Origin of the sequence: Streptomyces vietnamensis, assembly GCF_000830005.1 — a bacterium.
GTDB lineage: Bacteria > Actinomycetota > Actinomycetes > Streptomycetales > Streptomycetaceae > Streptomyces > Streptomyces vietnamensis.
This window is the reverse complement of record NZ_CP010407.1, coordinates 5,764,986-5,822,450: the sequence shown is the minus strand read 5'-3', so window position 1 is coordinate 5,822,450 and position 57,465 is coordinate 5,764,986. Positions and strand designations below refer to the sequence as shown.

Genomic DNA, 57,465 nt, shown 5'->3' with positions numbered 1-57,465 from the left:
ATGGCGAAGTAGAGGACGGAGACGTCCATGGAGACGAGGAGGAGCGGGAGCATGAGGACGCCGAGGGCGGTCCATTCGCGCCGTCCGGCGCGGGCGGGTTCTGCGGCTGTCGAGGGGCCTGCGGTGAGTGTCATGCGAGCAGCGAAGCAACAGGGGGCGTACAGCGCCACGAACGCCCTAGTGCACCACGCACACCCCCCACAAAGCCACAGGTCAGCCCCGTGTACACCGCACAGGTGCACTAGTACACTCACCCGCCATGCCGACGGAACCGCCCTACCTGGCCATCGCCGCCGAGATCCGACGCCGCGTGCACACGGGGGAGTTGGCCCCGGGTGACCGGGTGCCGTCGACGCGGGCGATCACGCGCGAGTGGGGCGTGGCGATGGCGACGGCGACGAAGGCGCTGGCGGCGCTGCGCCAGGAGGGCCTGGTGCGGGTGGAGCCGGGGGTGGGGACGGTGGTCGTGGACGCGGCGAGGCGGGTTCCGGCCACGGAGGCCCAGGCCCTCACCCGGGCCCGTATCGTCCGCGCGGCCCTGGAACTCGCCGACGCGGAGGGCCTGGACGCGCTGACGATGCGCCGGGTGGCGACGGCCCTGGGCACGTCGACGATGGCGCTGTACCGCCACGTCCCGGGCAAGGTGGAGCTGGTGCGGCTGATCGCGGACGCGGTGTGCGGCGAGGTGCCGCTGGGACCGGTGCCGGCGGACTGGCGGACGGGCCTGGAGCAGGGGGCGCGCTGGCTGCGCGGGGTGTACGCCCGGCACCGGTGGATGGCACACGCGATGGCGTCGTTCACGCGGCCGGTGGCGACGCCGAACGCGATGAGGTACACGGAGTGGGTCCTGCGGGCGCTCCGGGGCACACCGCTCTCCCCCGCGGACAAGCTCCACGCCCATCTGCTGATCTTCGCCTACGTCCAGGGCCTGTCGATGGCGGACGATCTGGAGGAGCAGGCGCGCCAGGACACGGGGATCTCCGACGGCGAGTGGATGGAAAAGAATGAGCCACGGTTCGACGCGATTCAGGCGGCCGGCTCGTACCCGGAGCTGGCGGCGGTCACCAGTGGTGGGGGCTTCGGTCTGGACCTGGAGACGCTCTTCGAATTCGGGCTCCGCCGAACGTTGGACGGCATCGCGGCCCTGATCGACGAAACGTCCGGTTAACGAACACGGACATTCGGGCAGCGGACGGTTTCCAGCCAACTTCCCGATGCAGTCCTGACAGGTACCCGTCAGTTCTGTCACTCTCTCCCCGGTTGTTCGCACCACTGTTCAACGCGTCGTCCGATCGGGTTCCCCCGAACGGGTCCCGCGTCACAAGTACAACTTCATGCTCCACAGCTCTCCTTGCTCCGCCCGGACGGGCTCACCCAAGTCCGCCGGTACCCCCCTCGCATAAGGAGTCTGCGTGAGATCCACGCCCAGCCGTCGCGCCACCGCGACCGGCGCCCTGATCGCCGCCGCCGCCATGCTCACCATCGGTGTCCAGGCCGGCACCGCCTCGGCCGGCACCTTCGGTGCCGCCGCCCCCGCGGCGCAGTCCCTCGGCAAGGTCAACCCGGGCAAGCTCCCGGCCGACCTCTCCCCCGCCCAGCGCGCCGCGCTGATCAAGGCCGCGCAGGCCGACTCCGCCGCCACGGCGAAGCGCCTCGGCCTCGGCGCCACGGAGAAGCTGGCCGTCCGCGACGTCGTCCAGGACCGCGACGGCTCCACCCACACGCGCTACGAGCGCACCCTGGACGGCCTCCCGGTCCTCGGCGGCGACCTGATCGTCGACGAGACCAAGGCCGGCGCCCAGACCGGTGTCATCAAGGCCAGCCGCGCCGACATCGCCAAGGTGGACACCGCCGCGGCCACCATCGCCCCGGCCGCCGCCGAGAAGCAGGCGATCGGCCGCGCGAACGCGGCGGGTGCCGAGAAGGCCGCCACCAAGCACGCCCCGCGCAAGGTCGTGTGGGCCGCCAAGAGCACCCCCGTCCTCGCCTACGAGACGGTCGTCGGCGGCTTCCAGGACGACGGCACCCCGAGCGCGCTGCACGTCATCACGGACGCCAAGACCGGCGCCAAGCTGTACGAGTGGCAGGCCATCGAGACCGGCATCGGCAACACGATGTACAGCGGCCAGGTCACCCTCGGCACCGCCCCGTCGTACTCCCTCACGGACACGACGCGCGGCAACCACAAGACGTACAACCTCAACGGCGGCTCCTCCGGCACCGGCACGCTGTTCACCAACACCACGGACACGTGGGGCAACGGCCTGGCCTCCAACAAGGAGACCGCGGGCGCCGACGCGCACTACGGCGCCGCGCTCACCTGGGACTACTACAAGAACGTGCAGGGCCGTTCCGGCATCCGCGGTGACGGTGTCGGCGCGTACTCCCGGGTCCACTACGGCAACGCGTACGTCAACGCGTTCTGGGACGACTCCTGCTTCTGCATGACGTACGGCGACGGCTCGGGCAACAGCAAGCCGCTGACGTCCATCGACGTGGCCGCGCACGAGATGACGCACGGCGTCACGTCCAACACCGCGGGCCTGAACTACAGCGGCGAGTCCGGCGGCCTCAACGAGGCCACCTCGGACATCTTCGGTTCGACCGTCGAGTTCTACGCCAACAACTCCAAGGACGTCGGTGACTACCTCATCGGCGAGAAGATCGACATCAACGGCAACGGCACGCCGCTCCGTTACATGGACAAGCCGAGCAAGGACGGCGCGTCCAAGGACTCCTGGTACTCGGGCATCGGCTCGATCGACGTCCACTACTCCTCGGGCCCGGCGAACCACTTCTTCTACCTGCTGTCCGAGGGCAGCGGCTCGAAGACCATCAACGGCGTGACCTACAACTCGCCGACCTCCGACGGCCTGCCCGTCACCGGCATCGGCCGGGACAAGGCCGCGGCGATCTGGTACAAGGCGCTGACCACCAAGTTCAGCTCCACCACCAACTACGCGGGCGCCCGCACGGGTGCCATCGCCGCGGCCACCGACCTGTACGGCGCGAGCAGCCCCGAGGTCGCGGCCGTCCAGGACGCCTTCGCCGCGATCAACGTGGGTGCGCGCTCCGGCGGCAACCCCGGCGGCGGCACGGTCTTCAGCAACGACACCGACGTCTCCATCCCGGACTCCCCGGGAGCCGCGGTGACCTCCTCGGTGACCGTCTCCGGCATCACGGGCAACGCGCCGAGCAACCTCCAGGTCGGCGTGGACATCGTCCACACCTACATCGGTGACCTCGTCGTCGACCTCATCGCCCCCGACGGCTCGGTCTACAACCTGTCCAACCGGGCGGGCGGCAGCGCCGACAACATCCAGCAGACCTACACCGTGAACGCCTCCTCGGAGGTCGCCAACGGCGTCTGGAAGCTCCGGGTCCAGGACAAGGCGGCCATCGACACCGGCTACATCAACAGCTTCAAGCTGACCTTCCCGTAAGCACCACCGCACGGGAGCGGGCGCCCCGGAGGGAACGTTCCCTCCGGGGCGCCCGCGCGTCTGCATACCCTGGACCGCATGATCAGGGTGCTGCTTGCCGACGACGAGACGATGATCAGGGCCGGGGTGCGGGCCATCCTCGCCACCGACCCCGGCATCGAGGTGGTGGCCGAGGCCGGCGACGGCCACGAGGCCGTCGAACTCGCCCGCGAGCACCGCCCCGACGTGATCCTGCTCGACATCCGGATGCCCCGGCTCGACGGGCTCGGCGCGGCCGAGGAACTGCGCACGACGGTGCCGGACACGGCCGTCGTCATGCTCACCACCTTCTCCGAGGACGCCTACATCGCGCGGGCGCTCGGCAGCGGCGTCAGCGGTTTCCTCCTCAAGTCCGGGGACCCGCGCGAGTTGATCGCCGGGGTCCGGGCCGTGGCCGGGGGCGGCGCCGCGCTCTCCCCCACGGTCGCCCGGCGGGTCATCGACACCCTCGGCGGGGAGCGGTTCACCCGCGCGGCCGAGGCGCGCACCCGCCTGGAACCGCTCACGGGCCGGGAGCGGGAGGTCGTCGCCCTCCTCGGCGCCGGGCTCTCCAACCAGGAGATCGCGGACCGCATGTACGTCGTCGAGGGCACGGTGAAGGCGCACGTGAGCGCCGTCCTCGGCAGGCTCGGCCTGCGCAACCGGGTGCAGCTCGCGGTCCTGGCGTACGAGGCGGGCCTGGTGCCCGATGCGTGAGGCGGCCCGTGAGCGCCTCTTCGACCTGGGGCTCTGGCTGCTGCTCTGCGTGCCGGTCCTCCTCAAGTCGGACCCGAACGACGGCGGAAGCTGGACCGAGGTCGCCATCGGCGTGGCGCTGCTCGGCGGCTGTGTCGCGGCCGGCCGGCGGTGGCCGCCGGTGCCGGTCGCCGTCGTGGTCGCGGTGAGCCTGTCCTCCTCCCTGGAGCTGTTCACCGCCTCGTACAGCCTGGCCCTGATCGCCTTCGGCTATCTCGCCGGGCGGCGGGAGGAGCAGACCCGGGCGGCACTGTGGCTGTTCGGCGCGGTCGCGGCGGCGGGGCTGCTCCTGACGACGGTCACGCACACCTCCCTCGGCCAGTGGTTCACGCTGCTGCTCACGCTGGCCCTGGCGGTCGTGGCGCCGTGGCTGATCGGCCGTTACGTGCGCCAGTACGACCGGCTCGTGCGCAGCGGCTGGGAGCTGGCCGACCGGATGGAGCGGGAGCAGGCGGCCGTCGCCGACCGGGAGCGGCTGCGGGAGCGGTCCAGGATCGCGGGCGACATGCACGACTCCCTCGGCCACGACCTGGCCCTGATCGCGGTCCGCGCGGGCGCCCTTGAGGTCGATCCGGCGCTGGGTCCCGCCCAGCAGCACGCGGCCGGCGAGCTGCGGCGCGCGGCGGCGGACGCGACGGCCCGGCTGCGGGACATCATCGGCGTCCTGCGGGAGGACGACGCCGGGGCGCCGACGACCCCGTCGGGCGAGACGGTCGAGGAGCTGACGGCCCGGGCCCGCGCCTCGGGCCTCGCGGTCACCCTCACCGCCGCCACCCCGGTGCCGACGCTGCCGGGGATGTCGGGCCTCGCCCTGCACCGGGTCGTCCAGGAGGGCCTGACGAACGCGGCCAAGCACGCGCCGGGCGCGGCGGTGACGGTGACCGTCGCCCAGGACGCGGCGGACGTGCGGGTCCGGGTCTCGAGCGGCCCCGGCGACACGACACGGCCCGGCCGTGCCTCCGGCGACACGGCTCACCCGGGCCACGCCTCCGGCACCGCCCCCGACGACACGGCACGTCCGGACCCTGCCCCCGACGGCAGTGCACGCGTCGGCCTCGCCTCCGGCGGCACCGGGCTCGTGGGCCTCGGGGAGCGGGTGCGGCTCGCGGGCGGTTCGCTGGCGCACCGGGTGGCCGGGGACGGCGGGTTCGTCCTGGAGGCCGTCCTGCCCCGGAACCCCCCGGCGCCGCTGCCGGCCGCACCGACCTCGGCGCGGGAGCTGGACCGGGCCCGCCGCGAGGTCCGCAAGGGCCTCGCGCGGGCGATCTGGATCCCGCTCGCGCTCCTCGTCGCGCTCGGCCTGCTGATGGCCGGGGTCGCCGTGTGGACGCAGGCCCGGTCGTACCTGGAGCCGGAGGACTACGCCCGGCTGCGGATCGGGCAGTCGCTCACGGAGATCACCGAGAACGCCGAGGACTGGCCCGACCGCCCGCTGGACGGCCCGCCGGTGCAAGTCCCGGCGGAGCCGCGCGGCATGGACGAATGCCGGTACTACCGGTCCACGATGCTGGCCGCGATCCCGGTGTACCGGCTCTGCTTCGTCGACGGGCACCTCGCCGACAAGGCCGAGGTGCCGTAGGGCGACCGCAGCAGGGCGACGGCCGCCGGGCTACCTCAGCAGCACCCCCGCCCCCTCCCCCGTCGTCTCCCCCGGCAGGGCCGCGAGGCCGAGTTCGGCCGGGTGGGCGAGCAGCGGGTGGGCGGGCAGGACGCGGACGGTGCAGCCGAAGGAACCGGTCCGGTCGAGCTCCAGGGTGCCCGCGTAGGGCAGCCGCCCCTCCAGGTCGGGGCCGCCGGCCGGTTTGAGGGTGACGGTGCGGGTGGCGGCGAGGGTGTCGTCGGCGTCGACTCGGCCGGTGACGGCCTGCACCTCGACGTCGTCGGGCTCCAGGCCGCCGAGCGCGACCCGGACCCGGACGACGGGCGTCGCGCCGAGTTCGGCGTCCACCTCGGCGAGGTCGTCGCCGATCTCCACGTGGTCCACGGCCACCGCCGGCCAGGCCGCCCGGACCCGGGCCTTCCAGGCGGCGAGGTCCCGCGCCCGCCCGGGGGTGAGGGCCCGGCGGGAGCCTGCGGCGGGCACGTACAGCCTCTCGACGTACTCGCGGACCATCCGGTCGGCGAGCACCTTCGGGCCGAGGTCGGCGAGGGTGCGCCGGACCATGGCGGTCCAGCCGGACGGCACCCCGTCGGGGCCGCGGTCGTAGAAGCGGGGGGCGACGCGGCGCTCGATCAGCTCGTAGAGGGCGGCGGCCTCCAGGTCGTCGCGGCGGTCCTCGTCGGCGGCGGCCGCGCCGTCGGCGGTGGGGATGGCCCAGCCGAACTCGGGCTCGTACCACTCGTCCCACCAGCCGTCGAGGACGGACAGGTTGAGGCAGCCGTTGAGCGCGGCCTTCATCCCGCTCGTACCGCAGGCCTCGAGGGGGCGCAGGGGGTTGTTGAGCCAGACGTCGCAGCCGGGGTAGAGGCCGCGGGCCATCTCCATGCCGTAGTCGGGCAGGAAGACGATGCGGTGCCGGACCCGGGGGTCGTCGGCGAACCGGACGAGCTCCTGGACCAACTTCTTGCCCCCGTCGTCGGCGGGATGGGCCTTGCCCGCGACGACGAGCTGCACGGGCCGCTCGGGGTGGAGGAGCAGGGCCCGCAGCCGGTCCTTGTCCCGGAGCATGAGGGTGAGCCGCTTGTACGAGGGGACGCGGCGGGCGAAGCCGATGGTGAGGACGTCGGGGTCGAGGACGGATTCGGTCCAGCCGAGTTCGGCGGCGGCGGCGCCGCGCTGCCGCCAGGAGGCCCGCAGCCGGTCCCGTACGTCGGCGACGAGGCGTTCGCGGAGGGTGCGGCGCAGCTCCCACAGCTCCCGGTCGCTCGCGTCCGGTCCGGTCCGGGCGGCCTCGGGGGCGACCCAGGTGGGGGCGTGGACGCCGTTGGTGATGGAGGTGATCGGCACCTCGTCGGCGTCGAAGCCGGGCCAGAGCCCGGCGAACATGGAGCGGCTGACGGCGCCGTGGAGGGTGGAGACGCCGTTGGCGCGCTGGGCGAGCCGCAGGCCCATGGCGGCCATGTTGAAGACGCCGGGTTCGCCGCCGAGCGGGGTCTCGTCGCCGAGGGCGAGGATCCGGCCGAGGTCGACGCCGGGGAGGGCGCCGTCGTCGCCGAGGTGGCGGGCGACGAGGGCCCGGTCGAAGCGGTCGATGCCGGCGGGGACGGGGGTGTGGGTGGTGAAGACGGTGCCGGCCCGGACGGCCTCCAGGGCGCTGTCGAAGTCGAGGCCCTCGCCCTGGAGTTCGCGGACGCGTTCGAGGCCGAGGAAGCCGGCGTGGCCCTCGTTGGTGTGGAAGACCTCGGGTGCGGGGTGGCCGGTGAGCCGGGTGTACGTGCGGACGGCGCGGACACCGCCGATGCCGAGGAGCATCTCCTGGAGGAGCCGGTGCTCACTGCCGCCGCCGTACAGCCGGTCGGTGACGGACCGTTCGCCGGGGGCGTTCTCCTCGACGTCGGAGTCGAGCATCAGCAGCGGGACGCGGCCGACCTGGGCGATCCAGATCTGGGCGTGGAGGCTGCGGCCGCCGGGCAGGGCGAGGGTGATCCGGGCGGGGGTGCCGTCGGCCTCGCGGAGCAGGGTGACGGGCAGCTCGCCGGGGTCGAGGACGGGGTACTGCTCCTGCTGCCAGCCGTCGCGGCCGAGGGACTGCCGGAAGTAGCCGTGCCGGTAGAGCAGGCCGACGCCGACGAGGGGGACGCCGAGGTCGCTGGCGGACTTGAGGTGGTCTCCGGCGAGGATGCCGAGGCCGCCAGAGTACTGGGGCAGGGCGGCGGCGACGCCGAACTCGGGCGAGAAGTAGGCGACGGCGGCCGGGGCGTCGCCGGGGCGGCCCTGGTACCAGCGGGGGGCGTGCAGGTACTGGTCGAGGTCCTCGGCGACCGCGCGCAGCCGGTCCAGGAACTCCTGGTCGGCGGCGAGCGCGGCGAGCCGGGGCGCTTCGAGGGCGCCGAGGACCCGTACGGGGTCGGCACCGGCCAGTCCCTCGGGCGCGAGGGAGTCGAAGAGCGCCCGGGTGGGCTCGTGCCAGGACCAGCGCAGGTTGTGCGCGAGGTCGGCGAGGGGTCGAAGGGTGTCGGGGAGGACGGGACGCACGGTGAATCGACGGATTGCCTTCACGTTGTCCACCTTCGCAGGCGAGTACGGAGCGGAGCGGGCGCACCACGCTGTGTGCCCGGCGTGCCGCTCCGACGGTACAGGTCCTAGGGAGCGGGCACGACGGTCTCGTACGGGGAGCCCTGGTTGACCGTGGTCGGGTCGAAGGCTCCGGTGGCGGCGTACCGGCCGGCGATGGCGGCGAGTTCCTCGGCGGGGATGACCTGGTGGATGTCGGTGAAGCCGTGCGGGGCGCGCGCGTGGGCGAGGTTGATGACGACCTCGGGGCCGAGCTGCCGGTTGGCGTGCTGGAGCGCGGTCATGGCGGGGCGGCGCTCCCGTTCGTACGCGGCGAGGCCCTCGGCGGGGTCGGGGTGGAGGGCGAGGGCGTGGGCGAGGGCGCGGGCGTCGACGATCGACTGGGTCGCCCCGTTGGAGCCGATGGGGTACATGGCGTGGGCGGCGTCGCCGATGAGGGTGGTGCGGCCGTGGGTCCACCGGTCGAGGGGTTCGCGGTCGACCATCGGGTAGAGGTGGGCGGTGTCGGCGGCGCGCAGGACTGCGGGGACGCTGACGCCGTCGAACTCCCAGCCCTCGTAGTACGGGAGGAAGCTCTCGACGGGGGCGGGCCGGTTCCAGTCGCCCCGCAGTCCCTCCTCGCCGGCGGCGCCGGGGGTGTCGGCGGGCCGGGCGAGGGCCCAGTTCACGAGGACCTCCCTGTCCGGTCCGGTGGGCCGGCCCATCGGGTAGACGACGGCCTTCTGCCGGTCGTCGCCCGCGATGAACATGAAGGAGCCCACGGCCCGCGCGGGCATCCGGGACACCCCCCGCCACACCAGCATCCCGTTCCACGCGGGCCCGCCCTCCGTCGGGTTGAGCGCCGCGCGGACCGCGGAGCGGATGCCGTCGGCGCCGACGAGGACGTCCGGTTCGAGGGAGGCCCGGCCCTTGACGGGTCCTTCGCGGTGCTCGAGGCGTAGCCGGGGCCGCCCGCCCGGGAGCAGTTCGACGCCGGTCACCCGGACGCCCGTGACCAGGGCGGCGGTGCCGAGCCGGGCGCGGACGGCGCCGGCCAGGACCTGCTGGAGGTGGCCGCGGTGGACGGACAGCTGGGGCCAGCGGTAGCCGGCGGCGAGGCCGCGCCGCTCCCGGGATATCAGGCCGCCCGAGCGGTGGTAGTAGCGCAGTTCGCGGGTGCGCAGGGCGCCGGCCTCCAGGGCGTCGAGGAGGCCGAGGGCGTCGAGTTCGCGGACGGCGTTCGGCATCAGGTTGAGTCCGGCGCCGACGGGGCGGATGGCGGGCGCGGCCTCGACGACGGTCACCCGCTCGAATCCGGCGGCGTGCAGGGCGAGGGCGGCGGTGAGGCCGGCGATGCCGCCGCCGGCGATCAGGATGTGCGGGCTCTGGCCGTACTGCGGCCCGTACGGGGTGTGGGGGGACATCTCGGCTCCTACGCGGCCGGGCCGACGGGGGCGCCGGCGGGACGGCGCTGCGCGGTCGCGCGGCGCACCATGGTCTCGTTCTCCCTGGTCAGGTCCAGGATCGAGCGCAGCAGCGCGACGGGGGCCCCGCCGCTGCCCTCCTCGTACAGGCGTATGTCGTCGCTGTAGGCCTTGCGGGCGATGCCGAGGTGCCGGGCCCGGAAGGTCTTCAGGATCCGCAGGACGCGGCCGAGCGCCTCCGCCGAGGCGGTGAGCGCGGGCGGCAGCCGGTCGGCGCCCTCCCAGCTGACGGCCGCCGACAGCTTGCTGACGGCGGAGATCCCGCCCCGGTGCCGGGCGTGGAAGGCGCGCCAGGACGGCAGGGCGTACGGCAGGGACTCGGCGAGGAAGGCGTCGTAGGCGGCGTCGGAGCGGTCGCACTGCCACAGCGTCAGGTCGACCAGCCAGAGCGGGACCTGTGCGGCGGCCGGGCCGAGGTAGTCGCGGCCGGCGATCTCGACCTCCTCGAAGTAGGGGCGGAGGGTGAGCGCGAAGTACTCGGGCGGGACCTGGGCGACGGTGAGGTCGATGGACTCCACCATGGCCCGGACGTGGCCGGCGATGCGGTCGAGGGCGGCCGGGAACCCGGGGTCGTACGGTTCGAGGCGGGCGACCCGGGTGCAGTCCTCGAGCGCCGCGACGAGCCCCGGGAACACCATCCGTACCGCGTCCTGGAGGCGGGCCTCGGTGGGGTGGCCGGTGTAGGTGCGGCGGCGGGGGCCCGTGGGGTTCCAGCTCGTGTAGTGGTGGACGGTGTCCCGGGGGATCATGTCGGTGCGGCGGCCGAGGAGTTCGAGGACGGGCAGGGCCTCGGGGACGGCGGCCAGCGGCTGCACGCCGTGCCGTTTGAGGGAGCCGAGCAGGATGCCGAGGTCCCGCATGGCGGCGAGCGCGCCGCCGACGCTCCATCCGGCGGCCTCCTCGAGGTCGGGCACCAGGGCGCGCAGGGCGACGGTCAGCGCGGCCGCGTCGGCCCGCTCGTTCATCCCGGGCACCGCGGCGAGCAGGGCGTCGGCGCCCAGCGGGTCGGCGGCACGTATGTCCTCGGTCATGTGACGCGGGTCGCCGAACAAGGCAGCGCTCCTTCTTCCGGAGGGATGTGCGGTCAGTGCGGCTCGGGCACCCGCTCCCGTACGCGCGGGCGTACGGAGAGCAGGGCGGCGAGCGCGGCGAAGGCGGCGCCGGTGAGCAGGGCGGCGCGGAAGCCGGCGGTCTCGGCGGCGGCGCGGGCCGCGTCGGCGGCCCCGGTGCGGCCGGCGTCTCCCGTGCGGCCGGTGTCTCCCGTACGGGTGGTGTCTCCCGTACGGGTGGTGGCGACGGCGACCAGGACGGCGAGGCCGAGGACGGAGCCGAACTGCTGGCTGGTGTTGACGAGTCCGGAGGCGAGTCCGGTCTCCTCGGGCGCGGCGTCGGCGGTGGCGGCCACGTTGGTGGTGACCATGACCAGCGGCAGGGCGGCGCCGAGGAGGAGGCTGGGGGCGAGGACGGTGCTCGGATAAGTGCCGTCCGGGGTGAGCGCGAGGGCCAGCCACGCGGTCCCGGCGCACAGCAGGACGAAGCCGAGGGTCATGGCCCGGTGCAGGCCGATGCGGAAGATGATCCGGCCGGTCTGCGGGGCGACCGCGACGACGACGAGGGACAGCGGAAGCAGTCCGAGGCCGCCGCCCAGGGGCGCGTATCCGAGGACGCTCTGCAGATACAGGCTGACCAGGAAGAACATCGGGAACAGCGTGGTCTGGGCGAGCGCGGCGAGGACGTTGGCGAGGCGGAGCGCGGGCCGGGCGAGGACGGAGGGCGGCACCAGCGGGGCGGCGGCCCGGGTCTCGACCGCGGCGAAGGCGAGCAGCAGCGCCAGGCCGGCTCCCCCGGCGCCGAGGGTACGGGCGGAGAGCCAACCGGCCTCGGATCCGCCGACGAGGGCGTAGGCGACGAGGCCGAGGCCGGCGGTCGCGGTGAGCGCCCCGGCGAGGTCGAAGCCGCCGCGGAGGACCGCTCCCGAACGGGGGGCGAGGATCCGGACGGCCAGGGCTGCGAGGACGGCGGCGAGGAGCACGTTCAGCCAGAACGTGGCGCGCCAGCCGAGGAGGTCGGTGAGGACGCCGCCGAGGACCGTGCCGAGGACTCCGCCGAGGCCGCCCATGGCGGCGAAGACGCCGAGGGCCTTGTGCCGGGCGGGGCCGTCGGGGAAGAGCAGGAGCAGCAGGGCGAAGGCGGCGGCCGCGGCGAGGGCGGCGCCGACGCCCTGGACGGCGCGGGCCGCGACGAGGAGGTCGGCGCCGGGGGCGAGACCACCGGCGGCGGAGGCGACGGCGAGCAGGCCGAGGCCGCCGAGGAAGACCCGCCGGTGGCCGAGGAGGTCGGCGACGCGTCCGCCGAGGAGGAGCAGTCCGCCGAAGGCGATGAGGTAGGCGTTGGCGACCCAGGACAGGCCGGTGGAGCCGGAGCCGAGGTCCTCGCCGACGGAGGGCAGTGCGACGTTGACGATCGCGGTGTCCATGATCAGCAGCAGCTGTGTGGAGGCGAGGAGGGCGAGCGCCCCGCGTCCGGGGGGCGTCACCGGGTCGTCCCCAGGCCGTAGCCGTCGAGGCAGGCCTGCGCGAGGCTCTCGCACTCCTCCGCCGCTCCGGCCCGGGTCTGCATGGTCAGGTAGACGTGCGGGGCGCCGTGGTAGAAGCGCTCGTACTGCTCGTGGCGGCCGGCGAACTCCGAACCGAGGGCGTCCCAGGCGAGTTTGAGGAGCTTGACGCGGTCCTCGGCGGGATGGCCGGGCGTCGCGAAGTAGCGGCGGACCAGCGGCCCGAGTTCGGGGTGGAGCAGGTCGCGGCCGCTGGCGGGGAGCTGGACGAGGGCGCCGCCGGCGAGGAGCTTGACGTCCTGGACGGCGCGCGGGTACAGCTCGCCGGCCATGATCCGCTGGGCGAAGGAGATCTCCTGCCCGGGGCGGACGCCGCCGCGCCCGCCGTCGACCTCCTCGTACGAGGCCTCGGCGGCGAGGACGAAGGCCTTGGCCTGGGCGACCATGCCGAGGAGCCGGCCGATCGCCTGGGTGACGGGCGGCAGGTCCCCTGTGCCGTTCGAGCGGGTGATCAGGATCGCGAGGCCGGTGAGGAACTCCAGCTTGGTCCAGAAGCGGGTGGCGGACTGGTGGACGAAGTTGAGGTAGGCGGGGGTCTGCCACCAGATCGCGGCGGTGGTGGCCGGGTCCCGGTAGGTGAGGACGCGTTCCCAGGGCACGAAGACGTCCTCGCAGACGAGCAGCGCGTCGTTCTCGTCGTACCGGGAGGAGAGCGGCTGGTCGAAGACGGACCGGGAGCGCTCCTCGTAGGAGGTGCGGGAGATCAGCTTGAGGCCGGGGGTGTCGAGCCGTACGGAGAAGGTGACGGCGTGCTCGGTGTCGTCGGCGGCGAGCGGCTCGATGGTGCCGACGAGGAGCTCGTCGGCGAAGACCGCGCCGGTGCCGATGGTCTTGGCGCCGCGGACGACGATCCCGCCGTCGCGTTCCTCCACGACCCGCAGGGCGAGGTCGTCCTCGCCGCGGCCGGACGGCGGGTCGGTGAGGGTGAACGCGGTGTGCAGGTCGCCCTCGGCGAGCCGCCGGTGGAAGGCGAGGGCGTGCCCGGCGCCGTCGAAGGCGTCGCCGGTGAAGACGGCGGGCGCGGCGGCGAACCCGGCCGCCCCGGCGGCCATGTAGTCGGGGGTGCGGCCGAGGAAGCCGTAGCTCGCCCGCGCCGTGGTGCGGAAGGCGCGGCGGCGGGCGACGAGCTCCTCGTACGAGCGGGGCACCGCACCGGCGCGGCGCACTCCGCCCTGGACGAGGACGGGGCGGTGCACGGGGTCGTCGGCGAGGTCGTACAGGCCGGCGAAGGAGGCCGCGGAGGCCCGGAAGGCGGGGTGGGCGGTGACGTCCTTGACCCGCTCCCCGTCGAGCCAGATCTCGCGCCCGTCGCGCAGTCCCTCCAGATACTCCTGCCCGGACCTCGTCACCGGTGTGTCGCCTCTCCTCGGGTGCCACGGCTGTTGCCGGTCCCGAGCCTGTCCGGGGGTGCCCCGGACGGACAATGAACGTCCGTCCAGGGGTCCTTAAGAACCGTCCAGGGGCTCCCGAAGATGTCAGGTCGGGCGGATCAGGCGGCCCTGACCTCGCCCGCCCGGTACTCGCCGGGGGTCACCCCGAACCACTTCCGGAACGCGAGGTGGAAGCCGACGGCGCTGCGGTAGCCGACGCGTTCGGGCAGGGCCGACTGCGGGAGCGAGGTCTCGGTGAGGAGCCGGCCGGCCTCCTGCATGCGGCGGGCGGCGAGGTACCGGGCCGGGGAGTCGCCGACGAGTTCGCGGAAGGCGGCGGTGAAGGCGGAGCGGGACATGCCCACCTCCCGGGCGACGGAGTCGATGGTCCAGGGCTCGGCGAACCGGGTCGCCATCATGACGACCGCCCGGCTGATCCCGGGGTGGCGGAGCAGCGGCAGCGAGGCCGGGTTGTCGGCGAGCTCGCGGAGCAGCGGGCGGAGCGCGAGGACGAGCGCCATCTCAAAGGCGCGCAGGGTGATGAGCCGGTCGCCGGGGCCGACGGGCCGGTCGGGGGCGGCGAGCAGCCGGAGGGTGTCGCGGAGCAGCGGTTCGCGGTCGACCTGGTGGCCGTCGAGGACGAGGGCCCAGGGCAGGGAGGTGTAGAGGCCGGTGGCGGCGCTGGCGTCGTAGTGGAGGCCGGCGCACAGGAGGCGGCTCTCGGGTCCGCTGCCCTCGATGACGATCTCGCCGGAGGTGCCGGGCTGCCGTTCGGGCAGGACGGCCTTGAGCGGGACGCCCTGGCGTTCGGGCCGGTCGGAGAGGCGGTGCGCGGCGCCGGTGGGGAAGACGACGAGGTCGCCGGCGTGGAGTTCGACGGGGGCCTCGCCGTCGGCGGTGATCCAGCAGCCGCCCTCGACGACGTAGTGGAGGACGGCGCAGCTGCGTTCGGCGTCGCCCTCGATGGCCCAGGGGGCGCGGACGTGCCAGCGGCTGTCGAAGACGCCGGTGAGCCGGAGGGGTTTGAGGAGCTCGCTCAGCAGGTCCTCGTGCTCGCCGTCGCCGGGCGGATCGAGGGGGTCGCGCCGGTCGAGGGGGTCGCGCTGGTCGTGACGGTCGGTTCCCACGGTTTCCATGGACGATCCTTCAACTTCCGCCCCGGTTTGTTAATTGAACGGCCGAAGCCGTCGCGGGGAGCCTGGAGGGACGCCGACACGACAGCGACGACAGCCTATCGAAGGGCCTTGGACACACATGGACAGTGAGATTCCGATGCGGGTGGCGGTCGTGGGCGCGACCGGCTTCCAGGGCGGCGCGGTGGCCCGCCTCCTCGCCGAGCGGCACCACCGGGTGCGGACCCTGACCCGGCGCCCGGAGGCGGACCGGCCGCCGCTGCCGGGGGCCTTCTTCCTCGCCGGGGACCTGGGGGTGCCGGGGGACGTGCGGCGACTGTTCTCGGGGACCACGCACGCGTTCGTCACGATGCCGCTCGTGTACGACGGGACGCGGGTGGAGGCGTACGCGCGGAACATCGCGGAGGCCGCGCTCGCGGCGGGCACGGAACGGCTCGTGTTCAACGCCAACACCCGGCTTCCGCTGGGCCCGACGGACGTCGCCGCCTTCGAGACGCGGCGGCTCGCGGAGCAGGTCCTGCGGGACAGCGGGGTGCCGCTCGTGGTGGTCAGGCCGCCGGTGTACCTGGACAACCTGTTCTCGCCGTGGAACGGGCCCGCCCTGGTCGACGAGGGCGTCCTCGCCTACCCCCTGCCGGAGTCCGCGCGGACGGCGTGGCTGTCGCACCGGGGCCTCGCGGAGGCGGCGCTCGCGGCGCTCACCCGGGAGGACCTGGAGGGCCGGACCTTCGACATCGGCGGCGACCGCGCCCTGACGGGCCGTGAGCTCGCCGAGGCCTTCGGGCGGGGCCTCGGCCGGACGGTGCGGTACGAGGAGCTGGATCCGGCCGTGTTCGAGCAGGGCCTGGCGCAGCTGCTCGGCCCGGAGACGGCGGCCGGGGTCGCGGGGATCTACCACTACATGGCGAGCGGCGCCGATCCGCTCCTGATGACGGACGACGACGGGGTGTCGTCGGAGGTCCTCGGCCTGGAACCGGCCCCGGTGGAGGAGTGGGTGGCCCGCCAGCCCTGGCAGGTGTGGTCGTCGGACGCGGAGACCCCGGACGCCTCGCCGCGCGCCTGACCCGGAACGCCGATCGAGCCCCGCCCCACAAAGGCGGGGCTCTTTTCTTGTCCGGGTCGTGCGCTTGCCGACGCGACTACGCCCGAGTAGTTAACAAAGCGCCGGATTGCCCGCCCGAGGACCGTGGAAGGCTCCTCCGGTACAACCCCCGAACCCGTCTCCTCCGAGCCTCCGTTCCCCCCTTGTTCATCCCTGTGGACCCGCCATTCGAGTGAACGCGGACAGGAGCCGTCATGCCCGCAACCCGCCGGCCGCCGACGGAGCTAGAAAGAGCGCACCACCACCCGCACCCCCGTAACCCGTCAGGTGATGCTGTGAATCCGCTCATGGGACGCATTCCCGTACTGGACGTCCGCCCGCTGGTCGACTGTGGCCGGCGCCCCGCGAAGGCGGTGGCCGGAGAGACCTTCGAGGTGACGGCGACCGTCTTCCGCGAGGGCCACGACGCGGTCGCCGCCAATGTCGTGCTGCGCGGCCCGTCGGGCCGGCCAGGACCCTGGACCCCGATGCGCGAACTGGCCCCGGGCACCGACCGGTGGGGCGCCGAGGTCACCCCGGACGCCGAGGGCCTCTGGACGTACACCGTGGAGGCCTGGAGCGACCCGGTGGCCACCTGGCGCCACACGGCGCGGATCAAGATCCCGGCCGGGATCGACTCCGAACTGGTCCTCGCCGAGGGCGCCGAGCTGCACGAGCGGGCCGCGAAGGGCGTCCCGAAGAAGGGCGGCGGCCGGGAGGCCGTGCTCGCGGCGGCGGACGTGCTGCGCGACGTGTCGCGTCCGGCGGCCGTGCGGCTCGCCGCCGCGCTCGCCCCGCAGGTGGTCGACGCCCTGGACCGCCACCCGCTGCGCGAACTCCTCTCCGCCTCCCCCGCGTTGCCGCTCCAGGTGGAGCGCGAGCGGGCCCTGTTCGGCTCCTGGTACGAGTTCTTCCCGCGCTCGGAGGGGGTGCGGAAGGTGAAGGGGCGTACGGTCCCGGGGAACTTCCGCACCGCCGCCGAACGGCTCCCGGCGATCGCCGCGATGGGCTTCGACGTCGTCTACCTGCCGCCGGTGCACCCGATCGGCGAGACCCACCGCAAGGGCCCCAACAACTCGCTTTCGGCCGCGCCGAGCGACGTGGGCGTGCCGTGGGCGATCGGCTCGCCGGAGGGCGGGCACGACGCGCTCCACCCGGACCTGGGGACCTTCGAGGACTTCGACGCGTTCGTGGCGAAGGCCCGGGAGCTGCGCCTGGAGATCGCGCTCGACTTCGCGCTCCAGTGCTCCCCCGACCACCCGTGGGTGGAGAAGCACCCGGAGTGGTTCCACCACCGGCCGGACGGTTCGATCGCGTACGCGGAGAACCCGCCGAAGAAGTACCAGGACATCTATCCGATCGCGTTCGACAAGGACATGGACGGGATCGTCGCGGAGACCGTGCGGATCCTGCGCCACTGGATGGACCACGGGGTGCGGATCTTCCGCGTGGACAACCCGCACACCAAGCCGGTGGTGTTCTGGGAGCGGGTGATCGGCGAGATCAACCGGGCCGATCCGGACGTGATCTTCCTGGCGGAGGCGTTCACCCGGCCGGCGATGATGCGGACGCTCGGCGCGATCGGTTTCCAGCAGTCGTACACGTACTTCACCTGGCGCAACACCAAGGAGGAGCTGACGGAGTACCTCACCGAGCTGTCCGGGGAAACGGCCGCGCAGATGCGGCCGAACTTCTTCGTGAACACCCCCGACATCCTGCACGCCTACCTCCAGGAGGGCGGCCGGCCCGCGTTCGAGGCGCGGGCGGTGCTCGCGGCGACGCTGTCGCCCTCCTGGGGCATGTACGCCGGGTACGAGCTGTGCGAGAACACCCCGCTGCGGGAGGGCAGCGAGGAGTACCTCGACTCGGAGAAGTACGAACTGAGGCCCCGCGACTGGGAGTCGGCGGAGCGCGCCGGGACGACGATCACCCCGCTGATCACCGCCCTGAACCGGATCAGGCGCCGCCACCCGGCCCTCCGCCGGCTGCGGAACCTGACCTTCCACGACACCGACAACCCGCAGGTGATCGCGTACTCGAAGCGTTCGGGTTCGAACATCGTTCTGGTGGTCGTCAACCTCGACCCGCACCACACCCAGGAGGCTTCACTCTCGTTGAACATGCCGGAACTCGGCCTCGACTGGCACGAGACCGTGCCGGTGCGCGACGAGCTCACCGGCGAGACCTATCACTGGGGCAGGGCCGCTTACGTGCGCCTGGAACCGGGCGTCACGCCCGCGCACGTACTCGCCCTGCGACCGTCCCCGCAGACCGGAGGGTCACCCACCTCATGACGACTGTCAACGAGCCCGTCCCCGACACCTTCGAGGACACCCCCGCCAAGGACCGCGATCCCGAGTGGTTCAAGCGGGCGGTGTTCTACGAGGTCCTCGTCCGCTCCTTCCAGGACAGCAACGGCGACGGCGTCGGCGACCTGAAGGGCATCACGTCCAAGCTGGACTACCTCCAGTGGCTGGGCGTCGACTGCCTCTGGCTGCCGCCGTTCTTCAAGTCCCCGTTGCGGGACGGCGGCTACGACGTCGCCGACTACACCTCGGTGCTCCCCGAGTTCGGCGACCTCGCCGACTTCGTGGAGTTCGTCGACGCGGCCCACCAGCGCGGCATGCGCGTGGTCATCGACTTCGTCATGAACCACACCAGCGACCAGCACCCGTGGTTCCAGGAGTCGCGGCGCGACCCGGACGGCCCCTACGGCGACTACTACGTCTGGGCCGACGACGACAAGCAGTACGCGGACGCCCGGATCATCTTCGTCGACACCGAGTCCTCGAACTGGACCTTCGACCCGGTCCGCAAGCAGTACTACTGGCACCGCTTCTTCTCGCACCAGCCGGACCTCAACTACGACAACCCGGCCGTGCAGGAGGAGATCCTCTCCGCGCTGAAGTTCTGGCTGGACCTGGGCATCGACGGCTTCCGGCTCGACGCGGTGCCGTACCTGTACCAGCAGGAGGGCACCAACTGCGAGAACCTCCCCGCCACCCACGCCTTCCTCAAGCGGGTCCGCAAGGAGATCGACGACCACTACCCGGACACGGTGCTGCTCGCCGAGGCCAACCAGTGGCCGGAGGACGTCGTCGACTACTTCGGCGACTTCCGCTCGGGCGGCGACGAGTGCCACATGGCCTTCCACTTCCCGGTCATGCCGCGCATCTTCATGGCCGTGCGCCGCGAGTCCCGCCACCCGGTCTCCGAGATCCTGGCGAAGACCCCGGAGATCCCCTCCGGCTGCCAGTGGGGCATCTTCCTGCGCAACCACGACGAGCTCACCCTCGAGATGGTCACGGACGAAGAGCGCGACTACATGTACGCCGAGTACGCCAAGGACCCGCGCATGCGGGCCAACATCGGCATCCGGCGACGTCTCGCCCCGCTCCTCGACAACGACCGCAAGCAGATGGAGCTGTTCACCGCGCTGCTCTTCTCGCTGCCCGGCTCGCCGGTGCTGTACTACGGCGACGAGATCGGCATGGGCGACAACATCTGGCTCGGCGACCGGGACGGGGTGCGGACCCCGATGCAGTGGACCCCCGACCGGAACGCGGGCTTCTCCTCCTGCGACCCGGGACGGCTCTACCTGCCGGCCATCATGGACCCGGTCCACGGCTACCAGGTGACGAACGTCGAGGCGGGCATGGCCTCTCCGTCCTCGCTCCTCCACTGGACGAAGCGGATGATCGAGATCCGAAAGCAGAACCGTGCCTTCGGGACGGGGACGTACACGGAACTCCCGGCGTCCAACCCGGCGGTGCTCGCCTTCCTCCGGGAAGACGGCGACGACCTCGTGCTGTGCGTGAACAACTTCTCGCGGCACGCACAGCCGACCGAGCTCGACCTGCGGCGCTTCGACGGCACCCGGCCCGTGGAGCTGATCGGCGGGGTGAAGTTCCCGGCCATCGGGCAGCTGCCCTACCTCCTGACCCTTGCGGGACACGGCTTCTACTGGTTCCGTCTCAAGAGGGCCTGAGCGACACCCAGTTCGGTTTTCGTCCCGGGTGGGGCGGTTTCCCCCGTCCCACCCTGGGCACTGTGAACCACACACGATCCACGCCACCCTTCAGGTCCATCCGGGCCTTCTTGCCGGGCCCATACGGATCTTCCCTTTCCGACACGTCCCGCACATCCGGACAGTCACAGCCGCCATCCGGGACACTCTGCGCATTTGAACGCATACGAAAGCCACTTGTGCGCCCCGGGGAAAGGACGCGATGCCATGCCGGAGACCGCATCCACCACCCGGGCCCCGGACGCCCTCCTTCCGTCCCTCGCCCCCCTGCTCCACGAATGGCTGCCACGGCAGCGCTGGTTCGCGGGCAAGGGCCGCCGGGTCACCGGATTCACGCTGGACGCGGCCACCGAGCTGCTGCCCCTGGACGGCGCGGGACCCGGCCTCCTCCATCTGCTCGTACGGGTCGAACAGCCGGGCCGCCCGGCCGGAACGCCCGCCGACTGCTACCAACTGCTCCTGGGCGTAAGGACCCAGCTCCCGCCCCGCCTCGCCCCCGCCCTGATCGGGCGGATCCGGCAGGGCCCGCTCGCCGGACGCGCGGTGTACGAGGGCCTGCGCGACCCGCGCCTGGCGGGGCTCCTGTACGAACGGCTGCGCACCCCGGGCCGGACGGGCCCGCTGCGCTTCCACGCCACGACGGCTCTGCCCCCGGCCCTGGCCCCCCGCATGCTGGACGCGGAACAGTCCAACTCGTCCCTCGTCTACGGCGATTCGTTCATCCTGAAGATCTTCCGGAGGGTGAGTCCCGGGGCGAACCCGGACCTGGAACTGCCCCTCGCCCTGGCCGGGGCCGGCTGCGCCCGGGTACCCGCCCCGGTCGCCTGGTACGAGTCGGGGGCCTCCACCCTCGGCGTCCTCCAGCCCTACCTGCGGGACTCCCGGGACGGCTGGCGGCTCGCCCTCGACGCGCTGGCGGACGGGCGGGAGTTCACGACGGAGGCGCGGGCCCTCGGCCGGGCGACGGCGGAGGTGCACCTGGCGCTGGCTTCGGCCCTGCCGACCCGGCGCCTGGCCCGCTCCGAGACCGAGCAGCTCGCGGCCGCGATGGACCGCCGGCTGCACGCGGCGGCGCAGGCCGTCCCCGCGCTCCTGCCGCACGTGCCGGCCCTGCGGGCCGTCTTCGCCGCGGCGAGCGGCGGGGCCGCGGTGCAGCGCATCCACGGGGACCTACACCTCGGGCAGACCCTGCGCGGCTCCGACGGCGGCTGGGCCGTCATCGACTTCGAGGGCGAACCGGCGAAGCCGCTGGACGAACGGCGCAGCCCGCAGCCGACCGTCCGCGACGTCGCCGGAATGCTCCGCTCCTTCGACTACGCGGCCCGCACGCACCGGCCGTGGAACGCGGAGTGGGCGTCGCGGTGCCGGGCGGCGTACTGCACGGGGTACGCGGAGGTGGCGGGCGCGGACCCGCGTGCCGACCCTGCGCTCCTCCGCGCCTACGAGACGGACAAGGCGGTCTACGAGGTCCTCTACGAGGCCCGGCACCGGCCGGACTGGCTTCCGGTCCCGATGTCGGCGATCGAGCGCCTGGCGACCCCCCAGTGACCGCCCCCGTCCCGTGCCGCCCCTCGGCCCCGTCACGCCCACCACCACGCCCGACCGGGCCCTGCCGCCCCATGTGACCGCGCCCGCGCCGGGCTGGGCGGCGCCCTTCACCACCCGCCGTGTGGGGCCCGCGCCCCGCGCTGGGCGGTGCGCTTCGTCCACCCCCGTGTGGGCAATCGTCCCGCAGGGCGGGACGGGTGGGCACACGGGACGGCGCCCCCGGCCGGGCCTAGGCTCCCGCGCCCTGACCCGCACCACCAGCGACGGTGCACGGGGTGCGGGTTCAGGCGCTGGAGCCTCTGGCGCCGGCAAGGGCGCCGTCCGTTGTGCCCACCCGTTCCGCCCCAGCGGAACGACTGCCCACAACGGGGGCGGGCGCCGCCCACAACGGAAGGGCGCCGCCCGCAACGGCGCCCGTTCGGCCGAGTTTCCCCGCACCCCCCTTCACCGTTGCGCATTCGTACCCCCCGTACCCCCAGGAGGCACCCCCGTGACCGCCCGATCCGCAGGCAAGACGGCCGGCAAGACGCCCCGTAAGGCGCCCCCGCTCGACCCCGGCGACCGGGCGCGGCTGCTCGCCGGGGAGCACCACGACCCGCACGGGATGCTCGGCGCGCATCCGGTCAAGGGCGGGGTCGTGATCCGGGCGCTGCGCCCCTGGGCGCAGGAGGTCGCCGTCCTCACGAAGGGCAAGCGCCTCACGATGGACGACGACGGCGACGGGCTGTTCTCGGTGTTCGTCCCGCTGCTCCGCAAGGTGCCCGCGTACGAGCTCCGGGTGCGGTACGACGGGGACGAGATGCCCGTCCACGACCCGTACCGCTTCCTCCCGTCCCTGGGCGAGCTGGACCTGCACCTCATCGGCGAGGGCCGGCACGAGGAGCTGTGGACGGCGCTCGGTTCCCGCGTGATGACCCACGAGGGCGTCACCGGCACCCGCTTCGCCGTGTGGGCGCCGAACGCGCGCGGCGTCCGCGTCACGGGCGACTTCACGCACTGGGACGGCACGGCGCTGCCGATGCGTTCGCTCGGTTCGACGGGCGTGTGGGAGCTGTTCGTGCCGGGGATCGGCGAGGGCGCCGTCTACAAGTACGACATCGCTCGCCCCGACGGCTCGCACACGGTCCGCGCGGACCCGATGGCCCGCCGGACCGAATGCCCGCCGAACACCGCGTCGATCGTCACCGAGTCGCACTACGCCTGGGACGACGCGGAGTGGATGGAGCGGCGCGGGGCGCGCCCGCCGCACGAGGCGCCGATCTCCGTCTACGAGGTGCACCTGCCGTCGTGGCGGCCGGGGCTCACGTACCGCCAGCTGGCCGAGCAGCTGCCCGCCTACGTGCGTGACCTCGGGTTCACGCACGTGGAGTTCATGCCGGTCACCGAGCATCCCTTCGGCGGTTCCTGGGGCTACCAGGTCACCGGGTTCTACGCGCCGACGGCCCGCATGGGCACCCCCGACGACTTCAGGTTCCTCGTCGACGCGCTGCACCGGGCCGGGATCGGCGTGCTGATGGACTGGGTGCCGGCGCACTTCCCGAAGGACGACTGGGCGCTCGCCGAGTTCGACGGACGTCCGCTGTACGAGCACGAGGACCCGCGCCGTTCGCACCATCCCGACTGGGGGACCCTGGAGTTCGACTACGGCCGCAAGGAGGTGCGGAACTTCCTGGTGGCGAACGCCGTGTACTGGTGCCAGGAGTTCCACATCGACGGGCTGCGCGTGGACGCCGTCGCGTCGATGCTCTACCTGGACTACTCGCGGGAGCACGGCGAGTGGCTGCCGAACGAGTTCGGGGGCCGGGAGAACCTGGACGCGGTCCGCTTCCTGCAGGAGATGAACGCCACCGTCTACCGCCGCTGCCCCGGCGTCGTCACCTTCGCCGAGGAGTCGACCGCCTGGGACGGGGTGACGCGGGCGACGGACCAGGTGGGTCCGGGCGGCTTCGGCGGTCTGGGCTTCGGCATGAAGTGGAACATGGGCTGGATGCACGACTCCCTGGAGTACGTGCAGAAGGAGCCGGTGCACCGCAAGTACCACCACCACGAGATGACGTTCTCGATGGTGTACGCGTACAGCGAGAACTACATCCTGCCGATCTCGCACGACGAGGTGGTGCACGGCAAGCGGTCGCTGGTGTCGAAGATGCCGGGCGACTGGTGGCAGCAGCGGGCCAACCACCGCGCGTATCTGGGCTTCATGTGGGCGCACCCGGGCAAGCAGCTGCTCTACATGGGGCAGGAGTTCGCGCAGGGCGGGGAGTGGTCGGCGGACCACGGCCCGGACTGGTGGCTGCTCGATCCGGCGTACGGGGCGGAGGCGGACCACCGGGGGGTGCGGGATCTCGTGCGCGACCTGAACACGGTGTACGCGGCGACGCCCTCGCTCTGGGAGCGGGACACCGTCCCGGACGGTTTCCAGTGGGTGGTGGGGGACGCGGCCGACGACAACGTCTTCGCGTTCCTGCGGTACGACGGCTTCGGCTCGCCGCTGCTCGCGGTGTGCAACTTCTCGCCGGTGGTGCGGCACGACTACCGGCTCGGGGTCCCGGACACGTTCGCGGCCTGGGCGGAGGTGCTGAACACGGACGCGGCGCGGTACGGCGGCTCGGACGTGGTCGGCACCGACCCGGTGAAGACCGAGTCGGTGCCGTGGCACGGCCGTGAGGCGAGCGTGCGGATGACCCTGCCGCCGCTCGCGACGGTCTGGCTCAGGCCGGCGTGACGGCCGGCCTGATGACGCCCATCCGCTGAGTGGCCCGGGTGAGCGCCACGTACAGGTCGTTGATCCCGTGCGTGGCGCCCTCCCGGATGCCGTCGGGGTCGACGACGAGGACCGTGTCGAATTCGAGGCCCTTCGCCTGCCGGGGGTCGAGGAGGACGACCGGCCGGGTGAGGTCGGGCTTCGGGCCGTACGAGGCCTCGGGGAGGGCGGCGATCAGGCCGGGGTGCAGCTCCGCCGGGGCGATGACGGCGGTCCGGCCCTCCTCGCGGAGTTCGGCGGCGACCGCGTCGGCGGCCTCCTTCACCGGGTCGTCGACGGTCCGGTCCCAGGGCTCGACGCCGGTGGAGCGCACCGAGCGGGGCGGTTCGAAGCCGGGTTCGGCGGCCCGGCGGGTCTCGGCGGCGACGGCCATGATCTCGGCGGGCGTGCGGTAGTTGACGCCGAGGCGGACGTGCTGCCAGCGGTCCTCGACGTACGGGCCGAGGATGGACTGCCAGGCGCCGACGCCGGCCGGGTCGCCGGTCTGGGCGGGGTCGCCGACGAGGGTCATGGAGCGGCTGGGGCTGCGGCGCATGAGGAGCCGCCAGGCCATGGCGGAGAGCTCCTGGGCCTCGTCGACGATGATGTGGCCGAAGGCCCAGGTGCGGTCGGCGGCGGCGCGCTCGGCGGCGGTGCGGTGGTCGGCCTCCTCGTGGCGTTCGGCGAAGCGTTCGGCGTCGATGATGTCGTGGGCGGAGAGGACCTCGGAGGCGTCCTTGTCGAGCTCCTCCTTGTCCTCGAACTCGTAGGTGCGGGAGGCGAAGGAGACGTCGAGGACGCCCTGCGCGTACTGGATCTGCTTCTGGCGTTCGGCCTCCTCGGCGGCGCGGAGGGCGGAGTCGTCCTCGCCGAGGAGTTCGGCGGCCTCGTCGAGCAGGGGGACGTCGGCGGGGGTCCAGGGGCCGCCGTCGCGCCGGATCGCGGCGGCGTCGTCCTCGTCGTCGAGGTGGGTGGGTTCGGCGAGGTAGTCGGCGAGGAAGCCCTGCTGGGTGAGGGGCGGCCAGAGGGTGTCGATCGCCGTGTGGACGTCGGGGTTGGCGGCGATGCCCTTGGCGAGCAGGGCGATGTCGTCGGGGCCGAGGAAGTTGGGGCCGCCGTAGGGGTCGGCGCCGATGCGGTCGGCGAGCTGTTCGGCGAGCGCGTCGAGGATCCGGAAGACGAAGTAGGGGCGGGCGAGGTTGTGCGGGAGGAAGGTCTCGCGGGCCTTGTGGCGGGCTTCGAGGGCCATGTCCCAGTCGATGACCAGGTCGCCGTCCTCGTGCGGGACGATCAGCGGTTCGCCGCGCTCGGGGACCTGCTGGCGGTCCCGTACGGCCGCGGCGAGGGCGTCGGCCATGCCGGCGGCGCCCTTGACGGCGGCGGCGCGCGGGGTGTCGGTGCCGGTGGCGCGGACGCCGGGGAACAGCTCGGCGGGGGTGGCGAGGAGGACGCCGGTCTCGCCGAGGGAGGGCAGGACGTTGCCGATGTAGCCGAGGAAGGCGGGGTTGGGGCCGACGATGAGGACGGCCCGCTTGGCGAGCTGCTCGCGGTGCGCGTAGAGGAGGTACGCGGCCCGGTGCAGGGCGACCGCGGTCTTCCCCGTCCCGGGGCCGCCCTCGACGACGAGGACCCCGCGGTGCGGGGAGCGGATGATGGCGTCCTGCTCGGCCTGGATGGTCTGCACGATGTCGTGCATGCGGCCGGTGCGGGCGGCGTCGAGCGCGGCGAGCAGCACTTCGTCGGCGTTCCGGCTCTCGTGGCCGGTGCGGGTGGCGTCGGCGAGGTCGAGGACCTCGTCGTGGAGGGAGACGACCTCGCGCCCCTTGGTGGTGATGTGCCGTCGGCGGGTGAGGCCCATCGGCTCGTACCCGGTGGCGAGGTAGAAGGGGCGGGCGATCTCGGCGCGCCAGTCGACGACGAGCGGGGTGCGGTTCGGGTCGTCCTCGCGGATGCCGAGCCGGCCGATGTGGTGGTCGCGGCCGTCCTTGAAGACGAGCCGGCCGAAGCAGAGCCCGCTCTCCCCGGCGTTGAGCGCGGAGAGCAGCCCGGACTGCTCGGCGACCATCACGTCCCGTTCGAGGCGTCCCTGGCTGCTGCCGACCCCGGGGGTGCGGAGGGCCTGCTCGACGGCGGCTTCGGCCTGGTCCCTCAGGTCGTCGAGTCGTGCGTAGAGATCGGTGATGAATTGCTGCTCATTCCGAAATTCCTCGGTTGACAATTCGACTCCCGGCGCGATACAGTGCGTTTATTGAACTTCTCCGCGTCTTCGGTGCGCCCAAATGAGCACGCCGGACACGGAATCTATCAATATACGCGAGGCGATACCCCGACTGTCAATTCTAGTCGGGGTATTTCTGTATGCCTCGGCGGAGCGGGCGGCCCTGTGGAAAAGCGGGTGCGCCCGGCGGCCGCCCCTTGCTACGGTCCCCGCATGAAGCGCGCTGCGATGAGGACGACGACGCCGGAGAGTGTCCCGGCGCGCTGACCGTTGTTCCAGTGACGAAGCCCCGGGGCGAGTGCCCCGGGGCTTCGCGCTGTGGTCACTCGCCCGACGTACGCGAGGAGACCACCGTGCACGACCACCGCAGGCTCGGCCGCGAGCTGAACATCTTCGACACCGACCCGCTGATCGGCTCCGGGCTGCCGTACTGGCTGCCCGACGGCGCCGTCGTACGCCACGCCCTGGAGGAGTACGTCCGGGAGGCCGAGCGCCGGGCCGGGTACCGGCACGTGTACTCCCCGGTCCTCGGCAAGCGCGAGCTGTACGAGATCTCCGGACACTGGGCGCACTACAGCGACGACATGTTCCCGCCCATGGACCTCGGCGGCGAGCAGTTCCTCCTGCGGCCCAGCCTCTGCCCGCACCACGCGCTCATGTACCGCTCCCGCCCGCACAGCTACCGCGAGCTGCCGCTGCGCATGGCCGAGCTCGGCGGCATGTACCGCTCCGAGCTCTCGGGCGTCCTCGGCGGTCTCACCCGGGTCCGGGCGATCCAGCTGAACGACGCGCACGTCTTCTGCACCCTGGAGCAGGCCGCCGGGGAGGCCGCCGCCGCCCTGGAGCTGATCCGGCGGGCGTACGGGGCGCTCGGCATCGTGCCCGCCCGGTACCGGCTCTCGCTGCCCGGGCCCGGCGGCAAGTACGTCGCCGCCCCCGAGCTGTGGGAGCGGTCCACCGCCCTGCTGCGCGAGGTCCTCGACGCCTCCGGGCTGCCCTACGAGGCGGCGGAGGGCGAGGCCGCGTTCTACGGGCCGAAGATCGACGTCCAGGTCGCCGACGGCGCCGGCCGCGAGTCCACCCTGTCGACCGTGCAGATCGACTTCCACCAGCCCGAGCGGTTCGACCTCCACTACATCGGCGCGGACGGCGCCAAACACCGGCCGGTGATGATCCACCGCGCCGTCATCGGCAGCGTCGAACGGGCCGTCGCCCACCTCCTGGAGCAGCACGGCGGCGCCTTCCCCGCCTGGCTGGCCCCGGTCCAGCTGATGATCCTGCCGGTCTCGGAGGCCGAACTCCCGCAGGCGGACGCGCTGGCCGCGCGGTGCGTGGAGCGCGGGCTGCGGGCGGAGGTCGCGGGCCCCGAGCGGGGCAGCCTGGGCGCCCGCGTCCGGGAGGCCAGGCTCGTGCCGTACCAGGCGGTCGTCGGCGCCCGGGAGGCCGCCGACGACCTGGTGGCCCTCCGGCTGCGCGACGGCCGCCGACTGCCCGCCGCACCGGCCGAGGAGATCCTCGGCCGGATCGGGGAGCTGGCCGGCGCGCACAGCACCGAGCTGTGGTCCTAGGACAGCACGTCCTCCAGGTCGGCCAGGAGGCGGCGCTTCGGGCGGGCGCCGACGATCGACTTCACGGGCTCGCCTCCCCGGAAGACCATGAGGGTCGGGGTCGCGAGGACCCCGTACTTCAGGGTGGTCTCCGGGTTGCGGTCCACGTCGATCTCCACGATCCGCAGCCGCGCCGCCTCCTCGGAGGCGAGCGCGCCGAGCACCGGCTTCAGCTGCCGGCACGGCCCGCACCACTCCGCCGTGAACTTCACCAGGACCGGCAGCCCGGCGCCCAGCACCTCCGTGCCGAAGTCCGCGTCCGTGACCTCGGCCACGCCCTCCGCGTACGTCTTCATCCCGTCACCCCTCCGTATCCGTGTCCGTCACCGCTTCGAGTTCGCACCGGGGCTCCGGGCCGTGCGGCAGTTCCGCCTCGGCCCGGAGCAGCTGGGCGCCCACCTGGGCGCGTACCGCCTGGAGCTGTTCGATGAGCCCGTCCAGTTCGGCGACCTTCCGCCGGTAGACGGCGATCGACGCGGGACAGGAGTCCCCCGCCGGGTGCCCCGCGCGCAGGCAGTCGACGAACGGCCGGGTCTCCTCGAGCTCGAACCCGAAGTCCTGCAGGGTCCTGATCTGCTGGAGCAGCCGCAGGTCGTCCTCGTCGTACGTGCGGTGCCCCTGGTCCGTACGCCGGGCGGTGAGGAGACCGCGGGACTCGTAGTACCGCAGGGTCCGCGTGGTCGTCCCGGCCCGCTCGGCCAGCTCTCCGATGCGCATGTCCCCGACGGTAGGCCTTGACGCCGACGTCAAGGCAAGCGACGGCGTCAGGCCGGCGGGAGGAGGGGCTTCCGGACCACCGGGGAGGACAGCACGATGGAGGTCGTGGTCCGGCCGAGGGCCGAGGTCTGCTCCAGGACGTCCTCCAGGTGGACGGTGTCGGTGACGGCGACCTTGAGGATCCAGCAGTCCTCGCCGACCACGTGGTGCACCTCCAGGACCTCGGGGCGGGAGGTCAGCTCCAGGGTGCGGGGGTGCTTGAGGTTGTAGCCGCCGTGCGGGTTCACCCGGATGAAGGCCTGGATCCCGTAGCCGAGCAGGGCCGGTGAGACGTGGGCGCCGTAGCCGGTGACCGCCCCGCTCGCCTCCAGGCGGCGGACGCGCTCGGTGACGGCCGCGGGGCTGAGCCGGACGCGGCGGCCGAGCTCGCTGAGCTTGATGCGCCCGTCGGTCTGGAGGAGGTCCAGGATCTGCCGGTCGATGGGGTCGAAAGCGGCTGCCGAGGTTTCGTCGGCGACGGCCCGCGAATGCCGTGGTTCCTTCGGCGGTACGGCCTGCACTCCCATGTTTCCCCCTTCAATCGGCGAGCGCACAACGTAACACTTGGGTTCGGAAACAAGGGAGTTGGGATTCATGGACGTTCTGGTCATCGGCGGGAACCGCTATTTCGGAAAGCGGCTCATCGCGCTCCTCCGGGAATCCGGGCACCGGATCACGGTGCTCAACCGGGGTTCTTCCGCGGCCCCGGAGGGAATCGAGCAGTTGGTCGCCGACCGCGACGACGAAGCCGCCCTGGAATCCGTTCTCGCAGGCCGTTCCTTCGACGTCGTCGTGGACCAGGTCTGCTACACCCCGCGCCAGGCGGAGATCGCCCGGCGGGTGTTCGGGACGCGCACCGGCCGCTATGTGATGACCTCGACGGTCGAGGTGTACGAGTACGAGGACTCGCCCGTACCGGTCGCCGAGGCGGCCCTCGACCTGGCCACGGTGGCCGTCGACACCGGCCTGCCCTGGGAGGACCCGGAGTTCCTGGAGGCGCACTACGGGGAGGGGAAGCGGCAGGCCGAGGCGGTCTTCGCGGCGGGCACGCCCTTCGCGTGGACCTCGGTGCGGGTGGCGCACGTCCTGGGCGGTGCGGACGACTTCACGGGCCGTCTGGACCATTACGCGCGGCGCATCCGGGCGGGCGAGCCGATCGCGGTGCCGGTGGTGAACCACCCGGCGACGTACGTGTACGTGGAGGAGATCGCGGCGTTCCTCGCGTGGGCGGTCGAGGCGGACTTCACCGGCCCGGTGAACGCGCACTCTCACGGCCCGCTCACCACGGCCGACATCTGCGCGGAGATCGAGAGGCTGGTGGGGGGCCGGACGGTGTTCCAGGAGGTGGAGGTCGGCGAGGTCTCGCCGTTCTCCTTCACGCGCTCGTACGGCATGGACAACTCCCGGGCGGTTTCGCTGGGTTATGCGTTCGGCGATTCCGGCGCATGGCTGCCGAAGGCAGTGGCGGAGACGATCGGAGGGGCGCGCTGATGCGGTACCGGATGCTGGGCGACGTACGGGTCGGAGCCATCGGATTCGGCACGATGCCGCTGTCCATCGAGGGCCGGCCGGACGAGGCGCGGGCCGTCGCCACCGTGCACGCGGCTCTCGACGCGGGCGTGACGCTGCTCGACACCGCCGACTCCTACCACCCGCCGGGCGGCACACCGGGCGAGGGCGAACTCCTCGTGGCCCGGGCCCTGGCCTCGTACGGCGGCGGCACGGACGGCGTGCTCGTGGCGACGAAGGGCGGCCGGGGACGCACGGCGGACGGCGGCTGGACCGTGGACGGCCGGCCCGAGCACCTGCGGCGGGCGGCGGAGGGCTCGGCGCGGCGGCTCGGCGGCGACGCGATCGGCCTGTACCAGCTGCACAAGCCGGACCCGGCGGTCCCATACGCCGAATCGCTGGGCGCGGTGCGGGAGTTGCTGGACGCGGGCACGGTGCGGTCGGCGGGCATCTCGAACGTGGACGTCGACCAGATCCGGCTGGCCCGCGAGATCCTCGGCGACCGGCTGGTCTCCGTACAGAACCGGTACTCGCCGGCGGTACGGGACAGCGAGGCGGAGCTGCGGCTCTGCGCTTCGCTCGGCCTCGCGTTCCTGCCGTGGAGCCCGCTGGGCGGCATCTCGCGGAGCTCCCTGGACGGGGCGTCGGCCCTGGAGGAGGACCCGGAGTTCGGCGCCTTCCACCGGGTGGCGCGGGCGCACGGGGTCAGCCCGCAGCGGGTGGCCCTCGCCTGGCTCCTGACCCGCTCGCCGACGGTCCTCCCGATCCCGGGGGCGAGCCGGCCGGAGACGGTACGGGATTCGGCGGGGGCGGTGTCACTGGTGCTCTCGCCGGAGGAGCTGGCGGCCCTGAACGGCATCTGACGCGAGGAGGGCGACCCCCCTCGATGGGGGGCCGCCCTCCTCCCGGGCCCCGGATCCGGCTCAAGACCCGGGACCCGGGGCCTCACCGGGCCCCGGGGCCTCAGACGCCCGCGCGGGCCTTCTCTTCGCCCTCCGCGCGCTGGTCCGGCACCGGCGCCGGCCCGTGGTCGTCCACGAGCGTCGTCTCGTCGAAGGGGATCCGCCCCGCCAGGACCTCCGCCGCCCGCTCCTTGTCGATCTCCTTCGTCCACGTGCCGACGAGCACCGTCGCCACCGCGTTGCCGGCGAAGTTCGTCAGGGCGCGCGCCTCGCTCATGAAGCGGTCGATGCCGACGATCAGGCCGACGCCGTCGACCAGCTCCGGCCGGTGCGACTGGAGGCCGCCCGCGAGCGTCGCGAGTCCGGCGCCGGTCACGCCCGCCGCGCCCTTCGAGGCGATGATCATGAAGACGAGGAGGGAGATCTGCTCGCCGATCGACAGCGGGTTCCCCATCGCCTCGGCGGTGAAGAGCGAGGCCATCGTCAGGTAGATCGCGGTGCCGTCGAGGTTGAAGGAGTAGCCGGTCGGCACGGTGATGCCGACGACCGGCTTGCTGACGCCCAGGTGCTCCATCTTCGCGATGAGCCGCGGCAGCGCGGACTCGGAGGAGGACGTCGAGAGGATCAGCAGGAACTCGCGGCCCAGGTACTTCAGGAGCGACCAGATGTTGATCCCGGCGATCAGGCGGAGCAGCGTGCCGAGGACGAGGAAGACGAAGAGCCCGCACGTCAGGTAAAAGCCGATCATGATGACGGCCAGCGACTTCAGCGCCGCGGCGCCCGTCGCGCCGACGACCGCCGCGATCGCGCCGAACGCGCCGACCGGCGCCGCCCACATGATCATGCCGAGGATGCGGAAGACGAGCTTCTGGATGTGTCCGATCCCGCGCAGAACCGGTTCACCGGCCGCACCCATCGCCTGGAGCGCGAAGCCCGCGAGAAGCGCGACGAGGAGGGTCTGCAGGACCTCGCCCCCGGTGAAGGCCGAGACGAGGGTGGTCGGGATGATCCCGAGCAGGAAGTCCGAGGTCGACTCGCTCGCGCCCTCGGCCTGCTTCGCGCCGGCCTCGGCGAGCTCCTTGGTGAGGTGGAGTCCGGAGCCGGGCTCCAGGAGGTTGCCGACGAGCAGACCGATCGCGAGTGCGACGGTCGACATCACGAGGAAGTAGCCGAGGGCGAGACCGCCGACGGCGCCGACCTTCGCGGCCTTGCGGACCGAGCCGACGCCGAGCACGATCGTGCAGAAGATGATCGGCGAGATCATCATCTTGATCAGGTTGACGAAGCCGGTGCCGATCGGCTTGAGCTCGACGGCGACGCCCGGCGCCAGGAATCCGACCGCGATGCCGAGCAGTACGGCGCCGATGACGGCCAGATACAGATAGTGGGTGCGGTCCCGGCGTGCGGCCACGGGGTCCTCCTCGTGCTGATGGGTGTCCACGTCCCGGTGGACCTCCGCGACTATCCATCAGCCTGTGACCCGGGTCACGGTTGCGTACGTTTCGTTCACGACCGAAACGACGGTCCCGACGACGGACCCGACGACGGACCCCGGCGGGAAGGGCACGATTCGGGAACGCGGTACCGCCCGCGACCGTTCCCACGTGCACACTTACCCGCATGCGCCTCCGCCTCCCCCGCCCCCGCAGCCTGGCCGGCCAGCTCTTCGCGATGCAGGTCGTGCTGGTGGCCGTCGTCGTGGCGGGATGCTCGGTCTTCGCGTACCTCACGGACCGGGCGCAGGCCGAGGAGACCGCGCGGCGCCAGGCGACGGCGACCGCCGCCGCCGTCGCCGACTCCCCGTCCGTGCTCGCCGCCGCCCGCTCCGCCGACCCGACGGCCGCCCTCCAGCCGTACGCGGAGTCGCTGCGCCGGCACGCGGGCGTCGCCTTCGTGGTGGTCATGGCCCCGGACGGCACCCGCTGGACGCATCCGGATCCGGCGCAGATCGGCCGCACGTACCTCGGTCACATCGAGGAGGCGCGCCGGGGCCGGCTCTACTCCGAGACGCACCTGGGCGTCCTCGGCCCCTCCGTGCGGACCGTGGCGCCCGTCCTCGACCACGGCCGGGTCGTCGCCCTGGTCAGCGCGGGCATCACGATCGACAAGATCAGCGAGCAGGTACGGGAGCAGGTGACCGCCCTGCTCTGCATGGCGGGCGCGGCGCTCGTGCTCGGCGGGGCGGGGACGTACGTGGTGAACGCGCGCCTGCGCCGCCACACGCACGGCATGAACGCGACCGAGCTGAGCCGGATGCACGACTATCACGAGGCCGCCCTGCACGCGGTCCGCGAAGGGCTCGTGATGCTGGACGGCCGGCGGCGGATCGCCCTCATCAACGACGGCGCGCGGGAGCTGCTCGGCCTGGACGAGGGGGTCGTCGGCCGCCCGGCCGCCGAGCTCGGCCTGCCGGCGTCCCTGACGGGGGCGCTGCTCTCCTCGGAGCCGCGCGTCGACGAGACGCACCTGACGGCCGACCGGGTCCTCGTGGTCAGCACCCGCCCGGTGGTGGGCGGGGAGCGGCGCGGCACCGTCGTCACCCTCAGGGACCGCACCGAGCTGCAGGCGCTCTCCGGCGAGCTGGACTCCGAGCGGGGCTTCACGGAGGCGCTCCGCTCGCAGGCCCACGAGGCGGCGAACCGGCTGCACACGGTCGTGTCGCTGATCGAACTGGGCCGGGTGGCGGAGGCCGTGGAGTTCGCGACGGCGGAGCTCGAGCTCGCCCAGGCGCTGACCGACCGGGTCGTCGACGCCGTCGGCGAACCGGTCCTCGCGGCGCTGCTGCTCGGCAAGGCGGCGCAGGCCAACGAGCGGGGCGTGGAGCTGCTCCTCACCGAGGACAGCCGCATCGACGACGGCCGGGTGCCGGCGGCGCTGCCCTCCCGGGACCTGGTGACGATCCTCGGCAACCTCATCGACAACGCGGTGGAGGCGGCCGGCGGGACCCCGCACGCGCGCGTGACCGTCACGGTCGCGGCCCGCGCGGGCGACGGCGAGCTGCTGCTCCGGGTCGGCGACAGCGGCCCCGGCGTCCGCCCCGCCGACCGGGAGGCGGTCCTCGGGCGCGGCTGGTCCACCCGGGGCCCCGGCCGCGGCCTCGGTCTCGCCCTGGTGGGCCAGGCGGTCTCCCGCGCGTCGGGCACGCTGGAACTGGCGGACGCGGAGGAGGGCGGCGCGCAGTTCACCGTACGGCTGCCGCTGCCGCGAGAGGGCCGGGCCGGCGAGGAAGAAGAGGTGATCGCGTGAGTACGAGTCCGCTCCGGGTCCTCGTCGTCGAGGACGATCCCGTCGCGGCCGACGCCCACGCGCTCTACGCGGGGCGCGTCGAGGGCTTCCGGGTCGTCGGGGTCGCGCACTCGCGGGCCGCCGCCGTACGGATCCTCGACCGGACGCCGGTCGACCTGATCCTGCTCGACCTCTACCTGCCCGACGGGCACGGCCTCCAGCTCCTTCGCGCCCTGCGGGCCGCCGGGCACTCCGCCGACGTCATAGCCGTGACCTCCGCCCGCGATCTGGCGGTCGTCCGCGAGGGCGTGTCCCTCGGCGTCGTCCAGTACGTCCTGAAGCCCTTCGCGTTCGCCACGCTCCGGGACCGGCTCGTCCGGTACGCCGAGTTCCGGGCGGCCGCCGGGGAGGCCTCCGGGCAGGACGAGGTGGACCGGGCGCTCGCCACGCTCCGGGCCCCGCACCCCGCCACGCTCCCCAAGGGGCTGAGCGGCCCGACGTTGGAAGCGGTCACCCGTACCCTCCGCGCCACCCCGGCGGGGCTCACGGCCGCCGAGGCCGGGGCGGCCGTCGGGATCTCCCGGATCACCGCGCGCCGCTATCTGGAGCACCTGGTCACCGGGGGCCGGGCCGTGCGCGCCCCGCAGTACGGGCAGATCGGGCGGCCCGAGCTCCAGTACCGCTGGCTCGACGGTCCGGCGGGCCGACACTGAGCGACCCCGCGGTTACCGCCCGGTTCCCATGTTCCTACGACGCTGCACGTTGGGGGAACGCACCGTAGCCAGCCGTCACTTCTCGTATCTACCGTGGCCGGGTGCACCAACCCTCCCCACCCTTCGACGCCCCGGCCGCGCGCCGTCTCCGCGAGGGACTCGGCATGGCCCCCGACCACGTCGCCTACGGCCTGCGGGCACAGTACGGCCTCTTCGTCGCCCCCGAGACCGTGGTCGCCTGGGAGCGCGGCCGGGCGATCCCGAACGAGCAGGAGCTCACCGCCCTCGCGGGCGTCCTGTGGTGCTCCCCCGTGGACCTGATCGCCGCCCCCGCCAGCCTCCGCGAGCACCGGGTCGCGCGCGGGCTCGCCGTCGAGGACCTCGCCCGGCGGGTGGGCATGTCGGCCTCCGCGTACCAGCGGATGGAGGACGAGGGCGGCTGGCGCGGCAACGAACGCCAGACGGCCGCCCTCGCCGAGGCGCTCGGCCTCACCCCGCGCACCCTGATCACCGCGACCGGCGGCGACGGGCCCCTCGCCGAGCTGCTGCGCAGCGCGGCCACCACCCGCTGGCAGGCGTACGTGAAGCCGATCGTGAAGTTGGTGCCGCTGCCCAAGCGGATCGTGGAGTCCGCGCTCCAGCAGCTCCACACGGACTACCACGCGCAGATGACCGCGATCAGCAGCTGGGGCGCCTCGGGGTGGTCGACCGGCGACGAGGGGCGCGCCTACCTGGACGAGATCACCGACCACTTCTGGGCGGAGGTGGGTCCCTGACGGGGGGTCCTGGCGGTGGATCCGTGACGGTGGGTCCTGGTGGTGGGTCCGTGACGGTGGGTCCTGGCGGTGGGTCCGTGACGGTGAATCAGGCCCGTACATTGGCGCCGTGAGACGACACATAGACTTCGACCGAGTCCACAACTTCCGTGACCTGGGCGGCTATCGGACCGCCGACGGCGGCACCGTGCGGTGGGAGGCCCTCTACCGCTCCGACTCCCTCGGCAAGCTCGCGGACGCCGACCTGGAGCGCTTCCGGGCACTGGGCGTGGGCACGGTGATCGACCTGCGCTACCCCTGGGAGATCGCCGAGAAGGGCCGACTGCCGGAGACCGAGGGGGTCTCCTGGCACAACCTCTCCATCGAGCACCGCTTCTACCACCAGGAGTCCATCGACCCCGCGCTCGACCCGTGGCGCTACCTCGCCGACCGGTACGCCGAGGTCGCCGAGGACGGGGCGGAGGAGCTCCGTACGGCCCTGGAGCTGATCGCCGCCGCCGAGGAACCGCTCGTCTTCCACTGCCACTCCGGGAAGGACCGTACGGGTCTGCTCGCGGCCGTCGTCCTCGGTCTCCTGGACGTCCCGGACGAGGAGATCCTCGCGGACTTCGCGCTCACCGAGCTGGCCACGGAGCGGCTGACCGACGACTGGCGGGCCGCACACCCCGGCAAGGAGCCGCGCTGGCCGGGCTTCGGCCGGGCGCCCGCCGACGTCATCCGGCTGTTCCTCGCGGACCTGCGCGAGCGGTACGGCTCGGTGTACGAGTACGTCACCGGCCACGTCGGGCTCGACCCGGCGGTGGTGACGGCGCTCAGGGCCCGGCTGGTGGAGATCCCCTAGGGCCTGTCCGGCCGGTCGTCAGTCCTCCCGGTCGAAGTCGAAGAGCTGGCCCGCCGCGTCCGGGGCGCAGGGCGCCTGGGCGAGGCGGGCCCAGGCGGCCGAGCGGTCGCCGACGACGGTGACGCAGCTGCCGGGGGTCGCCGAGCCCACCGGAACGATCCGGTAGCCCTCGACGGGGGTGCCGTACGCCTCCAGGGTGAAGGCCTCGATCCGGGTCGGGTCGCCGCACCCGGAGTCCTCGTACGCGGCCCCGGGTATCCGGCCGCCGGAGGCTATGCCGGAGCAGCCGGGGCCGGAGTCGGGGTGGTCCGAAACGATCCTCCACCGGCCGCCGCCCAGCTCCGCCAGCGAGTAGCGCGGGAGGCCCGCGGCGGCGCACGGCAGCTGGTGGACCTGGCCGGTGCGGGTGCCGCGCCGCTCGCCGAGGCAGTACTCGGTGCCGGCCACCCGGATGCGGACGTCCCCGGCGGCGGGTGCGGTGGGGGTACGGGGCGGGTGCCCGGCACGGCCGTCCTTCAGGAAGCCGACGACCGTGGCGCCGGCGAGCACGAGGCCCGCGAGCGCGATCGCCGAGACCAGGCCGCGCCGTATCCGGGACCGGGGCCCCGGACGGGCCTCGCCGGGTGCCGGTTCTTCGGGGGCGGCGGGCCAGGCGGGCGGTTCTCCGGGGTCCTCGGCGGGGCTCGGTGCCTCCCGTGGGTCGGGAACGTGCTCCCCCGGCGTCATCCGCGCCTCCCCCTTCCGCCGGACAGGGTCGGGACGTGTCCGGGACAGGCCCCAAGCCTTGTTGATCCCGCGCCGGGGCTCAAGGGCGGAATCCGGCATTTCCGGGGGTGGTGCCGTGTACGACGGAGTGGCCCCGACCGTCCGCGGGGGACGGTCGGGGCCACTCGGGTCGTTCAGGGTCCGGGGCCGGGTCCGGGGCCAGAGGCTAGAAGACCGACTCCGCCTCGCGCATGCGGTCCTCCGGGACCGTCTTCAGCTGGGTCACGGCATCCGCCAGCGGCACCATCTCGACGTTCGTGCCGCGCAGCGCCGTCATCCGGCCGAAGTCGCCGCGGTGCACGGCCTCCACCGCGTGCCAGCCGAAGCGGGTGGCGAGCACCCGGTCGTACGCGGTCGGCGTGCCGCCGCGCTGGACGTGGCCGAGGATGACGGGGCGGGCCTCCTTGCCGAGGCGGCGCTCCAGTTCGTACGCGAGGGCCGTGCCGATGCCCTGGAAGCGCTCGTGGCCGAACTGGTCGATCTCGCCCTTGTCGTAGTCCATCGTGCCCGCGGCGGGGTGGGCGCCCTCGGCGACGCAGATGACGGCGAACTTCTTGCCGCGGGAGAAGCGCTCCTCGACCATCTTGACCAGGTCGGCCGGGTCGAAGGGCCGCTCGGGCAGGCAGATGCCGTGGGCGCCGCCGGCCATGCCGGACTCCAGGGCGATCCAGCCGGCGTGCCGGCCCATCACCTCGACGACCATCACCCGCTGGTGGGACTCGGCGGTGGTCTTGAGCCGGTCCATGGCCTCGGTGGCGACGCCGACGGCGGTGTCGAAGCCGAAGGTGCGGTCGGTGGAGGAGATGTCGTTGTCGATGGTCTTGGGGACGCCGACGACCGGCACGCCGGCCTCGTGGAGCATCCGGGCGGCGGTGAGGGTGCCCTCGCCGCCGATCGGGACGAGCGCGTCGAAGCCGCTCTTCTCGATGAGCTCCTTGGCGTTGTCGCAGGCCGCGCGGAAGCGGTCGCGCTCCAGGCGGGAGGAGCCGAGGATGGTGCCGCCGCGGGCGAGGATGCCGCTGACGGCGTCGAGGTCGAGGCGGCGGTAGCGGCCGTCGAGCAGGCCCGCGTAGCCGTCCTCGAAGCCGATGACCTCGTCGCCGTAGTGGGTGACCGCCCGGTGCACGACCGACCGGATCACTGCGTTCAGGCCGGGGCAGTCGCCGCCTGCGGTGAGAACTCCGATGCGCATCGTGCTTGGTCTCCTGCTCGGTCGCGGTCCGTTGTGAGCCACCTCGATTCTCACACGCCGTTACCGGCGGGCGCGCTCGTCGGGCGTCCGCGCGTCCCTCCCGGCGGCCCCGCGGAGGCCTTTCGTCCCGGCTTCCCGGGCCCTTCGTCCGGCGGGCGACGTAACCATCGGCGGGGGTATTGTCAAGGGGGTAATGCCGCCCTATCGGGGCTTTCTGAGCACTGGCGATTGACGCACGGGCCGCGGAGAAGGTGCCGCGAGGGCACCCTTCCGGCCCCTTCCGCAGGACTGGACAGGAGACCACGGCGTGACGCGCAGCGTGTACGTGACCGGGATCGACCGCGGTGACGGCCGCCAGGTCGTCGAGCTGGGAGTCATGGAGCTCCTCACCCGCCAGGTGGACCGGGTGGGGGTGTTCCGGCCCCTCGTGCACCACCGTCCCGACCGGCTCTTCGACCTGCTGCGCGCCCGCTACCGGCTCACCCAGGACCCGTCGACGGTCTACGGCATGGACTATCACGAGGCCTCCGCGCTCCAGGCCGAGCGGGGCACCGACGAGCTGGTGTCCCGGCTCGTCGACCGCTTCCACGCCGTCGCCCGCGACTACGAGGTCGTCCTCGTCCTGGGCACCGACTTCGCCGCCACCCAGCTCCCCGACGAGCTGGCGCTCAACGCGCGCCTCGCCAACGAGTTCGGCGCCTCCGTCATCCCGGTGGTCGGCGGCAAGGGCCAGCCCGCCGAGTCCGTACGGGCCGAGGCGCGCAACGCCTTCCGGGCGTACGACGGGCTCGGCTGCGACGTGCTCGCGATGGTCGTCAACCGGGTGGCCGGCGAGGACCGCGAGGCCATCGCCGAGCGGCTCGCGACCCGGCTCCCCGTGCCCTGCTACGTCCTGCCCGACGAGCCGGCGCTCGCCGCGCCCACGGTCGCCCAGATCACCCACGCCCTCGGCGCCTCCGTCGTCCTCGGCGACGACGCGGGGCTCGCCCGTGACGCGCTCGGCTTCGTCTTCGGCGGCGCGACGCTGCCGAACGTCCTCAAGGCGCTGACCCCGGGCTGTCTCGTCGTCACCCCCGGGGACCGGGCCGACCTCGTCGTCGGCGCGCTCGCCGCGCACTCGGCCGGCACCCCGCCGATCGCCGGCGTGCTGCTCACCCTGAACGAGCGGCCCGGCGAGGAGATCCTGACCCTGGCCTCCCGGCTCGCGCCCGGCACGCCGGTCATCTCCGTACCCGAGACCAGCTTCCCCACGGCGGCCGAGCTCTTCTCCCTCGAGGGCAAGCTGAGCGCGGCGACCCCCAGGAAGGCGGAGACCGCCCTCGGCCTCTTCGAGCGGAACGTGGACACCGCCGACCTCCTCAAGCGGGTCTCGGTCGCGCGCAGCGGCCGGGTCACCCCGATGATGTTCGAGCACGAGCTGCTCGAACAGGCGCGGGCCGACCGGCGCCGGGTGGTGCTGCCGGAGGGCACGGAGGAGCGGGTGCTGCGCGCCGCGGACGTGCTGGTCCGCCGTGGCGTCTGCGACCTGACGCTGCTCGGCGACGTGGAGGCCATCCGCAAGAAGGCCGCCGACCTGAGCGTGAACCTGGGCGACACGCAGCTGATCGACCCGCAGACCTCGGAGCTGCGCGACGCGTTCGCGGAGAAGTACGCGGCGCTGCGGGCCCACAAGGGCGTCACCGTCGAGCTGGCGTACGACGTCGTCTCGGACGTGAACTACTTCGGCACCCTCATGGTCCAGGAGGGCCTGGCCGACGGGATGGTGTCGGGATCCGTGCACTCCACGGCGGCGACCATCCGGCCCGCCTTCGAGATCATCAAGACGAAGCCGGACGCCTCGATCGTCTCCTCGGTGTTCTTCATGTGCCTCGCCGACAAGGTCCTCGTGTACGGCGACTGCGCGGTCAACCCGGACCCGGACGCCGAGCAGCTCGCCGACATCGCCGCCCAGTCGGCGGCGACCGCGGCCCGCTTCGGCGTGGAGCCGCGGATCGCGATGCTCTCGTACTCCACCGGCACCTCGGGCTCCGGCGCCGACGTCGACAAGGTGCGGGAGGCGACGAAGCTGGTCCGCGAGGCGCATCCGGAGCTGCGGATCGAGGGCCCGATCCAGTACGACGCGGCCGTCGAGCCCTCCGTCGCGGCGACGAAGCTGCCGGGTTCGGAGGTGGCGGGCCAGGCGACCGTGCTGATCTTCCCGGACCTCAACACCGGCAACAACACCTACAAGGCCGTGCAGCGTTCGGCCGGCGCCGTGGCCGTCGGCCCGGTGCTCCAGGGCCTGCGCAAGCCCGTGAACGACCTCTCGCGCGGCGCGCTCGTCAGCGACATCGTCAACACGGTCGCCATCACGGCGATCCAGTCCCAGGTCCCCTCGCAGGGTCAGGAGCTCCCGGCATGACGACCCCCACCCGTGTACTGGTCCTCAACTCCGGTTCCTCGTCGGTGAAGTACCAGCTGCTCGACATGAAGGACGACAGCCGGCTCGCGCAGGGCCTGGTCGAGCGGATCGGCGAGGAGACCTCCCGGCTCGTGCACACCCCGCTGCAGGGCGGGGGCGGCGAGAAGCGCGAGAAGACCGGGCCGATCGCCGACCACGCGGCCGCGCTGAAGGCGGTCGCCGAGGAGCTGGCGGCGGACGGTCTGGGCCTGGACTCCCCCGAGCTGGCGGCGATCGGCCACCGGGTGGTGCACGGCGGGCTCCGGTTCACCGAGCCGACGGTCGTCGACGACGAGGTGCTCGCGGAGATCGAGCGGCTCGTGCCGGTGGCGCCGCTGCACAACCCGGCGAACCTCCTCGGCATCCGTACGGCGATGACGCTGCGCCCGGACCTGCCGCAGGTGGCGGTCTTCGACACCGCCTTCCACACCACGATGCCGGAGTCGGCGGCGCGGTACGCGATCGACGTGGAGACCGCCGACAAGCACCGGATCCGCCGGTACGGCTTCCACGGCACCTCGCACGCGTACGTCTCGCGGGAGACCGCGCGGCTGCTCGGGAAGGAGCCGGAGGAGGTGAACGTGATCGTGCTGCACCTGGGGAACGGCGCCTCCGCCTCGGCGGTGCGGGGCGGCCGGTGCGTGGACACCTCGATGGGTCTGACTCCCCTGGAGGGCCTGGTCATGGGCACCCGCTCGGGCGACATCGACCCGGCGGTGACCTTCCACCTGAAGCGGGTGGCGGGCATGTCGGCGGACGAGATCGACGTACTGCTGAACAAGAAGTCCGGTCTGGTGGGGCTCTGCGGCGACAACGACATGCGGGAGATCCGCCGGCGGATCGACGAGGGCGACGAGCGGGCGGCGCTCGCCTTCGACATCTACGTCCACCGCCTGAAGAAGTACATCGGCGCGTACTACGCGGTGCTCGGCCGGGTGGACGCGGTGGCGTTCACGGCCGGGGTCGGCGAGAACGCCGCGCCGGTGCGGGCGGCCGCGATCGCGGGCCTGGAGGAGCTGGGGCTCGCGGTGGACGCGGATCTGAACTCCGTACGGTCCGACGAGGCCCGGATCATCTCGCCGGTGTACGCGCGGGTGGCGGTCGCCGTGGTGCCGACGGACGAGGAGCTGGAAATCGCTCAGCAGAGCTACGCACTGGTGACCGGAAAAGTGAACGCCTGAGCGGACCCCCGCCCATTTGTACTTTCCGCCAGACGGAATATTCCGCAGTGAAACAAACCGATAGGATCCGCCTCATGCGCCGTTCCAAAATCGTCTGCACGCTGGGCCCCGCCGTCGACTCGTATGAGCAGCTGAAGGCTCTCATCGAGGCCGGTATGAACGTGGCCCGATTCAACTTCAGCCACGGGTCCCAGGCCGAGCACCAGGAGCGGTACGACCGCCTCCGGCAGGTCTCCGCGGACATCGGGCGCGCCGTCGGCGTCCTCGCCGACCTCCAGGGCCCGAAGATCCGCCTGGAGACCTTCGCCGAGGGACCGGTCGAGCTGGTGCGCGGTGACGAGTTCACCATCACCACCGAGGACGTCCCCGGCGACAAGTCGATCTGCGGCACCACCTACAAGGGTCTGCCCGGCGACGTGGCCAAGGGCGACCAGGTCCTGATCAACGACGGCAACGTCGAGCTGCGGGTCGTCGAGGTCGACGGCCCCCGCGTCAAGACCATCGTGGTCGAGGGCGGTGTCATCTCCGACCACAAGGGCATCAACCTGCCCGGCGCGGCGGTCAACGTCCCCGCCCTGTCGGAGAAGGACGTCGACGACCTCCGCTTCGCCCTGCGGATGGGCTGCGACATGGTCGCCCTGTCCTTCGTCCGCGACGCCAACGACGTCAAGGACGTCCACAAGGTGATGGACGAGGAGGGCCGCCGGGTCCCCGTCATCGCCAAGGTCGAGAAGCCGCAGGCCGTCGAGAACATGGCGGACGTCGTCGCCGCCTTCGACGCGGTCATGGTGGCCCGTGGCGACCTCGCCGTGGAGTACCCGCTCGAGAAGGTCCCGATGGTGCAGAAGCGCCTCGTGGAGATGTGTCGCCGCAACGCCAAGCCCGTCATCGTCGCCACCCAGATGATGGAGTCGATGATCACCAACTCGCGGCCGACCCGCGCCGAGGCGAGCGACGTCGCCAACGCGATCCTGGACGGCGCGGACGCGGTCATGCTGTCGGCCGAGTCCTCGGTCGGCGCCTACCCGATCGAGACCGTGAAGACGATGTCGAAGATCGTCGCCGCGGCCGAGGAGGAGCTGCTCTCCAAGGGCCTCCAGCCCCTGGTCCCGGGCAAGAAGCCGCGCACCCAGGGCGGCTCCGTCGCCCGCGCGGCCTGCGAGATCGCCGACTTCCTGGACGGCAAGGCACTGATCGCCTTCACCCAGTCCGGCGACACCGCGCGCCGCCTGTCGCGCTACCGCACGCAGCAGCCGATCCTCGCCTTCACGACGGACGAGGGCACCCGCAACCAGCTCACCCTGAGCTGGGGCGTGGAGTCCTTCCTGGTCCCGTTCGTCGACAACACGGACGCCATGGTCGACCTCGTGGACGCCGAGCTCCTCAAGCTCCAGCGCTACAACGCCGGCGACACCATGGTCATCACCGCCGGCTCGCCCCCCGGCGTCCCCGGCACCACCAACATGGTCCGCGTCCACCACCTGGGCGGCGCCGAGAGCGCCTGACCCGCGTGACGCACGACGAAGCCCCCGTCCGGATCGGACGGGGGCTTCGTCGTGTGCGGCTCCCGGAGCGGTACGGGGGTCAGCTGGGCTCGATCGTGTTGCGGAGGCCCGGGATCTTGAGGGTGCCGCCGAACTGGCCCGCCTGCTTGAGCTTCACGTTGGTGAAGAAGGCCCAGGGGACGTCCAGTGGGGGCGGGGACTCGGGACCGAAGGTGATCGGGACGATGCCGAAGAGGTTGCCCTTCAGCTCCTCCGTGTACATCGTCACCGTGCCGTTGCGGATGGTCGAGGTCGAGCCCTTGTCGGAGCGGACGTGGGCGGTGCGGCCGTCGGAGTGCTCCGTCAGCTGGTGCAGGTCCTTGATGTCCACCGAGGACGCGGTGAACTTCAGCACCTTCTTGATCTTGCCGCTGCCGGTCTTCACCTCGACGATGCCGTGGTACTTCAGGCCGGTCAGGTTGAGCAGCGAGCTCTCCAGGCGCCACGGCTCGTCCGGCAGCAGCGGGATGCCCGGCTCCAGGTCGGCGTCGGCGAGCGCCTGCGCGTCGAGCTCGGGGCACGGGAAGCGGGGCTTGGCCCCGTCGGGTATGTCCGTGTCCTTCTGGGCTTCGAGGCTCTTGGCGCCGTCGGAGAGCTCCTCGACCTTCGCGCCGGTCTTCGCGGCGGCCTCCTCGATCGCCGTCCTCGTCCGCTCCGTGGCCGGGTTCTCCGCGGTCTTCGGCTTGGCGGGAGCGGAGGCCGTGGCGGTGGCGGTCGGGGCGGGCGCGTCGGTCGCGGGCGCCTCCGTCTGCTGCGGCGCGGCCGTGGTGGGCGCGGCCGTGGGCGCCGCCGTCGTGGGCGTGGCCGTCGGCGTCTTGTCCGGGCCGTCGAAGAGGTCCTTCAGGGCGTCACCCAGGCCCAGCGGGTCCAGCGGGTTCTTGGACTGCGTCGGCGAGGGGGTGGCCGTGGGGGTCGCGGTGGGCGCGGGGGCGGTCTGCGCGCGCTCCTGCGTCTGCGGCACGGCCGTCCGGCCGGTCTGCGTCGGGGTGGGCGTCGGGACCCCGGACGGCGTCGCGGTGGGGGACGGCGTGGCCGTCGCCGAGGGGGTGTCCGTCGGCCTGACCGTGGCGGTGGCGGTGGGCTTGGCGGTCTCCGTCGGCTTCGCCGTCTCGCTCGCCTCCGGCGTCGGCTCGTCCGAGCGCGTCACGCAGGGGCCGGGGGCGAAGGGGATGTCCTTCTCGTCGGCGAGGGCGAGCTTGGGCGTGAGGCCCATGCCCACGAACACCGCGGTCGGCATGGCCGCCAGGGCCATCGCCTTCCCCGCGGGGCCCTGGATCCTGTTCAGCAGCGACTTGCGCGGGGCCGCGTGCCGCGGGCCCTGCTTCGCGAGCGCCGACTGATTCTCGTCACCCCGCACTGTTCCTCCCGCCGTTGGCGTCGATCGTCGTTTCGGTCGCCTGCTGCTCCGGCTCGCGCTGCTCGGGGACCACGGCCGCGGGCACGACCTCGGTCCCGGCCTCCGCGCCGACCTCCTCCGAGGCCTCCGGCCGACCGTCGTGCTGTGCGTCCTCGGTCTCCTCGACCGGGGGTGCGGGTGCCCAGGAGGCGGACAAGGCGCCGCCGATGAGGGCGAACAGGAATCCGATGACGAGGCCGCCGAAGTTCGACACCGGGATGGAGACGAGCGCCAGGACGATCGCCGCGATGCCCGCGAACACCCGGACGACGGGCTGGAACCACATCGTCAGACCGAGGGTGATGAGCAGCACGCCGATGATCAGCGCGCCGGCCCCGGCGGTCGTCTGCATGGCGAGCGTGACGTTGCCGAGCCGCATGTCCCCGTACGGGAGGTAGGCGATCGGTACGCCGCCGATCATGGTGAACAGTCCCGCCCAGAAGGGCCGGGTCTGCCGCCAGACCTTGAACCGGTTCTCCTTTTTGGGGACTTCGCGGGAGGCGGGGTACTCGGCGCTCATGGAACAGCTCCCTGGAAGCGGTGTTGCTGAGAAAGATGAAGAGAAGGAACCTGGCGGGTGGGACCGCACGCGACGGCCCCACCCCTCCGGACGGAACGGTCCTCAGGGACCGGCCGGTCCTAGTAGCACTCGGCGTCCGTGCCCCGGTGCAGCGACAGGTGCAGGTCGGGGAGCTTGAAGGTGCCGGCCGTGGTGGCCCAGGCCTTCTGCTGCACGTTGTTCAGCGTGGCCTGCTCGGCGCGCTGGCCGAAGCCGTACGGGTTGGCCTTGGTGTTGGGCTGGATGCCCGGCTTGCCCGGCGACTTCGGGAGGGCACCGGCCGCGACGCCGATGTCGATGTTGCTGAACTCGGCGTCGGCCTTGAGCTCGGAGACATCGAGGTAGATGCCCTTCGCGTAGACCTTGTCCTCGTCCTTGCCGGTCTTGGCGGCCTCGGTGCCGGCCTCCAGGCGGAGGGTGACGTCACCGACGAACGGCACCTTCGGCGTGACGACCGACTGGCACATGTTGGTGATCCAGGCCTCGGAGAAGCCGGACACGGCCACCGGGGCGGCGAAGTCCTTGCCCTCGAGGTCCTTGCCCGCGTCCACGCTGCCGTACTGGACGAAGTCCGTACCGACGAGGCTGTTGGCCTTGACCTTGAATTCCTGGCCGGAAATGCTGAAGGACGCGGCGAGCGCACCCTGGGCGAGGCCGACACCGATCGCGGCCGTCGCGGCCACGCTCGGGACCATGACGACGGCGAACCGCTTCCATCTGGTCCCGCCACGAACCTGGGACTTCATGAGAATTCCTCCTTCTCGGACGTACATCTCCGGAGGGGCCCCGGGGGGCCACCCTGGGATGGGAGAAGAGCTACGTCCTCGGGAAGGAGAGCGCCGAGGCATCAGGCGGCGCGATGCGCGTCCGAATCACCGGCGATCACCCCCGAGCGACAACCATGGGCCACGCCTTGGAGCGTGACCTGATCGGACAGGCCCCGTTCGGTGAGAGCGGGAACCCCCCTGTCCGCGACCGGTGCCGGAACACCGGTCCACTCGGTGGGGACCCTCGCCGCGATCCCGGTTGGTCTCCGGGGGCTGCGGTTCGGACCGAGCGTCGCCGATCGTGGTCCATTCCGGGCCCCCGCACAAGGGGGTTCGTTACTGGGCAGTAACGGACGGATAACCACGTCATGGCGGGACGGGACCGAACGGGCACGCTGGGTGCGTTCGGGCGACGGGGAATGTCAGGAGATCATCGGATGAATGCGGACAGAACGCCGGGTTCGATTTACTGCAAGTAACAGCGGCCGCGATTACCAAGTTTTGGTAAAGCGCGGCCGCCTTTTGTCACCCTGCTGCCAAATCGTCGGACGATCCGGCGCGTACGGCAGCTAGAACAGCACCCGCGCGAGGGCCTGCCGGGCCGCCGTCACCCGCGGGTCGTCGGCGCCGATCACCTCGAACAGCTCCAGGAGACGCAGCCGCGCCGCGTTCCGGTCCTCGCCCGCCGTGCGGCGCACGGTCTCCACGAGACGACCGAAGGCGTCCTGCACGTGACCGCCCACGAGGTCGAGGTCGGCGGCGGCGATCTGCGCGTCGACATCGGCCGGATCGTCCGCCGCGTTCTTGCGGACGGTGCCGGCGTCCAGACCCTGCACGCGCTGGAGGAGTTCGGCCTGCGCCAGGCCGAGCTTGGCCTCCGGGTGGGCCGGGTCGTCGGCGAGCACGTTCTTGTACGCCTGGACGGCACCCGCCAGGTCACCCGCGTCGAGCGCGGACATGGCCGCTTCGAGGAGGGCGTCGTACGGGCCGGCCGGCCGCGCGGAGGCCCCGCCGGCCTCGGAGGCGTCCGCGTCCACGGTGATCCCGGTGAGACCGAAGCGCTCCTCGCCGACCTGGATCAGCTGGTCGAGGGTCTCCCGGATCTGCGCCTCGGGCACCGCACCCTGGAACAGCGGCAGCGCCTGACCGGCGACCACCGCGAAAACGGCCGGAATTCCCTGGATGCCGAACTGCTGCATCAGCATCTGGTTGGCGTCGACGTCGATCTTCGCGAGCAGGAAGCGGCCGTTGTACTCGACGGCGAGACGCTCCAGGAGGGGGCCGAGCTGCTTGCACGGCTCGCACCACTCGGCCCAGAAGTCGAGGACGACCGGGACCTCGGCGGAGCGCTGGAGCACATCGCGCTCGAAGCCGGCCTCGTCGACGTCGATCACCAGGGCCGACGGGGGCACCGCGGCGGAACCACCCTGCCGGGCGGCCTCGGCGCGCACCTGCTCCGCCTTCGCCTTGGCCTCTCCGGCCGCCTTCACCGCGGCGAGGTCGACGACGCCGCTCATGGACATGTTTCGGGGCTGCATGGATACATCCTCCCCCTTCCGCGCGCGTAACCGGTAAGCCATGGCTGAACCGTGCCGTCCGCGCATCTCCCGCCGGTGTGCGAGACGCGTGGACGACACGGTTCTTCGTCTTCGTTCGGCACCGGGTCCCCACCCGGCACCTTCTGTCGCGCCGGGTCCCCACCCGGTGCTGTGTGGTTGTCGCTCAGGCCGCTCAATGCCTTTCGCTACAGGTCGTAGCGTAACTCCAGGGAAGGATCCGGCGGGAGGGCGCGCGCCCGATCCGTACGGTGAACTGCCTCACATCACCGGCCTCTGGCGGTATACCTACCGGCGGGTATGGTCACTTTTCATGTGTAGTCGCACCAAGCCCCACCGCAGCCGTACCGGGCGCCCCCGCTCCACCGAGGCCGACACGGCCATCCTGGAGGCGACCCGCGCGGCCCTGGTCGAACTGGGCTGGTCCAAGCTCACGATGGGGGACGTGGCCGGCCGCGCCGGGGTCGCCAAGACGACCCTCTACCGCCGCTGGGCCAACAAGAACGAGCTCGTCGTGGACGCCGTCGCCGTCCTCTTCGACGAACTCGAACTGCCCGACCTGGGTTCCCTCCAGGCCGACATCGAGCACGTGGTGCTGCAGTTCGCGGCGCTCCTCGAACGGCCCGAGACGAAGACGGCCCTCATGGCCGTCGTGGCCGAGTCGACCCGGGACGAGCCGCTGCGCGAGCGCATCCGCGCCTCCATAGTCGACCGCCAGAAGCGGCTGGTCCTCGCGGGCCGCGAGCGGGCCCAGCAGCGCGGCGAACTCCCTCACCACTTCGACCCGGTCGCCGTGGACGCCACCGACGACCTGATCTTCGACGTCGTCGCGGGCGCGGTCGTGCACCGCGCCCTGGTCAGCGCCGAACCGGTCGACGCCCCCTGGGCGACCCGCCTCTCGGCGCTCCTGATGGGCGGCCTGGGCGCGGCGGCGACGGCCGGCGGCTGAAAGTCGCGCGCAGCATCCGCCGCCACGCCCTACGGTGACGGCCGTGACGACTCAACTCACGGACTCCGTCCGCGCCTTGCTCGACGACGTCAACCCGGCCGTGCTGGCCACGATCCAGCCCGACGGCTCCCCGCAGACCTCCGTGGTGTGGGTGGGCCGGGACGGCGACGAACTCCTGATCTCCAGCCGGGACGGCCGCCGCAAGATCGAGAACATCCGGTCCGACGCTCGGGTCAGCCTCACCGTCCACGACCGCCACGACCCCCTCGTCTACGCCGAGATACGGGGTACGGCCACGGTCGCCGAGGACACCGGCCGGGCGCTCGCGGTGGCGCTCGCCGAGCAGTACGAGGGCGAGGGCGCCGGGCAGGAGTACCGGGAGCTGCCGCCGGAGGAGGTCCGGGTGGTCGTCCGGATCACCCCGACGAAGGTCCTCGGCACGGCCGCGAAGTAGGTCACCTCATGCGGCAGGGGCGGTACGGGAGTTCCCGTACCGCCCCTGCCGTGCCGTGGAGGATCAGAAGCCCGGGGGCTCCGTGTAGACGCCCCACTCGTCGCGCAGGGCGTCGCAGATCTCGCCGAGCGTGGCCTCGGCGCGGACGGCGTCCAGCATCGGGGCGATCATGTTCGAGCCGTCGCGGGCGGCCTTGAGCATGGCGTCGATGGAGGCGCGGACCTTGGCGTCGTCACGGCGCCCCTTGCGCTCGCCGAGGACGCGGACCTGCTCCCACTCGACCTCGTGGCTGACGCGCAGGATCTCCAGGTCGCCGGTGACGGAGCCGTGGTGGACGTTGACGCCGACGACCCGCTTGTCGCCCTTCTCCAGGGACCGCTGGTACTGGAAGGCGGACTCGGCGATCTCGCCGGTGAACCAGCCGTCCTCGATGCCGCGCAGGATGCCGGAGGTGATCGGGCCGATCGGGTGCCGGCCGTCCGGGTGGGCGCGGCGGCCGCGCTCCTTGATCTGGTCGAAGATCTTCTCGGCGTCGGCCTCGATGCGGTCGGTGAGCTGCTCGACGTACCAGGAGCCGCCCAGCGGGTCGGCGACGTTGGCGACGCCGGTCTCCTCCATCAGCACCTGCTGGGTGCGGAGCGCGATCTCGGCGGCCTGCTCGCTGGGGAGCGCGAGGGTCTCGTCGAGGGCGTTGGTGTGGAGGGAGTTGGTGCCGCCGAGGACGGCGGAGAGGGCCTCGACCGCGGTGCGCACGACGTTGTTGTACGGCTGCTGGGCGGTGAGGGAGACGCCGGCGGTCTGGGTGTGGAAGCGGAGCCACTGCGCCTTGTCGGTCTTGGCACCGTAGACCTCCTTCATCCAGCGGGCCCAGATGCGGCGGGCGGCGCGGAACTTGGCGATCTCCTCGAAGAAGTCGAGGTGCGCGTCGAAGAAGAAGGACAGGCCGGGCGCGAAGACGTCCACGTCCAGGCCTCGGCTCAGGCCCAGCTCGACGTAGCCGAAGCCGTCGGCGAGGGTGTACGCGAGCTCCTGCGCGGCCGTCGCCCCGGCCTCGCGGATGTGGTAGCCGGAGACCGAGAGCGGCTTGTACGCGGGGATGTTCGCCGCGCAGTGCTCCATCAGGTCGCCGATGAGGCGCAGATGGGGCTCGGGCTCGAAGAGCCACTCCTTCTGCGCGATGTACTCCTTGAAGATGTCGGTCTGGAGCGTGCCGTTGAGCACGGCCGGGTCGACGCCCTGGCGCTCGGCGGCGACGAGGTACATGCAGAAGACGGGCACGGCGGGGCCGCTGATCGTCATGGAGGTGGTGACGTCGCCGAGCGGGATGTCCTTGAAGAGGACCTCCATGTCGGCGGCGGAGTCGATGGCGACACCGCAGTGGCCGACCTCGCCGAGGGAGCGGGGGTCGTCGGAGTCGCGGCCCATGAGGGTCGGCATGTCGAAGGCGACGGAGAGGCCGCCGCCGCCGGCGGCCAGGATCATCTTGTAGCGCTCGTTGGTCTGCTCGGCGTTGCCGAAGCCGGCGAACTGGCGGATGGTCCAGGTCCGGCCCCGGTAGCCGGTCGGGTGGAGTCCCCGGGTGAAGGGGTACTCGCCGGGCCAGCCGATGCGCTCGAACCCCTCGTAGGTGTCGCCGGGGCGGGGCCCGTACACGGGCTCCACCTCGTCCCCGGAGAGCGTGGTGAAGTCGGCGTCCCGCTTGCGGGCCTTGTCGTAACGGGCCTGCCAGCGACGGCGGCCTTCCTCGATGGCGTCAGCGTCCATGCTTCGAATTTACTAGGACGTCCTAGTAAATGTCGATGGCAAACCCCCGCACATCAGTGCGGGGGTGAATGCTCAGGCCTTGACCGGCTCCGGCCGCGCGCCGCCGACCAGCGGAAGCGTCTCCGCGACGACCTTGCGCTCGACGAAGAACGCGGCGGTGGGGATGGTGCCGGAGACCAGGACCCACAGCAGCTTGCCGAACGGCCACTTCGCCTTGGAGCCCAGGTCGAAGGCGAAGATCAGGTAGATGATGTAGAGGACGCCGTGGAGCTGCGAGACCGCGAAGGTCAGGTCCTCGCCGACGCCGAAGCCGTACTTGGCGACCATGCACGCGCACAGGACGAGGAGCATGACGGCGGTCACGTAGGCCATGACGCGGTAGCGGGTCAGCACGCTGGATTTCATGCCGTCGAGCGTAACGGCACGATCCGGGCGATCTTCGCGCGGGTACGGGGTGCGGTCAGCCCTCGTCGAAGTCGCCCGCCGCGACCCGCAGCGGGCGCAGCATCGCGAAGATCTCCGCGCACTCCTCGGCGTCGTACGCGCCGAGGCCGAACTCCATCTCCATCAGGTCGCGGGTGGCCGCCTCGACCACCTCGCGCCCCTTCTCGGTGATGGAGGCGAGGGTGCCGCGCCCGTCGTTGGGGTTGGGCCGCTTGCTCACGAGCCCCGACCTCACCAGCCGGTCCACCGTGTTCGTCACCGAGGTCGGGTGGACCTGCAGCCGCTCGCCGATCTTGGACATCGGCAGCTCCCCCGCCTTGGAGAAGGTGAGCAGGACCAGGGCCTCGTACCGCGCGAAGGTCAGCCCGTACGGCTTGACGACCGCGTCGACCTCCGCGAGGAGGATCTGGTGGGCGCGCATGATCGAGGTGATCGCGGCCATCGAGGGGACCGGGCCCCAGCGCTTCTGCCAGAGTTCGTCGGCTCGGGCGATGGGGTCGAAGGGGAGACTGAGCGGCTTCGGCACCCGTCGACCATACCGACTGGTCATATGCCGGTCAGCCCCGTCTCGCCTTTCGGTCGCCGCGCAGGTCACCGTCTCCGGTCGCCCGCAGCTCGACGGCGGCGACGAGGAGGCAGAGCGTGCCGAGGACGCCGGCACCGGCGACGACCACGTGCACGGAGGCGAACTCGGCGGCGACCCCTGCCCCCGCCATACCGACGCCCTGGACGGTCATCATGCCCGCGGTCATCAGGGTCATGGCCCTCCCCCGCTGCTCCTCGGGGACGGCGGCGACGAACCAGGCGTCGAGGCCGAGGGTGTACGCGCCGGTGGCGCCGGCCAGGAAGAGCGCGACGGCCGCGAGGGCGACGCCGGGCCGGGGCGCGTACAGGAGGTACGGCAGGACACCGGCGACGGCGAGCGGCAGCACGATCCGGGAGCGGGCGGCGGCGGAGAGGAACGATCCGGCGAGGAGCTCGCCCGTGATGGTCCCGACGGGCAGGGCGCACATGAGGAGGCCGAGGGCGGCGGTGGAGACGCCGATCTCGTCGGCGTAGGGGGCGGCGAGGGCCTCGGGGACCACGGCGAAGAGCGGCGGCACCCAGAACATCAGCATCAGGGCGCGCACGCGCCGGTTCCGCAGCACGGCCCAGGTCCCGGAGAGCCCTGGCGAGTCGCTCCCCCGGGCGGGACGGCGGGCGGTCCCGAGGCGCAGCAACAGCGCGGAGGCGAGGAAGGTGGCGGTGGTGACGACGAGGGCGCCGCGCGGCGGGACGACGGTGAGGAGAACACCGCCGGCGGCGAAGCCGGTGAGCAGCGCACTCTGCGACACGATCCGCAGCAGCGACCGCCCGAGGACGAACAGATCGCCCTCGCCGAGGATGTCGGCGAGGGTCGCCGTGCGGGTGCCGTTGAAGACGGGCGAGACGACGGCGATGGCGCAGCGCAGCACGAGCAGGACGGCGACGGGGGTGGCGGGCACGACCATGAGCGCGACGCAGCCGGCGCAGACGAGGTCGCAGACGACGAGGATCCGCCGGGGCGGGAGCCGGTCGGTGAGCCCGGCGAGGAGGGTGCCGCCGACGAGGTACGGCAGGAACCCGAGCGCGAAGGTGAGGGAGGAGAGCAGCGGCGACCGTGTCATGTCGTACACGAGCACGGTGAGCGCGAGCTCGCTGACGACGACCCCGAGCAACGAGAACAGATGCGCCACGAACACGAACCGGAACTCGCGGACGGCGAAGACGGCGCGGTAGCCGGGGCGGGGGTCGGGGGCGCCCACCTTGCCGGGCGCGGCCGCGAGGCCGGCGGTCGGAGCGGGGGCAGGCGCGCTCTCGGGACCGGTGCCCCCGCCCGGGGCGGCGCCGAAGGCGCCGGGAACGGCGGGGCGCGCGGGGGCCGCCGCGGCCGTGGGAGCCCCGGCCTGCGCCGGGGCCGCGGGCGCGGTGGTGGCTGTGGCAGGCGCCGAAGGTGCGGGGGCAGGGGTGTTCGCGGGCGCCGTCGTCGGCGTCCGGGTGTCGTTCTCGGGCATGGGCGCAGCCTGCCGGGCGCAGGGGCCGCGCCCTAGACTTTCGGCTCCAGCCGAATGTTCAGCCGCGTCCCCCGGAGGGCCCCGTGCCGTACCACCTCCGTTTCGGTGAGGCCGACCCGCTGCGGATACGGTTCGCGATCTCCCCGCTCTGGGAGACGCACTCCGCCGTGCGCGTCCTCGCGCGGCCCGCGAAGCAGGGCTACCACCTGCCCTGGATGCGGCGGATCGCCGGCGCCGCGCGGGAGCTCGATCTCGGGCCGTTGCAGCTGCTCATGCCGCTGCGCGGGCACAGCCCGGACTTCCTCTACCCCCCGCCCCTCGGCCCCGCCGCCGCCTTCGAGGACGAGATCGCCGCCGTACGGGAGACCGATCCCGCGCTCGTCCTGGACGACTTCGAGCGGGCGCTCGCGGAGACCCCGGGGGCGGCGGACACCCCGGAGGGGCGGCGGCTGCTCGCGGATCCCGCCGGCGCGGTGCTGCGGCTCGCGGACCTGCTGAAAGCGGCCTACGAGGCGCTGATCGCCCCGGAGTGGCCCCGGCTGCGCGCGCTCCTGGAGGCGGACGTGGCCTACCACTCGCGGCGGCTCGCGGAGGGCGGGCTCGAACGGCTCCTGGGCGAGCTGCACCCGGCCTTCGACTGGGCGGCGGAGACGGCCACGCTGCGGGTGGACTATCCCGGGGAACACGACCGGCCGCTGGACGGGCAGGGGCTCGTCCTGATGCCGTCGGTGTTCACCTGGCCGGACGTGGTGAGCGGCTTCGATCCGCCGTGGCAGCCGACGGTGGTCTATCCGGCGCGCGGGATCGGCGGGCTGTGGTCCGAGCCCCGGGACCGCACCCCCGATGCGCTGGCCCGGCTGCTCGGTCCGGTGCGGGCGGACGTCCTGTGCGCCCTGGCCGAGCCGATGGGGACCACGGCGCTCGCCCATCTCCTGGGCAGGGCGCCGTCGTCCGTCTCCTCGCACCTGGCGGTGCTGCGGGACGCGGGGCTGCTGACCTCGCGGCGGTACGGCCACCAGGTGCTGTACGAGCGGACGCCGCTGGGCATCGCGGTCTCGCAGCCGGAGGCGGCGTGACGCCGGGCCGCAGCGCGGAGCCCCCAGGTCCTGGGGCAGGACCCGGGGGCTCCGTCCGTTCGAAGTCCCTTCGGAACAGTGCGGCGTCAGGCGCCGAGGTGGCGCTCCACCGTCTCGACCTTCGTGGTCAGGCCGTCCGTCACGCCCGGGCGGATGTCGACCTTCATGACCACCGAGACGCGCGGCGCGCGGGCCTCGACGGCGGCGACGGCGCGCTTCACGACGTCCATGACCTCGTCCCAGCTGTCGCCCTCGATCGAGGTGAACATCGCGTCGGTACGGTTCGGCAGGCCGGACTCCCGGACGACCCGGACGGCGTCGGCGACGTACTCGCCGACCTCCTCCCCCACGCCGAGGGGGGTGACGGAGAACGCGACGATCATGCCTTCACCGCGCTCTCGGCCTGCTCCGCGCGGGCGCGGGAGGCGATGACCGCGTCCGCGGCCGCGCGCTTCAGCTTCCGCTCGGCGTAGAAGCCGCCGAAGGGCAGCACCGAGAGGACGAAGTAGAGGGCGGCGGTGCCGAAGCTCCACTTGGTCTTGTTCCAGGCGTCCAGCCAGAAGAGGACGTACAGGACGAAGAGCGCGCCGTGGACCGCGCCCATGACCGGAACCGCGTTGAAGTCCGTCGTCCGCTTGAGCACCGAGCAGACCAGCAGGAGCAGGAACGAGACGGCCTCCGGCGCGGAGACGAGCCGGAGCCTGTGGAGGGAGGAAGCGGTCTTGATGTCCACGGAGGGGGTCACCTTCGTTCGATCTTGTGAACGGATGCACAAGGGCCCGTCCATTGTGCACGGCGACTTTGCTGTCCCTTTAGCCGGGGGCCCAGTACCTTCCTCGGGTGGCAACGTTCCGACTCCAAGGCAGCAAGGTGCTCGCGGTCTCCATGACCGGCGACGCCGTCAAGGCGAAGAACGGCTCGATGGTCGCCTACGACGGCCAGATGGCGTTCAAGAAGATGAGCGGCGGCGGTGAGGGCCTGCGCGGCATGGTGACCCGCCGGCTCACGGGTGAGCAGATGGAGGTGATGGAGGTGCGCGGCCAGGGGACCTGCTGGTTCGCCGACCGGGCCTCCGAGATCAACCTCGTCTCGCTGCACGGCGACAAGCTCTGGGTGGAGGCGAGCAATCTGCTCTGCACGGACGCGGGGCTGCGCACCGGCACCTCCTTCACGGGGCTGCGCGGCGGCGCCACCGGCAACGGTCTGTTCACGACCACGGTCGAGGGCACGGGCCAGGCGGCGATCATGTCGGACGGTCCGGCGGTGGTGCTGCGGGTGACCCCGCAGTACCCGCTCCAGGTCGACCCGGGCGCGTACATCGCCCACCAGGGCAACCTCCAGCAGCACTTCCAGTCGGGTGTGACCTTCCGCACCCTCATGGGCGAGGGCGGCGGCGAGGCCTTCCAGATCCGCTTCGAGGGCGACGGGCTCGTCTACGTCCAGCCGAGCGAGCGGAACACGATCGGCGGTGACGTCTGATGCCGTTCCGCGAGATCAACTCGAAGATGGTCGAGGCGACCGTCATCCCCGGGCAGCGGATGTTCAGTCAGCGCGGCGCGATGCTCGCGTACCGCGGCGACGTCACTTTCACGCCGAACATGGCGGGCGGCCAGGGCGGCCTGATGTCGATGATCGGCCGCCGGGTGGCCGGCGAGGCGACCCCGCTGATGTCGGTCGAGGGCAACGGCACGGTGATGTTCGGGCACGGCGGGCACCACGTCCACGTGGTCGCGCTGGCCGGCGACACCCTGTACGTCGAGGCGGACCGGCTGCTCGCCTTCGACGGCACCCTGGAGCAGGGCACGATGTTCATGGGCTCGCAGGGCGGGATCATGGGCATGGTCCGCGGCCAGGTGACCGGCCAGGGCCTGTTCACCACGACCCTGCGCGGGCACGGCTCGGTGGCCGTGATGGCGCACGGCGGGGTGATCGAGCTGCCGATCGCCCCCGGCCGCCCGGTGCACGTCGACCCGCAGGCGTACGTGGCGCACCGCGGCGACGTGCAGAACAAGCTGTCCACCGCGCTGGGCTGGCGCGACATGGTGGGGCGCGGCTCGGGCGAGGCCTTCCAGCTGGAGCTGAGCGGCAACGGTGTGGTGTACGTGCAGGCCTCGGAGGAAAAGCTGTGACCGGTCCCGTGATCCACGATCCGATGACCCTGCCGTCGGACGACAACGTCAATGCGTACACCTTCTGCGTGGAGCTCAAGGGCTCCCAGTGGTTCCTGCAGAAGGGGAAGATGATCGCCTACTACGGGCGGATCGAGTTCAACGGCATCGGGCACGGGCGGCTCGACCGTCTGGTGCGGACCTCCTTCCACTCGCCGCTGCACGCGAGCGACTGGGTGGTGGCCGAGGGCAGCGGGAAGATGCTGCTGGCGGACCGGTCCTTCGACGTGAACTCGTACGACCTGGACGAGGGCAATCTG

Annotated in this window: 49 protein-coding genes (2 of these 49 running past the window's edge); 25 read left to right on the top strand and 24 right to left on the bottom strand. The window is 72.5% G+C overall.

Annotated elements, in window-relative coordinates:
- Positions 1-134: the 5' portion of an MFS transporter gene (locus tag SVTN_RS26295; protein WP_078908507.1), read on the bottom strand. It extends 1,354 nt beyond the left edge of the window; only the first 134 of its 1,488 coding nucleotides appear in the window; the start codon lies at positions 132-134; its stop codon lies beyond the left edge, outside the window.
- Positions 135-259: 125 nt separating this feature from the next.
- Between SVTN_RS26295 and SVTN_RS26290 the strand changes: the two genes are divergently transcribed.
- The 4 genes from SVTN_RS26290 (at position 260) to SVTN_RS26275 (ending at position 5,796) form a co-directional block, all read left to right on the top strand.
- Positions 260-1,168 (top strand): TetR/AcrR family transcriptional regulator C-terminal domain-containing protein, encoded by a 909-nt coding sequence (locus SVTN_RS26290; protein WP_041131319.1) that lies wholly within the window; start codon positions 260-262, stop codon positions 1,166-1,168.
- Positions 1,169-1,412: 244 nt separating this feature from the next.
- On the top strand, positions 1,413-3,443 hold the full coding sequence (locus SVTN_RS26285) for a M4 family metallopeptidase (RefSeq protein ID WP_041131318.1): 2,031 nt from the start codon (positions 1,413-1,415) through the stop codon (positions 3,441-3,443).
- A gap of 78 nt (positions 3,444-3,521) precedes the next feature.
- Positions 3,522-4,178: a response regulator gene (locus SVTN_RS26280; RefSeq protein WP_052499307.1), complete on the top strand. Its 657-nt coding sequence runs from the start codon at positions 3,522-3,524 to the stop codon at positions 4,176-4,178.
- Complete coding sequence (locus SVTN_RS26275; protein ID WP_041131316.1) at positions 4,171-5,796, top strand: sensor histidine kinase; 1,626 nt, start codon at positions 4,171-4,173, stop codon at positions 5,794-5,796. The genes SVTN_RS26280 and SVTN_RS26275 overlap by 8 nt, the downstream gene beginning before the upstream one ends.
- A gap of 30 nt (positions 5,797-5,826) precedes the next feature.
- On the opposite strand, the gene glgP is transcribed toward SVTN_RS26275, so the two are convergent.
- The 6 genes from glgP to SVTN_RS26245 form a co-directional block, all read right to left on the bottom strand.
- Complete coding sequence (glgP, locus tag SVTN_RS26270) at positions 5,827-8,376, bottom strand: alpha-glucan family phosphorylase (RefSeq protein ID WP_041131315.1); 2,550 nt, start codon at positions 8,374-8,376, stop codon at positions 5,827-5,829.
- Positions 8,377-8,459: 83 nt separating this feature from the next.
- Entirely contained in the window at positions 8,460-9,794 is a 1,335-nt protein-coding gene (locus SVTN_RS26265; protein ID WP_041131314.1) for an FAD-dependent monooxygenase, read from the bottom strand.
- 8 nt (positions 9,795-9,802) lie between these two features.
- Positions 9,803-10,885, bottom strand: a complete 1,083-nt coding sequence (locus SVTN_RS26260; protein WP_245727637.1) for a monodechloroaminopyrrolnitrin synthase PrnB family protein — start codon at positions 10,883-10,885, stop codon at positions 9,803-9,805.
- 53 nt (positions 10,886-10,938) lie between these two features.
- Positions 10,939-12,390 (bottom strand): MFS transporter, encoded by a 1,452-nt coding sequence (locus SVTN_RS26255; protein ID WP_041131312.1) that lies wholly within the window; start codon positions 12,388-12,390, stop codon positions 10,939-10,941.
- Positions 12,387-13,817, bottom strand: coding sequence for a 4-hydroxyphenylacetate 3-hydroxylase family protein (locus tag SVTN_RS26250; protein WP_041131311.1), 1,431 nt, complete (start codon positions 13,815-13,817; stop codon positions 12,387-12,389). The genes SVTN_RS26255 and SVTN_RS26250 overlap by 4 nt, the downstream gene beginning before the upstream one ends.
- 140 nt (positions 13,818-13,957) lie before the next feature.
- On the bottom strand, positions 13,958-14,974 hold the full coding sequence (locus SVTN_RS26245) for an AraC family transcriptional regulator (RefSeq protein ID WP_052499306.1): 1,017 nt from the start codon (positions 14,972-14,974) through the stop codon (positions 13,958-13,960).
- Positions 14,975-15,092: 118 nt separating this feature from the next.
- Between SVTN_RS26245 and SVTN_RS26240 the strand changes: the two genes are divergently transcribed.
- The 5 genes from SVTN_RS26240 to glgB all read left to right on the top strand — a co-directional run bounded on the left by SVTN_RS26240 (position 15,093) and on the right by glgB (position 24,352).
- Positions 15,093-16,034 (top strand): SDR family oxidoreductase, encoded by a 942-nt coding sequence (locus tag SVTN_RS26240; protein ID WP_174518288.1) that lies wholly within the window; start codon positions 15,093-15,095, stop codon positions 16,032-16,034.
- Between the two features lie 326 nt (positions 16,035-16,360).
- Entirely contained in the window at positions 16,361-18,346 is a 1,986-nt protein-coding gene (locus tag SVTN_RS26235) for an alpha-1,4-glucan--maltose-1-phosphate maltosyltransferase (RefSeq protein ID WP_063782282.1), read from the top strand.
- Positions 18,343-20,040, top strand: coding sequence for a maltose alpha-D-glucosyltransferase (gene treS, locus SVTN_RS26230; RefSeq protein ID WP_041131309.1), 1,698 nt, complete (start codon positions 18,343-18,345; stop codon positions 20,038-20,040). The genes SVTN_RS26235 and treS overlap by 4 nt, the downstream gene beginning before the upstream one ends.
- 246 nt (positions 20,041-20,286) lie before the next feature.
- The gene (locus SVTN_RS26225; RefSeq protein WP_041131308.1) at positions 20,287-21,627 is read left to right on the top strand and encodes a maltokinase N-terminal cap-like domain-containing protein; all 1,341 of its coding nucleotides are present in this window, start codon (positions 20,287-20,289) and stop codon (positions 21,625-21,627) included.
- Positions 21,628-22,117: 490 nt separating this feature from the next.
- Entirely contained in the window at positions 22,118-24,352 is a 2,235-nt protein-coding gene (gene glgB / locus SVTN_RS26220) for a 1,4-alpha-glucan branching enzyme (RefSeq protein WP_041131307.1), read from the top strand.
- Here the strand turns inward: glgB and SVTN_RS26215 are convergent.
- Entirely contained in the window at positions 24,339-26,588 is a 2,250-nt protein-coding gene (locus SVTN_RS26215) for a HelD family protein (protein WP_041131306.1), read from the bottom strand. The genes glgB and SVTN_RS26215 overlap by 14 nt on opposite strands.
- A 263-nt stretch (positions 26,589-26,851) precedes the next feature.
- Here SVTN_RS26215 and thrS point away from each other — a divergent pair, with 263 nt between their 5' ends.
- The gene (thrS, locus tag SVTN_RS26210; protein WP_425429055.1) at positions 26,852-28,156 is read left to right on the top strand and encodes a threonine--tRNA ligase; all 1,305 of its coding nucleotides are present in this window, start codon (positions 26,852-26,854) and stop codon (positions 28,154-28,156) included.
- Here the strand turns inward: thrS and SVTN_RS26205 are convergent.
- From SVTN_RS26205 to SVTN_RS26195, 3 genes are read right to left on the bottom strand one after another with little or no spacing between them, the layout of a single operon-like run.
- On the bottom strand, positions 28,153-28,491 hold the full coding sequence (locus SVTN_RS26205; RefSeq protein ID WP_041131304.1) for a thioredoxin family protein: 339 nt from the start codon (positions 28,489-28,491) through the stop codon (positions 28,153-28,155). The genes thrS and SVTN_RS26205 overlap by 4 nt on opposite strands.
- A 4-nt stretch (positions 28,492-28,495) precedes the next feature.
- On the bottom strand, positions 28,496-28,912 hold the full coding sequence (locus SVTN_RS26200) for a MerR family transcriptional regulator (protein WP_041131303.1): 417 nt from the start codon (positions 28,910-28,912) through the stop codon (positions 28,496-28,498).
- Between the two features lie 47 nt (positions 28,913-28,959).
- Positions 28,960-29,478 carry an Lrp/AsnC family transcriptional regulator gene (locus tag SVTN_RS26195; protein WP_174518287.1) on the bottom strand — a complete coding sequence of 173 codons (519 nt, stop codon included), beginning with the start codon at positions 29,476-29,478 and terminating at the stop codon, positions 28,960-28,962.
- A gap of 67 nt (positions 29,479-29,545) precedes the next feature.
- Between SVTN_RS26195 and SVTN_RS26190 the strand changes: the two genes are divergently transcribed.
- Positions 29,546-30,442 (top strand): NAD-dependent epimerase/dehydratase family protein, encoded by an 897-nt coding sequence (locus tag SVTN_RS26190; RefSeq protein ID WP_041131302.1) that lies wholly within the window; start codon positions 29,546-29,548, stop codon positions 30,440-30,442.
- Complete coding sequence (locus SVTN_RS26185) at positions 30,442-31,323, top strand: aldo/keto reductase (RefSeq protein WP_041131301.1); 882 nt, start codon at positions 30,442-30,444, stop codon at positions 31,321-31,323. Before SVTN_RS26190 ends, SVTN_RS26185 begins: the two co-directional genes overlap by 1 nt.
- A gap of 100 nt (positions 31,324-31,423) precedes the next feature.
- On the opposite strand, the gene SVTN_RS26180 is transcribed toward SVTN_RS26185, so the two are convergent.
- Positions 31,424-32,773, bottom strand: a complete 1,350-nt coding sequence (locus tag SVTN_RS26180; RefSeq protein ID WP_041134263.1) for a cation:dicarboxylate symporter family transporter — start codon at positions 32,771-32,773, stop codon at positions 31,424-31,426.
- A 209-nt stretch (positions 32,774-32,982) separates the two neighbouring features.
- On the opposite strand from SVTN_RS26180, the gene SVTN_RS26175 reads away from it, so the two are divergent.
- The 4 genes from SVTN_RS26175 to SVTN_RS26160 all read left to right on the top strand — a co-directional run bounded on the left by SVTN_RS26175 (position 32,983) and on the right by SVTN_RS26160 (position 36,917).
- Positions 32,983-34,608, top strand: a complete 1,626-nt coding sequence (locus SVTN_RS26175) for a sensor histidine kinase (RefSeq protein WP_041131300.1) — start codon at positions 32,983-32,985, stop codon at positions 34,606-34,608.
- Positions 34,605-35,300 carry a response regulator gene (locus SVTN_RS26170; RefSeq protein WP_041131299.1) on the top strand — a complete coding sequence of 232 codons (696 nt, stop codon included), beginning with the start codon at positions 34,605-34,607 and terminating at the stop codon, positions 35,298-35,300. Before SVTN_RS26175 ends, SVTN_RS26170 begins: the two co-directional genes overlap by 4 nt.
- Positions 35,301-35,401: 101 nt before the next feature.
- Complete coding sequence (locus SVTN_RS26165) at positions 35,402-36,076, top strand: helix-turn-helix domain-containing protein (protein WP_078908506.1); 675 nt, start codon at positions 35,402-35,404, stop codon at positions 36,074-36,076.
- Positions 36,077-36,185: 109 nt separating this feature from the next.
- Positions 36,186-36,917 (top strand): tyrosine-protein phosphatase, encoded by a 732-nt coding sequence (locus tag SVTN_RS26160; RefSeq protein WP_041131297.1) that lies wholly within the window; start codon positions 36,186-36,188, stop codon positions 36,915-36,917.
- Positions 36,918-36,935: 18 nt separating this feature from the next.
- Here the strand turns inward: SVTN_RS26160 and SVTN_RS26155 are convergent, their stop codons facing one another.
- Together SVTN_RS26155 and SVTN_RS26150 are read right to left on the bottom strand one after the other, a co-directional pair.
- Positions 36,936-37,643, bottom strand: a complete 708-nt coding sequence (locus SVTN_RS26155; protein ID WP_041131296.1) for an RICIN domain-containing protein — start codon at positions 37,641-37,643, stop codon at positions 36,936-36,938.
- 205 nt (positions 37,644-37,848) lie between these two features.
- Positions 37,849-38,874, bottom strand: a complete 1,026-nt coding sequence (locus SVTN_RS26150; protein ID WP_041131295.1) for an ATP-dependent 6-phosphofructokinase — start codon at positions 38,872-38,874, stop codon at positions 37,849-37,851.
- A 307-nt stretch (positions 38,875-39,181) separates the two neighbouring features.
- On the opposite strand from SVTN_RS26150, the gene pta reads away from it, so the two are divergent.
- The 3 genes from pta (at position 39,182) to pyk (ending at position 44,000) form a co-directional block, all read left to right on the top strand.
- A complete protein-coding gene (gene pta, locus SVTN_RS26145; RefSeq protein ID WP_041131294.1) occupies positions 39,182-41,275 on the top strand; it encodes a phosphate acetyltransferase in 2,094 nt (697 codons plus the stop codon).
- Positions 41,272-42,495: an acetate kinase gene (locus tag SVTN_RS26140; RefSeq protein WP_041131293.1), complete on the top strand. Its 1,224-nt coding sequence runs from the start codon at positions 41,272-41,274 to the stop codon at positions 42,493-42,495. The genes pta and SVTN_RS26140 overlap by 4 nt, the downstream gene beginning before the upstream one ends.
- Before the next feature lie 74 nt (positions 42,496-42,569).
- Positions 42,570-44,000 carry a pyruvate kinase gene (gene pyk / locus SVTN_RS26135; protein WP_041131292.1) on the top strand — a complete coding sequence of 477 codons (1,431 nt, stop codon included), beginning with the start codon at positions 42,570-42,572 and terminating at the stop codon, positions 43,998-44,000.
- 79 nt (positions 44,001-44,079) lie between these two features.
- Here pyk and SVTN_RS26130 read toward each other — a convergent pair whose 3' ends face one another.
- The 4 genes from SVTN_RS26130 to SVTN_RS26115 form a co-directional block, all read right to left on the bottom strand.
- Positions 44,080-45,396, bottom strand: a complete 1,317-nt coding sequence (locus tag SVTN_RS26130; RefSeq protein WP_041131291.1) for a hypothetical protein — start codon at positions 45,394-45,396, stop codon at positions 44,080-44,082.
- Positions 45,386-45,955, bottom strand: a complete 570-nt coding sequence (locus SVTN_RS26125; RefSeq protein ID WP_041131290.1) for a DUF6114 domain-containing protein — start codon at positions 45,953-45,955, stop codon at positions 45,386-45,388. Before SVTN_RS26125 ends, SVTN_RS26130 begins: the two co-directional genes overlap by 11 nt.
- A gap of 119 nt (positions 45,956-46,074) precedes the next feature.
- Positions 46,075-46,740, bottom strand: a complete 666-nt coding sequence (locus SVTN_RS26120; RefSeq protein ID WP_041131289.1) for a DUF6230 family protein — start codon at positions 46,738-46,740, stop codon at positions 46,075-46,077.
- A gap of 590 nt (positions 46,741-47,330) precedes the next feature.
- On the bottom strand, positions 47,331-48,299 hold the full coding sequence (locus tag SVTN_RS26115) for a tetratricopeptide repeat protein (protein ID WP_078908505.1): 969 nt from the start codon (positions 48,297-48,299) through the stop codon (positions 47,331-47,333).
- A gap of 331 nt (positions 48,300-48,630) precedes the next feature.
- On the opposite strand from SVTN_RS26115, the gene SVTN_RS26110 reads away from it, so the two are divergent.
- Together SVTN_RS26110 and SVTN_RS26105 are read left to right on the top strand one after the other, a co-directional pair.
- On the top strand, positions 48,631-49,266 hold the full coding sequence (locus tag SVTN_RS26110) for a TetR/AcrR family transcriptional regulator (protein WP_041131288.1): 636 nt from the start codon (positions 48,631-48,633) through the stop codon (positions 49,264-49,266).
- 43 nt (positions 49,267-49,309) lie between these two features.
- The gene (locus SVTN_RS26105; RefSeq protein WP_041134261.1) at positions 49,310-49,720 is read left to right on the top strand and encodes a PPOX class F420-dependent oxidoreductase; all 411 of its coding nucleotides are present in this window, start codon (positions 49,310-49,312) and stop codon (positions 49,718-49,720) included.
- A gap of 63 nt (positions 49,721-49,783) precedes the next feature.
- On the opposite strand, the gene icmA is transcribed toward SVTN_RS26105, so the two are convergent.
- From icmA to SVTN_RS26085, 4 genes are all read right to left on the bottom strand, one after another.
- On the bottom strand, positions 49,784-51,484 hold the full coding sequence (gene icmA, locus SVTN_RS26100; RefSeq protein ID WP_041131287.1) for a coenzyme B12-dependent isobutyryl-CoA mutase large subunit: 1,701 nt from the start codon (positions 51,482-51,484) through the stop codon (positions 49,784-49,786).
- Positions 51,485-51,556: 72 nt separating this feature from the next.
- Entirely contained in the window at positions 51,557-51,889 is a 333-nt protein-coding gene (locus SVTN_RS26095) for a DUF3817 domain-containing protein (RefSeq protein ID WP_041131286.1), read from the bottom strand.
- A gap of 55 nt (positions 51,890-51,944) precedes the next feature.
- Positions 51,945-52,454 carry a MarR family winged helix-turn-helix transcriptional regulator gene (locus SVTN_RS26090; RefSeq protein ID WP_041134260.1) on the bottom strand — a complete coding sequence of 170 codons (510 nt, stop codon included), beginning with the start codon at positions 52,452-52,454 and terminating at the stop codon, positions 51,945-51,947.
- Between the two features lie 31 nt (positions 52,455-52,485).
- Positions 52,486-53,961 (bottom strand): MFS transporter, encoded by a 1,476-nt coding sequence (locus SVTN_RS26085; RefSeq protein ID WP_107072768.1) that lies wholly within the window; start codon positions 53,959-53,961, stop codon positions 52,486-52,488.
- A gap of 83 nt (positions 53,962-54,044) precedes the next feature.
- On the opposite strand from SVTN_RS26085, the gene SVTN_RS26080 reads away from it, so the two are divergent.
- A complete protein-coding gene (locus SVTN_RS26080; RefSeq protein WP_041131285.1) occupies positions 54,045-55,037 on the top strand; it encodes an ArsR/SmtB family transcription factor in 993 nt (330 codons plus the stop codon).
- A gap of 86 nt (positions 55,038-55,123) precedes the next feature.
- Here SVTN_RS26080 and SVTN_RS26075 read toward each other — a convergent pair whose 3' ends face one another.
- Positions 55,124-55,420: an MTH1187 family thiamine-binding protein gene (locus tag SVTN_RS26075; protein WP_041131284.1), complete on the bottom strand. Its 297-nt coding sequence runs from the start codon at positions 55,418-55,420 to the stop codon at positions 55,124-55,126.
- Positions 55,417-55,770, bottom strand: a complete 354-nt coding sequence (locus tag SVTN_RS26070) for a DUF3817 domain-containing protein (RefSeq protein ID WP_041134259.1) — start codon at positions 55,768-55,770, stop codon at positions 55,417-55,419. Before SVTN_RS26070 ends, SVTN_RS26075 begins: the two co-directional genes overlap by 4 nt.
- 107 nt (positions 55,771-55,877) lie before the next feature.
- On the opposite strand from SVTN_RS26070, the gene SVTN_RS26065 reads away from it, so the two are divergent.
- The 3 genes in view from SVTN_RS26065 to SVTN_RS26055 are tightly spaced (at most 23 nt apart) and all read left to right on the top strand, a layout consistent with a single transcriptional unit that may run on beyond the window.
- Positions 55,878-56,516 carry an AIM24 family protein gene (locus SVTN_RS26065; RefSeq protein WP_078908503.1) on the top strand — a complete coding sequence of 213 codons (639 nt, stop codon included), beginning with the start codon at positions 55,878-55,880 and terminating at the stop codon, positions 56,514-56,516.
- The gene (locus SVTN_RS26060) at positions 56,516-57,166 is read left to right on the top strand and encodes an AIM24 family protein (RefSeq protein WP_041131282.1); all 651 of its coding nucleotides are present in this window, start codon (positions 56,516-56,518) and stop codon (positions 57,164-57,166) included. Before SVTN_RS26065 ends, SVTN_RS26060 begins: the two co-directional genes overlap by 1 nt.
- 23 nt (positions 57,167-57,189) lie before the next feature.
- A protein-coding gene (locus SVTN_RS26055) for an AIM24 family protein (protein ID WP_052499726.1) crosses the window boundary here: on the top strand, positions 57,190-57,465 show its 5' portion. It continues 483 nt past the right edge of the window; only the first 276 of its 759 coding nucleotides appear in the window; the start codon lies at positions 57,190-57,192; its stop codon lies off the right edge, out of view.

Excerpts from the sequence above, each read along its gene's own strand:
- SVTN_RS26225 (WP_041131308.1), top strand. The coding sequence starts at position 20,287 with ATGCCGGAGACCGCATCCACCACCCGGGCCCCGGACGCCCTCCTTCCG.
- SVTN_RS26140 (WP_041131293.1), top strand. The coding sequence starts at position 41,272 with ATGACGACCCCCACCCGTGTACTGGTCCTCAACTCCGGTTCCTCGTCG.
- SVTN_RS26150 (WP_041131295.1), bottom strand. The coding sequence starts at position 38,874 with ATGCGCATCGGAGTTCTCACCGCAGGCGGCGACTGCCCCGGCCTGAAC.
- treS (WP_041131309.1), top strand. The coding sequence starts at position 18,343 with ATGACGACTGTCAACGAGCCCGTCCCCGACACCTTCGAGGACACCCCC.
- icmA (WP_041131287.1), bottom strand. The coding sequence starts at position 51,484 with ATGGACGCTGACGCCATCGAGGAAGGCCGCCGTCGCTGGCAGGCCCGT.
- SVTN_RS26175 (WP_041131300.1), top strand. The coding sequence starts at position 32,983 with ATGCGCCTCCGCCTCCCCCGCCCCCGCAGCCTGGCCGGCCAGCTCTTC.
- SVTN_RS26290 (WP_041131319.1), top strand. The coding sequence starts at position 260 with ATGCCGACGGAACCGCCCTACCTGGCCATCGCCGCCGAGATCCGACGC.
- SVTN_RS26120 (WP_041131289.1), bottom strand. The coding sequence starts at position 46,740 with ATGAAGTCCCAGGTTCGTGGCGGGACCAGATGGAAGCGGTTCGCCGTC.
- SVTN_RS26095 (WP_041131286.1), bottom strand. The coding sequence starts at position 51,889 with ATGAAATCCAGCGTGCTGACCCGCTACCGCGTCATGGCCTACGTGACC.
- SVTN_RS26185 (WP_041131301.1), top strand. The coding sequence starts at position 30,442 with ATGCGGTACCGGATGCTGGGCGACGTACGGGTCGGAGCCATCGGATTC.
- SVTN_RS26155 (WP_041131296.1), bottom strand. The coding sequence starts at position 37,643 with ATGACGCCGGGGGAGCACGTTCCCGACCCACGGGAGGCACCGAGCCCC.
- SVTN_RS26235 (WP_063782282.1), top strand. The coding sequence starts at position 16,361 with ATGGGACGCATTCCCGTACTGGACGTCCGCCCGCTGGTCGACTGTGGC.
- pyk (WP_041131292.1), top strand. The coding sequence starts at position 42,570 with ATGCGCCGTTCCAAAATCGTCTGCACGCTGGGCCCCGCCGTCGACTCG.
- SVTN_RS26110 (WP_041131288.1), top strand. The coding sequence starts at position 48,631 with ATGTGTAGTCGCACCAAGCCCCACCGCAGCCGTACCGGGCGCCCCCGC.
- SVTN_RS26125 (WP_041131290.1), bottom strand. The coding sequence starts at position 45,955 with ATGAGCGCCGAGTACCCCGCCTCCCGCGAAGTCCCCAAAAAGGAGAAC.
- SVTN_RS26260 (WP_245727637.1), bottom strand. The coding sequence starts at position 10,885 with ATGACCGAGGACATACGTGCCGCCGACCCGCTGGGCGCCGACGCCCTG.
- SVTN_RS26205 (WP_041131304.1), bottom strand. The coding sequence starts at position 28,491 with ATGAAGACGTACGCGGAGGGCGTGGCCGAGGTCACGGACGCGGACTTC.
- SVTN_RS26275 (WP_041131316.1), top strand. The coding sequence starts at position 4,171 with ATGCGTGAGGCGGCCCGTGAGCGCCTCTTCGACCTGGGGCTCTGGCTG.
- SVTN_RS26265 (WP_041131314.1), bottom strand. The coding sequence starts at position 9,794 with ATGTCCCCCCACACCCCGTACGGGCCGCAGTACGGCCAGAGCCCGCAC.
- SVTN_RS26240 (WP_174518288.1), top strand. The coding sequence starts at position 15,093 with ATGGACAGTGAGATTCCGATGCGGGTGGCGGTCGTGGGCGCGACCGGC.
- SVTN_RS26245 (WP_052499306.1), bottom strand. The coding sequence starts at position 14,974 with ATGGAAACCGTGGGAACCGACCGTCACGACCAGCGCGACCCCCTCGAC.
- SVTN_RS26195 (WP_174518287.1), bottom strand. The coding sequence starts at position 29,478 with ATGGGAGTGCAGGCCGTACCGCCGAAGGAACCACGGCATTCGCGGGCC.
- SVTN_RS26200 (WP_041131303.1), bottom strand. The coding sequence starts at position 28,912 with ATGCGCATCGGAGAGCTGGCCGAGCGGGCCGGGACGACCACGCGGACC.
- SVTN_RS26190 (WP_041131302.1), top strand. The coding sequence starts at position 29,546 with ATGGACGTTCTGGTCATCGGCGGGAACCGCTATTTCGGAAAGCGGCTC.
- SVTN_RS26060 (WP_041131282.1), top strand. The coding sequence starts at position 56,516 with ATGCCGTTCCGCGAGATCAACTCGAAGATGGTCGAGGCGACCGTCATC.
- SVTN_RS26085 (WP_107072768.1), bottom strand. The coding sequence starts at position 53,961 with ATGCCCGAGAACGACACCCGGACGCCGACGACGGCGCCCGCGAACACC.
- SVTN_RS26075 (WP_041131284.1), bottom strand. The coding sequence starts at position 55,420 with ATGATCGTCGCGTTCTCCGTCACCCCCCTCGGCGTGGGGGAGGAGGTC.
- SVTN_RS26115 (WP_078908505.1), bottom strand. The coding sequence starts at position 48,299 with ATGCAGCCCCGAAACATGTCCATGAGCGGCGTCGTCGACCTCGCCGCG.
- SVTN_RS26280 (WP_052499307.1), top strand. The coding sequence starts at position 3,522 with ATGATCAGGGTGCTGCTTGCCGACGACGAGACGATGATCAGGGCCGGG.